The sequence below is a fragment of the Brachybacterium epidermidis genome, from assembly GCF_015209585.1.
GTDB classification, from domain to species: Bacteria; Actinomycetota; Actinomycetes; order Actinomycetales; family Dermabacteraceae; genus Brachybacterium; species Brachybacterium epidermidis.
Map to the genome: position 1 here is coordinate 1 of NZ_JADEYR010000007.1, position 55,812 is coordinate 55,812.

General features: G+C 70.4%; 53 protein-coding genes, 3 tRNA genes, 1 other RNA gene, 1 pseudogene and 1 other annotated feature. Of the genes and pseudogenes, 31 read left to right on the forward strand and 27 right to left on the reverse strand.

Annotated elements, in window-relative coordinates; all coding sequences use genetic code 11:
• Window positions 1–398, reverse strand: a 398-nt coding sequence (locus IOE58_RS07925) for a hypothetical protein (RefSeq protein WP_193865871.1), incomplete at its 3' end; no start/stop codon positions are given.
• Window positions 399–479: 81 nt separating this feature from the next.
• Between IOE58_RS07925 and lipB the strand changes: the two genes are divergently transcribed.
• From lipB to IOE58_RS07940, 3 genes are read left to right on the forward strand one after another with little or no spacing between them, the layout of a single operon-like run.
• The gene (gene lipB / locus IOE58_RS07930) at window positions 480–1,241 is read left to right on the forward strand and encodes a lipoyl(octanoyl) transferase LipB (protein WP_193865872.1); all 762 of its coding nucleotides are present in this window, start codon (window positions 480–482) and stop codon (window positions 1,239–1,241) included.
• Window positions 1,238–2,257, forward strand: coding sequence for a lipoyl synthase (lipA, locus tag IOE58_RS07935; RefSeq protein WP_193865873.1), 1,020 nt, complete (start codon window positions 1,238–1,240; stop codon window positions 2,255–2,257). Before lipB ends, lipA begins: the two co-directional genes overlap by 4 nt.
• Before the next feature lie 32 nt (window positions 2,258–2,289).
• On the forward strand, window positions 2,290–3,051 hold the full coding sequence (locus IOE58_RS07940; RefSeq protein ID WP_193865874.1) for a DUF4191 domain-containing protein: 762 nt from the start codon (window positions 2,290–2,292) through the stop codon (window positions 3,049–3,051).
• Between the two features lie 310 nt (window positions 3,052–3,361).
• Here the strand turns inward: IOE58_RS07940 and IOE58_RS14785 are convergent, their stop codons facing one another.
• Window positions 3,362–3,796 (reverse strand): RDD family protein, encoded by a 435-nt coding sequence (locus IOE58_RS14785; RefSeq protein ID WP_193865875.1) that lies wholly within the window; start codon window positions 3,794–3,796, stop codon window positions 3,362–3,364.
• A 211-nt stretch (window positions 3,797–4,007) separates the two neighbouring features.
• Between IOE58_RS14785 and glnA the strand changes: the two genes are divergently transcribed.
• The 4 genes and pseudogenes from glnA to IOE58_RS07960 all read left to right on the forward strand — a co-directional run bounded on the left by glnA (window position 4,008) and on the right by IOE58_RS07960 (window position 7,404).
• Window positions 4,008–5,438 (forward strand): type I glutamate--ammonia ligase, encoded by a 1,431-nt coding sequence (gene glnA / locus IOE58_RS07950; protein ID WP_193865876.1) that lies wholly within the window; start codon window positions 4,008–4,010, stop codon window positions 5,436–5,438.
• A 243-nt stretch (window positions 5,439–5,681) separates the two neighbouring features.
• Window positions 5,682–5,975, forward strand: a pseudogene (locus tag IOE58_RS14330) (helix-turn-helix transcriptional regulator); the annotation flags it as partial.
• Between the two features lie 316 nt (window positions 5,976–6,291).
• Window positions 6,292–6,450 carry a hypothetical protein gene (locus IOE58_RS14335; RefSeq protein ID WP_228019337.1) on the forward strand — a complete coding sequence of 53 codons (159 nt, stop codon included), beginning with the start codon at window positions 6,292–6,294 and terminating at the stop codon, window positions 6,448–6,450.
• Between the two features lie 153 nt (window positions 6,451–6,603).
• Window positions 6,604–7,404, forward strand: a complete 801-nt coding sequence (locus tag IOE58_RS07960) for a VOC family protein (RefSeq protein ID WP_193865877.1) — start codon at window positions 6,604–6,606, stop codon at window positions 7,402–7,404.
• Between the two features lie 27 nt (window positions 7,405–7,431).
• Here the strand turns inward: IOE58_RS07960 and IOE58_RS07965 are convergent, their stop codons facing one another.
• The 4 genes from IOE58_RS07965 to IOE58_RS07980 form a co-directional block, all read right to left on the reverse strand.
• The gene (locus IOE58_RS07965; RefSeq protein ID WP_193865878.1) at window positions 7,432–8,349 is read right to left on the reverse strand and encodes a PD-(D/E)XK nuclease family protein; all 918 of its coding nucleotides are present in this window, start codon (window positions 8,347–8,349) and stop codon (window positions 7,432–7,434) included.
• Window positions 8,350–8,447: 98 nt separating this feature from the next.
• A complete protein-coding gene (locus tag IOE58_RS07970) occupies window positions 8,448–11,564 on the reverse strand; it encodes a bifunctional [glutamine synthetase] adenylyltransferase/[glutamine synthetase]-adenylyl-L-tyrosine phosphorylase (RefSeq protein WP_193865879.1) in 3,117 nt (1,038 codons plus the stop codon).
• Window positions 11,565–11,576: 12 nt separating this feature from the next.
• Entirely contained in the window at window positions 11,577–12,914 is a 1,338-nt protein-coding gene (locus IOE58_RS07975) for a glutamine synthetase family protein (RefSeq protein WP_193865880.1), read from the reverse strand.
• A 113-nt stretch (window positions 12,915–13,027) separates the two neighbouring features.
• Window positions 13,028–13,609 (reverse strand): hypothetical protein, encoded by a 582-nt coding sequence (locus tag IOE58_RS07980; protein ID WP_193865881.1) that lies wholly within the window; start codon window positions 13,607–13,609, stop codon window positions 13,028–13,030.
• Window positions 13,610–13,834: 225 nt separating this feature from the next.
• On the opposite strand from IOE58_RS07980, the gene panB reads away from it, so the two are divergent.
• Window positions 13,835–14,662 carry a 3-methyl-2-oxobutanoate hydroxymethyltransferase gene (gene panB, locus IOE58_RS07985; protein WP_193865882.1) on the forward strand — a complete coding sequence of 276 codons (828 nt, stop codon included), beginning with the start codon at window positions 13,835–13,837 and terminating at the stop codon, window positions 14,660–14,662.
• 28 nt (window positions 14,663–14,690) lie between these two features.
• Here panB and IOE58_RS07990 read toward each other — a convergent pair whose 3' ends face one another.
• Complete coding sequence (locus IOE58_RS07990; protein WP_193865883.1) at window positions 14,691–14,915, reverse strand: SPOR domain-containing protein; 225 nt, start codon at window positions 14,913–14,915, stop codon at window positions 14,691–14,693.
• A 38-nt stretch (window positions 14,916–14,953) separates the two neighbouring features.
• On the opposite strand from IOE58_RS07990, the gene map reads away from it, so the two are divergent.
• Both map and ppgK read left to right on the forward strand, forming a co-directional pair.
• The gene (gene map / locus IOE58_RS07995) at window positions 14,954–15,841 is read left to right on the forward strand and encodes a type I methionyl aminopeptidase (protein ID WP_193865884.1); all 888 of its coding nucleotides are present in this window, start codon (window positions 14,954–14,956) and stop codon (window positions 15,839–15,841) included.
• Between the two features lie 80 nt (window positions 15,842–15,921).
• Entirely contained in the window at window positions 15,922–16,866 is a 945-nt protein-coding gene (gene ppgK / locus IOE58_RS08000; protein ID WP_193865885.1) for a polyphosphate--glucose phosphotransferase, read from the forward strand.
• 144 nt (window positions 16,867–17,010) lie between these two features.
• Here the strand turns inward: ppgK and rnpB are convergent.
• An RNA gene (gene rnpB, locus IOE58_RS08005) (RNase P RNA component class A) lies at window positions 17,011–17,368 on the reverse strand.
• Between the two features lie 107 nt (window positions 17,369–17,475).
• Here rnpB and IOE58_RS08010 point away from each other — a divergent pair.
• Entirely contained in the window at window positions 17,476–18,258 is a 783-nt protein-coding gene (locus tag IOE58_RS08010) for a YaaA family protein (protein WP_193865886.1), read from the forward strand.
• On the opposite strand, the gene IOE58_RS08015 is transcribed toward IOE58_RS08010, so the two are convergent.
• From IOE58_RS08015 to IOE58_RS08025, 3 genes are read right to left on the reverse strand one after another with little or no spacing between them, the layout of a single operon-like run.
• Complete coding sequence (locus IOE58_RS08015; RefSeq protein WP_259890750.1) at window positions 18,236–19,135, reverse strand: Nif3-like dinuclear metal center hexameric protein; 900 nt, start codon at window positions 19,133–19,135, stop codon at window positions 18,236–18,238. The two genes, IOE58_RS08010 and IOE58_RS08015, sit on opposite strands and share 23 nt — an antisense overlap.
• The gene (gene sufU, locus IOE58_RS08020; protein WP_193865887.1) at window positions 19,132–19,605 is read right to left on the reverse strand and encodes a Fe-S cluster assembly sulfur transfer protein SufU; all 474 of its coding nucleotides are present in this window, start codon (window positions 19,603–19,605) and stop codon (window positions 19,132–19,134) included. Before sufU ends, IOE58_RS08015 begins: the two co-directional genes overlap by 4 nt.
• Complete coding sequence (locus IOE58_RS08025; RefSeq protein ID WP_193865888.1) at window positions 19,602–20,891, reverse strand: aminotransferase class V-fold PLP-dependent enzyme; 1,290 nt, start codon at window positions 20,889–20,891, stop codon at window positions 19,602–19,604. The genes sufU and IOE58_RS08025 overlap by 4 nt, the downstream gene beginning before the upstream one ends.
• A 145-nt stretch (window positions 20,892–21,036) precedes the next feature.
• Between IOE58_RS08025 and IOE58_RS08030 the strand changes: the two genes are divergently transcribed.
• Window positions 21,037–22,188, forward strand: a complete 1,152-nt coding sequence (locus tag IOE58_RS08030; RefSeq protein WP_193865889.1) for an MFS transporter — start codon at window positions 21,037–21,039, stop codon at window positions 22,186–22,188.
• Window positions 22,189–22,240: 52 nt separating this feature from the next.
• The gene (locus IOE58_RS08035) at window positions 22,241–22,468 is read left to right on the forward strand and encodes a hypothetical protein (protein ID WP_193865890.1); all 228 of its coding nucleotides are present in this window, start codon (window positions 22,241–22,243) and stop codon (window positions 22,466–22,468) included.
• Window positions 22,469–22,598: 130 nt separating this feature from the next.
• Here the strand turns inward: IOE58_RS08035 and IOE58_RS08040 are convergent.
• A tRNA-Val gene (locus IOE58_RS08040) sits at window positions 22,599–22,675 on the reverse strand.
• A gap of 76 nt (window positions 22,676–22,751) precedes the next feature.
• Window positions 22,752–23,168, reverse strand: coding sequence for a DUF3052 domain-containing protein (locus tag IOE58_RS08045; RefSeq protein WP_193865891.1), 417 nt, complete (start codon window positions 23,166–23,168; stop codon window positions 22,752–22,754).
• Between the two features lie 247 nt (window positions 23,169–23,415).
• Here IOE58_RS08045 and aceE point away from each other — a divergent pair, with 247 nt between their 5' ends.
• The 5 genes from aceE (at window position 23,416) to IOE58_RS08070 (ending at window position 29,937) form a co-directional block, all read left to right on the forward strand.
• Window positions 23,416–26,160, forward strand: a complete 2,745-nt coding sequence (gene aceE / locus IOE58_RS08050; RefSeq protein ID WP_193865892.1) for a pyruvate dehydrogenase (acetyl-transferring), homodimeric type — start codon at window positions 23,416–23,418, stop codon at window positions 26,158–26,160.
• Between the two features lie 117 nt (window positions 26,161–26,277).
• Window positions 26,278–27,258 carry an acyltransferase domain-containing protein gene (locus IOE58_RS08055; protein ID WP_193865893.1) on the forward strand — a complete coding sequence of 327 codons (981 nt, stop codon included), beginning with the start codon at window positions 26,278–26,280 and terminating at the stop codon, window positions 27,256–27,258.
• Window position 27,259: 1 nt separating this feature from the next.
• On the forward strand, window positions 27,260–28,261 hold the full coding sequence (locus tag IOE58_RS08060) for a beta-ketoacyl-ACP synthase III (protein ID WP_193865894.1): 1,002 nt from the start codon (window positions 27,260–27,262) through the stop codon (window positions 28,259–28,261).
• 91 nt (window positions 28,262–28,352) lie between these two features.
• Complete coding sequence (locus IOE58_RS08065) at window positions 28,353–28,601, forward strand: acyl carrier protein (protein ID WP_017822459.1); 249 nt, start codon at window positions 28,353–28,355, stop codon at window positions 28,599–28,601.
• Window positions 28,602–28,695: 94 nt separating this feature from the next.
• Entirely contained in the window at window positions 28,696–29,937 is a 1,242-nt protein-coding gene (locus IOE58_RS08070) for a beta-ketoacyl-[acyl-carrier-protein] synthase family protein (RefSeq protein WP_193865895.1), read from the forward strand.
• A 9-nt stretch (window positions 29,938–29,946) separates the two neighbouring features.
• Here IOE58_RS08070 and IOE58_RS08075 read toward each other — a convergent pair whose 3' ends face one another.
• The 5 genes from IOE58_RS08075 to IOE58_RS08095 form a co-directional block, all read right to left on the reverse strand.
• Window positions 29,947–30,438 (reverse strand): DUF3145 domain-containing protein, encoded by a 492-nt coding sequence (locus tag IOE58_RS08075; protein WP_193865896.1) that lies wholly within the window; start codon window positions 30,436–30,438, stop codon window positions 29,947–29,949.
• A gap of 83 nt (window positions 30,439–30,521) precedes the next feature.
• A complete protein-coding gene (locus IOE58_RS08080) occupies window positions 30,522–31,010 on the reverse strand; it encodes a peptide deformylase (RefSeq protein ID WP_193865897.1) in 489 nt (162 codons plus the stop codon).
• A complete protein-coding gene (locus IOE58_RS08085) occupies window positions 31,007–31,495 on the reverse strand; it encodes an OsmC family protein (RefSeq protein WP_193865898.1) in 489 nt (162 codons plus the stop codon). Before IOE58_RS08085 ends, IOE58_RS08080 begins: the two co-directional genes overlap by 4 nt.
• A gap of 66 nt (window positions 31,496–31,561) precedes the next feature.
• Window positions 31,562–31,637, reverse strand: a tRNA-Asn gene (locus IOE58_RS08090).
• 66 nt (window positions 31,638–31,703) lie between these two features.
• Entirely contained in the window at window positions 31,704–32,837 is a 1,134-nt protein-coding gene (locus IOE58_RS08095) for a LacI family DNA-binding transcriptional regulator (RefSeq protein ID WP_193865899.1), read from the reverse strand.
• A 207-nt stretch (window positions 32,838–33,044) separates the two neighbouring features.
• Between IOE58_RS08095 and IOE58_RS08100 the strand changes: the two genes are divergently transcribed.
• Complete coding sequence (locus IOE58_RS08100; protein WP_193865900.1) at window positions 33,045–34,307, forward strand: glycoside hydrolase 5 family protein; 1,263 nt, start codon at window positions 33,045–33,047, stop codon at window positions 34,305–34,307.
• Window positions 34,308–34,353: 46 nt separating this feature from the next.
• Window positions 34,354–34,427, forward strand: a tRNA-Ile gene (locus IOE58_RS08105).
• A gap of 79 nt (window positions 34,428–34,506) precedes the next feature.
• Here IOE58_RS08105 and IOE58_RS08110 read toward each other — a convergent pair.
• Entirely contained in the window at window positions 34,507–35,265 is a 759-nt protein-coding gene (locus tag IOE58_RS08110) for a DsbA family protein (RefSeq protein WP_193865901.1), read from the reverse strand.
• 356 nt (window positions 35,266–35,621) lie between these two features.
• On the opposite strand from IOE58_RS08110, the gene IOE58_RS08115 reads away from it, so the two are divergent.
• The 3 genes from IOE58_RS08115 (at window position 35,622) to IOE58_RS08125 (ending at window position 38,075) form a co-directional block, all read left to right on the forward strand.
• Window positions 35,622–35,843, forward strand: a complete 222-nt coding sequence (locus IOE58_RS08115; protein ID WP_193865902.1) for a hypothetical protein — start codon at window positions 35,622–35,624, stop codon at window positions 35,841–35,843.
• A gap of 45 nt (window positions 35,844–35,888) precedes the next feature.
• A protein-coding gene (locus IOE58_RS08120; protein ID WP_193865903.1) for an IS3 family transposase occupies window positions 35,889–37,111 on the forward strand; the annotation gives its coding sequence in 2 pieces (ribosomal slippage) (window positions 35,889–36,168 and window positions 36,168–37,111; 1,224 coding nt in all).
• Window positions 36,158–36,260: a sequence feature (AL1L pseudoknot), on the forward strand. It overlaps the preceding gene by 103 nt.
• 94 nt (window positions 37,112–37,205) lie before the next feature.
• The gene (locus tag IOE58_RS08125; protein WP_228019375.1) at window positions 37,206–38,075 is read left to right on the forward strand and encodes a M48 family metallopeptidase; all 870 of its coding nucleotides are present in this window, start codon (window positions 37,206–37,208) and stop codon (window positions 38,073–38,075) included.
• A 16-nt stretch (window positions 38,076–38,091) separates the two neighbouring features.
• Here the strand turns inward: IOE58_RS08125 and dnaG are convergent, their stop codons facing one another.
• Genes dnaG through dusB form a run of 3 tightly spaced genes read right to left on the reverse strand, consistent with a single transcriptional unit; the run spans window position 38,092 to window position 42,685 of the window.
• Complete coding sequence (gene dnaG, locus IOE58_RS08130; protein ID WP_193865904.1) at window positions 38,092–40,125, reverse strand: DNA primase; 2,034 nt, start codon at window positions 40,123–40,125, stop codon at window positions 38,092–38,094.
• A gap of 4 nt (window positions 40,126–40,129) precedes the next feature.
• Window positions 40,130–41,437, reverse strand: coding sequence for a deoxyguanosinetriphosphate triphosphohydrolase (locus IOE58_RS08135; RefSeq protein WP_193865905.1), 1,308 nt, complete (start codon window positions 41,435–41,437; stop codon window positions 40,130–40,132).
• A gap of 3 nt (window positions 41,438–41,440) precedes the next feature.
• Window positions 41,441–42,685 (reverse strand): tRNA dihydrouridine synthase DusB, encoded by a 1,245-nt coding sequence (gene dusB / locus IOE58_RS08140; protein WP_228019339.1) that lies wholly within the window; start codon window positions 42,683–42,685, stop codon window positions 41,441–41,443.
• Window positions 42,686–42,917: 232 nt separating this feature from the next.
• Between dusB and IOE58_RS08145 the strand changes: the two genes are divergently transcribed.
• Both IOE58_RS08145 and IOE58_RS08150 read left to right on the forward strand, forming a co-directional pair.
• A complete protein-coding gene (locus IOE58_RS08145; RefSeq protein WP_193865906.1) occupies window positions 42,918–43,949 on the forward strand; it encodes an LLM class flavin-dependent oxidoreductase in 1,032 nt (343 codons plus the stop codon).
• Window positions 43,950–43,983: 34 nt separating this feature from the next.
• The gene (locus IOE58_RS08150) at window positions 43,984–44,541 is read left to right on the forward strand and encodes a GNAT family N-acetyltransferase (protein WP_193865907.1); all 558 of its coding nucleotides are present in this window, start codon (window positions 43,984–43,986) and stop codon (window positions 44,539–44,541) included.
• A 108-nt stretch (window positions 44,542–44,649) separates the two neighbouring features.
• On the opposite strand, the gene IOE58_RS08155 is transcribed toward IOE58_RS08150, so the two are convergent.
• A complete protein-coding gene (locus tag IOE58_RS08155; protein ID WP_193865908.1) occupies window positions 44,650–46,041 on the reverse strand; it encodes a glycine--tRNA ligase in 1,392 nt (463 codons plus the stop codon).
• Between the two features lie 137 nt (window positions 46,042–46,178).
• On the opposite strand from IOE58_RS08155, the gene IOE58_RS08160 reads away from it, so the two are divergent.
• Genes IOE58_RS08160 through IOE58_RS08180 form a run of 5 tightly spaced genes read left to right on the forward strand, consistent with a single transcriptional unit; the run spans window position 46,179 to window position 50,027 of the window.
• A complete protein-coding gene (locus IOE58_RS08160; protein WP_193865909.1) occupies window positions 46,179–47,201 on the forward strand; it encodes a metal ABC transporter substrate-binding protein in 1,023 nt (340 codons plus the stop codon).
• Complete coding sequence (locus tag IOE58_RS08165; RefSeq protein ID WP_193865910.1) at window positions 47,198–47,962, forward strand: ATP-binding cassette domain-containing protein; 765 nt, start codon at window positions 47,198–47,200, stop codon at window positions 47,960–47,962. The genes IOE58_RS08160 and IOE58_RS08165 overlap by 4 nt, the downstream gene beginning before the upstream one ends.
• Window positions 47,959–48,945, forward strand: a complete 987-nt coding sequence (locus IOE58_RS08170) for a metal ABC transporter permease (protein WP_228019342.1) — start codon at window positions 47,959–47,961, stop codon at window positions 48,943–48,945. Before IOE58_RS08165 ends, IOE58_RS08170 begins: the two co-directional genes overlap by 4 nt.
• A gap of 33 nt (window positions 48,946–48,978) precedes the next feature.
• Window positions 48,979–49,407, forward strand: coding sequence for a Fur family transcriptional regulator (locus IOE58_RS08175; protein ID WP_193865911.1), 429 nt, complete (start codon window positions 48,979–48,981; stop codon window positions 49,405–49,407).
• Entirely contained in the window at window positions 49,407–50,027 is a 621-nt protein-coding gene (locus tag IOE58_RS08180; protein WP_228019382.1) for a DedA family protein, read from the forward strand. Before IOE58_RS08175 ends, IOE58_RS08180 begins: the two co-directional genes overlap by 1 nt.
• On the opposite strand, the gene IOE58_RS08185 is transcribed toward IOE58_RS08180, so the two are convergent.
• Together IOE58_RS08185 and recO are read right to left on the reverse strand one after the other, a co-directional pair.
• Complete coding sequence (locus tag IOE58_RS08185; protein WP_228019344.1) at window positions 49,958–50,860, reverse strand: isoprenyl transferase; 903 nt, start codon at window positions 50,858–50,860, stop codon at window positions 49,958–49,960. The two genes, IOE58_RS08180 and IOE58_RS08185, sit on opposite strands and share 70 nt — an antisense overlap.
• Window positions 50,861–51,007: 147 nt before the next feature.
• Window positions 51,008–51,739, reverse strand: a complete 732-nt coding sequence (recO, locus tag IOE58_RS08190; protein WP_193865913.1) for a DNA repair protein RecO — start codon at window positions 51,737–51,739, stop codon at window positions 51,008–51,010.
• A 59-nt stretch (window positions 51,740–51,798) separates the two neighbouring features.
• On the opposite strand from recO, the gene IOE58_RS08195 reads away from it, so the two are divergent.
• On the forward strand, window positions 51,799–52,395 hold the full coding sequence (locus IOE58_RS08195) for a 2'-5' RNA ligase family protein (RefSeq protein ID WP_193865914.1): 597 nt from the start codon (window positions 51,799–51,801) through the stop codon (window positions 52,393–52,395).
• Between the two features lie 20 nt (window positions 52,396–52,415).
• On the opposite strand, the gene IOE58_RS08200 is transcribed toward IOE58_RS08195, so the two are convergent.
• Both IOE58_RS08200 and IOE58_RS08205 read right to left on the reverse strand, forming a co-directional pair.
• Window positions 52,416–54,665, reverse strand: a complete 2,250-nt coding sequence (locus IOE58_RS08200; RefSeq protein ID WP_193865915.1) for a M28 family peptidase — start codon at window positions 54,663–54,665, stop codon at window positions 52,416–52,418.
• 71 nt (window positions 54,666–54,736) lie between these two features.
• A complete protein-coding gene (locus IOE58_RS08205; RefSeq protein ID WP_193865916.1) occupies window positions 54,737–55,663 on the reverse strand; it encodes a LysR family transcriptional regulator in 927 nt (308 codons plus the stop codon).
• Between the last annotated feature and the right edge of the window lie 149 nt (window positions 55,664–55,812).

Below are 55,812 nucleotides of genomic sequence, written 5' to 3' on the forward strand. Positions count from 1 at the left end.
GGGCTCGCCCCCAGCACCCACCCCCGATCGTGCAGGGCAGTGACCAGGGCGTCGAGGTCCTCACGGGCCCGGGCCAGGTACTGGCGCTCCTGCGTTCCGGGGGCCGTCTCCAGGGCCCTGCGACGGCCCTGCGCTGCCCGCGGACCATCCGTGCTCCCGGGCCCGACGGGATTCCCGGCTTCGCGCAGATAGCCGTCGTCCTCGATCTCCAGCACCGCCGGCGCCGCGCGCACCCCGGCCACCTCGAGCGAGGCCAGCAGCTGCAGTTCGGCACGCACCAGCTGCTCCCCCAATCCGGTGAGCGCCCGCACCCGCACCACCTCGGCACCCCCCGCTGCGAGGAGCAGGTCCTCACGGTCCGCGGTGGCCACCAGGATGGTTCCCTCCGTCATGTCCATGCCCGCAGTGAAGCGCACAACGGCGGGTCCCGGCCCGGGTCATCCACAACGCGCAGGGAGCACCGGGCGTACCCTTGGCCTGTGCTCGATGTGATCCGTCTCGGCTTCAGCGAACCTCTTCCCGGCGGGGACCGCCACGAGGAGTTCTCCCTTCCTCCGGGCCCCGTGGAGTACATGGCCGCCTGGGACCTCCAGCGGCGCATCCACGCGCAGGTGGTCGCCGGCGATCGTCCGAACACGCTCCTGCTGCTCGAGCACCAGCCGGTGTACACCGCGGGCAAGCTCACCGCCCTGCACGAGCGCCCCAGGGACGGGGCGCCGGTGGTGGACATCGACCGGGGAGGGAAGATCACCTGGCACGGACCCCAGCAGCTCGTCGGGTACCCGATCGTGGCTCTGCCCGCGCCGATCGACGTGGTGGGCTTCGTGCGCGCCCTTGAGCGTTCACTGATCGAGGTGTGCGCGAGCGTCGGCGTCCAGGGCACCACGGTGGACGGGCGCAGCGGTGTCTGGATGCGGGACGGGGCCGGGGAGCGCAAGCTCGCCGCCATCGGCCTGCGCGTCTCGAAACGCGCCACGATGCACGGCTTCGCGCTGAACTGCGACAACGATCTCACCTGGTCGCGCAACGTGATCCCCTGCGGGATCGACGACGCGGGCGTGAGCACGCTCAGCCGGGAGGCGGGGCGGCGAATCCCCGTGGCCGCGGTGATCGACGCCGCCGAGGAGGCCATGCGCGCACTGGTGGCGCACCGCACCCTCGGCACCCCCGTCGCGGCCACTCGGACGCCGCCCCACCTCGATAGACTGCCAGGACTGTCGAGCAAGGAGGCATGCGCGTGACACTCGCTCCCGAAGGCCGTCGTCTTCTCCGTGTCGAAGCCCGCAACGCCGAGGTCCCGATCGAGCGCAAGCCGGGCTGGATCAAGACCCGCGCCGTGATGGGCCCGGAGTACAGCGCGATGAAGAAGCGCGTGCACGGCAAGGGCCTGCACACCGTGTGCGAGGAGGCAGGCTGTCCCAACATCTTCGAGTGCTGGGAGGACAGGGAGGCCACGTTCCTGATCGGCGGGGACACCCGCACGCGCCGCCGCGACTTCTGCGACATCGCCACCGGCAAGCCCAACCCCGTGGACCCGATGGAGCCGATGAAGGTGGCCCAGTCCGTCAAGGAGATGGGCCTGCGCTACTCCACCATCACCGGCGTGGCGCGCGATGACCTGCCCGACGGCGCCGCCGGGCTGTTCGCCGAGACCTGCCGCCAGATCCACGCGGTGAACCCCGGCACCGGGGTGGAGCTGCTGATCGATGACATCAAGGGCGATCCCGGCGCCCTGCAGCAGGTGTTCGACTCCCGGCCGGAGGTGTTCGCCCACAACCTGGAAACCGTGCCGCGGATCTTCAAGCGGATCCGCCCCGCATTCCGCTACGAGCGCTCCCTGGACGTGATCACCCAGGCCAAGGACGCCGGCATGATCACCAAGTCCAACCTGATCCTGGGCATGGGCGAGACCAGTGAGGAGATCCTCGACGCCCTGCACGCCCTGCACGAATCCGGCTGCGACATCATCACCATCACCCAGTACCTGCGGCCCTCCAAGCTTCACCACCCGATCGACCGCTGGGTCAAGCCCGAGGAGTTCCTCGAGCTTTCCGAGGCCGCCTACGAGATGGGCTTCCTGGGCGTGATGGCCGGCCCCATGGTGCGCTCCTCGTACCGCGCTGGCCGGTTGTGGGCCCAGGCCATGAAGAAGCTGGGCCGGCCCATCCCCGAGCAGCTCCAGCACCTCGACCAGCAGACCCCCGCCCATCAGGAGGCCGCGAGCGTCGTGGCCCGCAGCCAGGCAGCCGCGAGCTGACCACACGCACCCGGAAGGACCCCCAGACCCCCATGGCCCGCAAGAGCGAGACCACCTCGACCCGCGCGAAGGACGCCCCCGCGCGCGACAAGCGAAACCCCGACGGCACCAAGAAGCCCGGCCGGATCAAGCAGATGGTCGAGGTGTACAAGTACACCCAGGAGATCGACCGCACCACCGCCCCGCTGATGCTGGGCGCCCTGGCGATCGCGATCCTCCTGGGCGTGCTGATCAGCTGGCTGGTGTTCAACAGCCCGTGGTACGGCATCTTCATCGGCGTCGGCTTCGGTGTGCTGGCCGCGATGCTGATCCTGGCACGCAAGGCGGAGCGCGCCGCCTTCGCCCGCATCAAGGGCCAGCCCGGTGCGGCGCTGGCGGCGATGCAGTCGATCCGACGCGGCTGGAACGTGTCCGAGGAGCCTGTGCAGGTTGATCCGCGCAGCCAGAAGATGGTGTTCCGGGCGGCCGGTCGTGCCGGCATCGCCCTGGTGGCGGAGGACGAGACCGGCCCGTCGATGAAGCTGCTGGAGAAGGAGCGCCGCAGCATCCGCCGGGTGCTTCAGCACGAGGGCGTGCCGATCCACCAGATCATCGTGGGCGACGGCGAGGGCCAGGTGCCGCTGCACAAGCTCCCCACCCATATGACCCGCATGAAGCGCGTGCTCACCAAGGAGGAGTCCTCGCAGGTGAACAAGCGCCTGGCGGCGCTGCACCGCTCCATCCGCCAGTCCGTGCCCAAGGGTGTGGACCCGATGCGGGCCCGCCCCAACCGCAAGGCCATGCGCGGGCGCTGATCCTCTCTGCCACGGCCCCGTCGGCGCGTATCGCACGCGCTCGGCGGGGCCGTCGTCGTACCAGCGGCCGATGGGGGCGTCGTCGTGCCAGCGGTCGATGGGGCCTTGGTCGTGCCAGCGATCGAGGGGACTGTCGTGGTACCAGCAGCCCATGGCGCCCTCGTGCTGTCGGGGACGCCGGCCCACTGGCCCTGATGCCCCTCGACCTGGGCGGCGTTATGCGCTCGTTATCTTCGTGACCCAACCGTTATCGGCGGTCCGAGCGCTCCGGAGACGCCCCGTGGGGGCCGGCCGCTGGAGGCTCGTCGTCTCAGGCGCGCACCACTGCGGTGCCGGCCAGCACGTCGTGGAGCGGCTGCCGGTCGCGGTTCCACACCACCGCGGTGACGACGGTGAGCATCGCCAGGGTGCGGGCCAGCGCCCGCACCACCATCGGCCAGCGACGCGCCACCGGCAGCACCCTCAGTCCCAGCGCGAACTGCGCTGGGGTGGCCCCGAAAACGCTCAGGAACAGCACGTTCATCCCGACGAACAGCAGCAGTGTGGCCAGCGGGTCGTACTGGAAGAAGACCATCGAGGTGACCACGCACAGGCCCCAGTCGATCAGCAGGGAGACGAACCGACGCCCCGTGCCGGCCACCGAGCCAGGGCCGGTCGCAGGCAGCCCGAGGGATGATCCGGGCACATAGTCGGGATCCTGGGGGGTGCCCTCGATCCAGGCGCCGAGGTCGTTGCGGTCGATCACGGGATCACCCTATCGGGGGGCCCTGAACGCGCCCGTCGCGCTGCTGCCGGCCGTCGGGTGTCTGTTCCCGGGGGTTCCGCCGTCACCGCCCCTAGACTTGACGCACCCGGGCGAGGACCCGGGAGCGGCCCGTGCCACAGCGGGGCGCGGCGACCGCCCCACGGGGTTCGAGACACCAGAGGACGCACCGCACGGTGCAGATGGAGGAGATGTGTTCAGCAATCCCAGCGAGGTCGTGAAGTACATCGAGGAGGAGGACGTCGAGTTCCTCGACATCCGCTTCTGCGACCTTCCCGGCGTCATGCAGCACTTCAACATCCCGGCCAGCACCTTCACGGAGGAGGCGATCGCGCAGGGCCAGCTGTTCGACGGCTCCTCGATCCGGGGCTTCCAGGCGATCCACGAGTCCGACATGAAGCTCATCCCGGACCTGGAGACGGCCTACCTGGACCCGTACCGGGAGCGCAAGACGCTCATCATGAACTTCTCGATCGTGGATCCGTTCACGGACGAGCCGTACTCCCGCGACCCCCGCACCGTCGCGGCGAAGGCCGAGGAGTACCTGAAGTCCACCGGCATCGCTGACACCGCCTTCTTCGCCGCCGAGGCCGAGTTCTACATCTTCGACGACGTTCGATTCAAGACCGGTGTTAACTCCGGCTTCTACTCGATCGACTCCGACGAGGCGGTGTGGAACACCGATCGCGACGAGTCCGAGTACGGCGGCAACCAGGGCTACAAGACCCGTCTCAAGGGCGGCTACTTCCCGGTCCCGCCGAACGACCAGATGGCCGATCTGCGCGATGAGATCTGCACCGTGCTCGACGAGGTGGGCCTCTCGGTGGAGCGCGCGCACCACGAGGTGGGCACCGCCGGCCAGCAGGAGATCAACTACCGGTTCAACACGCTCCTGCAGGCCGCCGACGACGTCATGAAGTTCAAGTACATCGTGAAGAACACGGTGTGGGAGGCGGGGAAGACCGCCACCTTCATGCCCAAGCCCCTGTTCGGAGACAACGGTTCGGGCATGCACACCCACCAGTCCCTGTGGAAGGACGGCGAGCCGCTGTTCTACGACGAGCGCGGCTACGGCGGCCTCTCGGACATCGCGCGCTGGTACATCGGCGGCATCATCGAGCACGCGCCCTCGCTGGTGGCGTTCACCAACCCCACCGTGAACTCGTTCAAGCGCCTGGTGCCCGGCTTCGAGGCTCCGGTGAACATGGTGTACTCGGCCCGCAATCGTTCGGCGGCGATCCGGATCCCCGTCACCGGCACCTCCCCCCAGGCCAAGCGCATCGAGTTCCGTGCCCCGGACCCCTCGGCCAACCCGTACCTCTCCTTCGCGGCGCAGCTGATGGCCGGGATCGACGGCATCCGCAACCGCATCGAGCCGCCGGAGCCGATCGACAAGGACCTGTACGAGCTGCCGCCGGAGGAGCACAAGCTCATCAAGCAGCTGCCGGAGTCCCTGGGCGCTGCGCTGGACGCCCTGGAGGCGGATCACGACTACCTCACCGAGGGCGATGTGTTCCCGGAGGACCTGATCGAGACCTGGATCGAGCTCAAGCGCACCACCGAGATCGATCCGTTCCGCTTCCGTCCCCACCCGCACGAGTTCGAGCTCTACTACGACATCTGAGTCGCTCGTACCCGGTGAGCGCCTGACCCGGCCGGTCGCGCGCACTTCACGAGGGCCCGCCCCGCTCGTGACGGCACGTCCGTCCACGAGCGCGGCGGGCCCTCGACGTGCAGCACGGCTGCAGCCATGTACAAGCCGGGCGGTGTACGGCATGCTGTCCAGCGCAGACCGAGGATGGCGAGCAGCACCCCGGAGGCGACGATGACGAGAGACCAGCAGGCTGCCATGGATCGGCCTGCGCCCATGCACCGAGTGGCGGCCGCGCAGCAGCCAGGGGCAACGGGTCCTCTGGATGGCCCGGCCCTGGCCTCCGTCCTCGAGCTCGCGCGGTCCGCGGCCCCCACCCTCACCGCGACGGATCTGGCCGATCAGGCAGGCTACAGCCCCTTCCACTTCTCGCGCCTGTTCACGGCACGGCTGGGGATCGGCCCGGGCCAGTACCTCACGGCGCTGCGGATCGGTGCGGCCAAGCGGTTGCTGCTCGGCGACTCGGATCCCGTCGTGGACGTGGCCACGGCGGTGGGGTTCGACTCCCTGTCCAGTTTCAGCAGGCGCTTCAGGGAGACGGTGGGCGTGCCCCCGGGCCAGCTGCGCCGACTCGCCGATCGGGTGGCCGATCGTGAGCCCGCGCCCTTCGCGTTGCCCGGTGCGGATGCGCGGGCCGTCCGGGTGCACCTGGACCTGCCGGCAGCGGTGGAGGAGCGTGGCGATGCCTTGGTGTGGGTGGGCTGGTACCCGCAGCCTGCTCCCATCGGTCTGCCGGCCGCCGGGATCCTGGTGCGCGGCGAGAGGAGGCTTAGTGTTCCTCTGTGCCCGGCAGCACCGTGGCTGCTCGGCTTCGCGATCCCCTCCCGTGCCGACGTCCTCTATCACCTCGCCCCCGAAGCGTCCCGTCGTCGCCGCGCACCCGCTGCCGCTGCACGCCCCCGGCGACCTCACCCTGCACTTCAGCGACCGGGGTGGCCTCGGGGTGCCGCTGCTCTCGGCCCTGCCGAGCCTGTGCCGCGCATGAGGTCGGGCATGAGGTCGCGACCATGCGATCCGCACCCGGTTCGGTTCCGGTGCAGCGCAGGATCGGACAAACATGCGGGCCGTGCCCCGTCTACGGTCGAGACCGACGGAACCCACGCACCGGGCATCCCGGTCCCGCTCCTCTGGAGGAACCATGTCACGACCCACCGGCACCACCACCTGGCTCGACCTCGGCTCCACCGATCTCAGAGCAGCCCAGGCCTTCTACACCGAGCTGTTCGGCTGGGAGTTCGAGGACGCGGGAGAGGAGTACGGCCATTACCGGATGATCCGCAACGGCGGCGCCCTGGTGGCCGGGGCGATGGACGTCTCCGGCATGACCTGCCCGGACGGCGACCCGTTGCCCAGCGAATGGACCGTGTACCTCGCGGTGGACGACCTCGACGCGCGGGTGGCTAAGGCCCAGGCCGCCGGCGCCCAGATCATCGTCTCGCCCACCGTCGCCGCGGATGCAGGGAGCTTCGCGATCGTGCTGGATCCGGCCGGGTACCCGATCGGGCTGTGGCAGGCCGGGGACATCGAGGGCTACGAGTTCACGGCGGCCACCGGCTCGCCGGTGTGGTTCGAGGTGATGACGCACGACTTCGATGCCGCCGCCCGTTTCTACACCGAGGTGCTGGATGCCGAGCTGGTTCCGATGACCGAGGAGATGGAGGACGACTCCTTCCGCTACGTCACCAACGGTGCCCAGGACACGGCGACCTGGGGCCTGGGCGATGCCACGGGTGTGATGCCCGAGGGCGAGGGCGGCTGGCGGATCTACTTCGCGGTCGAGGCGTGCGATGCCGCTGTCGAGCGCATCCGGGAGCTCGGCGGATCGTTGCTGGACGGCCCGATCGACTCGCCGTTCGGACGGATCGCCACGGTCGCCGATCCCACCGGCGCCTCGTTCCAGATCTGCGCTATGAGCGAGAGCACCCCCGAGGGGAGCTGAGCCGCTGTGCTCAGCTCCCGGCACGTGTCAGACCAGGCCGTCGAGCCCGTCCTTGGTGCGTAGCAGGGACAGCAGCAGTGACTTCGGGTCCTGCGCCTTCTGCAGGGCGCAGTCCTCGGGCTCGAAGGACCACGAGCGCCGCAGGGAGCGGAACACCTCGAACTCTGCGTCCCCGGTGCGCAGCGGCACCGCACTGTAGCCACCGCCCTCGGGCAGGTGCACGATGAACGCGCCGGTCAGCTCGGGCATCTCCCGGGTGGTGCCGTCGTCGTCCAGCAGCTGCTCGGCGCGCACCACGGCGACTCCCTGCAGCGCGTAGTCGCCGCGCACCTTCTTGGAGGTCTTGATGTCAGCGCTCAGCAGCGACCCGCCCACCTTGACGATGGCATCGGTGGTCCCCGCATAGCCGACGGTGTGGTTGACGACCGTCTGCTCGACCTCGATGAACTCCGGCTGGAAGTCCTCCAGGAACGCGCCGTACCCGTCCAGGCGCTGGTCGGCCCGCCCCAGCAGGGAGTCCAGGTCCCGCTCGGCGGCGAAGGCTCCGGAGGCCTCCCGCTGTTGGGCGGCGACCTCCGTCATCGTCGCGCGGGACGGCCGGGAACCGCTGGTGCCCCACAGTTCGCACAGGGAGTGGACGAAGGTGCCGAAGTCGGCTGCGCTGCGGGTGTACTCCTCGGCCGCAGCGGCGATGCGCTTCTGGGTGCCCCACCTGTCGCGGGAGACACGAGCGATCTCGGCCGGGGCGCGATCGGGGTTGCGGTCCAACCAGGCGTACATCTCCAACGCCCGCTTCGAGGCCATGGTGGCGTACCAGCCCTGCAGATGATCCTTGGCCCGCATCCCCGCCACCGTGGTGATCGAGGGGTACATCAGGGGCCCGTCGGGCTCGAGTCGGTACATGCGGCCGCGCGGCGTGTCGGCGCTGAGCTTAGGGCTGGTCATCGCTCCTCGGGCGGACGGATGCATCAAACGGGCGGGCTCTCACCGCGCACAGGCGGCGGGGACGCACCCAGGGTACGCCGTGACCGGGGCGTTCCGGCTCAGATGCCGAACACGACGCGCTCGACGATGTGGCGCGCACGACGGGTCTGACGCAGGTAGCGCTCCTCCAGCTCCGAGGCCGAGCCGGCGTCCCCGTCGATCAGGTGGGCCAGCGCCCGCAGCTCGATGCGGTCCGAGGGCAGCACCGCGCCCTCCCGGCCCTTCCACAGGAACAGTCCCCGGCGCACCTGCCAGGCCAGCATCCACGCGTCAGCGAGCTCGCGCACCTCCCGGTCGGACAGCAGTCCTGTCTCCGAGGCGGCGCGCAGCACCCCCAGGGTGTCGGTGCGGCGCAGCTGCTCGTGCTCACCTGCGTGCTCGAGGGCGAGCACCTGGGCGGTCCACTCCACGTCGGTCATCCCGCCTCGGCCCAGCTTCACGTGGCGGGAGGGATCCGCCCCGCGGGGGAGCCGTTCGGACTCGATCCGCGCCTTCATCCGGGAGATCTCCCGGCGCCGGGCGGGGTCGAGCCCGTCGGTCGGGTAGCGATGGCGATCCAGCTCCTCGGTGAGCTGCGCGGCCAGGGCTTCGGAGGCCACCACCGGGCGGGCACGCAGCAGGGCCTGCTTCTCCCAGGTGAGCGCGTCGCGCCGGTAGTACTCGGTCCAGCCCTCCAGGCTGCGCGCCAGCAGCCCGTTGCGCCCCTCGGGGCGCAGATCGGCGTTGACCTTCATGTCGGCGCCGGCGGCGGGGGCGTTGAGGATGTGCTGGACCTGGCTGGCGATCGCGACCGCGATCTGCCCTGTCTCCTCCCCCGCACCGCGATCCACCGCGATGAACTGCACGTCCGCATCGGAGGAGTAGCCCATCTCGCGGGCCCCGAAGCTGCCCATCGCCAGGATCGCCATCTCCACGCCCAGCGCTCGGGCCGGGTCCGAGCGCCGCTCACGCAGCTCGTGCGCAGTGCTCTCGTCGACCTCACCCTCCCCGCCGGGGTCGCCCTCGACATCGAGCGGATCCGTGCTCTCCCCGATCACCTCGCGCTCCTTGGCCACGGCGTGGTACGCCACCAGCAGGCCTGCCTCGAGCACGGCCTCGGCCAGGTCGGTGAGCGCCCGAGCCACCTCCATCGGCTCGATCAGGCCCACCAGGTGTGCCAGTGCGATCCGCAGCAGCTCCCGCCGGCGCGTGCGGCGCAGCAGGTCCTGCGCCTCCTCCACCGACTGGACCCGGGTGATGACGGCCAGGAACTCCCGCCCCAGCAGGTCCCGGTCCAGGGGCATGAGATCCTCGTCCCTTGCCAGCCAGCGCACGGCCTCGGGGATCTGCTCGAGCTGCTCGCCGACGAAGCGGCTGCCGGCCAGCACGCGCGTCAGTCGCTTGGCGGCCACACCGGAGTCGCGCAGCAGGCCCAGGTACCAGTGCGCCGAACCGATCTCGTCCGAGAGCCGCCGGAAGGCCAGCAGCCCCAGGTCCGGATCGATGCCGCCGGCGAACCACTCGAGCATCGCCGGCAGCAGCTGCCGCTGGATCGAGGCACGGCGCGAGATCCCCTCGGTGAGGGCCTCGATGTGGGCCAGGGCCCGGCCCGGGTCCCGGTAGCCGATGGCCGCCAGTCGGGCCTGCGCCTCCTCCGGGCTGAGCCGGATCTGCCCGTCGCTCAGCTGCGAGGCCGTCACCAGCAGGGGACGGTAGAAGATCTCCTCATGCAGCTGCCGCACCCGGCGCCGGGTGCGGTCGTAGCGCGCCGTGAACTCCTCGGCGCCGAGCCCCATCGTGCGTGCCAGGCGCCTGACATCACCCTCGGAGGTGGGCATCACCTGGGTGCGACGAAGTCGGTGCAGCTGCATGCGGTGCTCGATGCTGCGCAGGAAGCGGTAGGCCTCGTCCAGTTCGGCGACGTGGCCGCGGGAGATGTAGCCTCCCTCGCCGAGACGCGCCAGTGCCTCCAGGGTCGAGCGGGCGTGGATGTCGTCATCCGTGCGGCCGTGCACCATCTGCAGCAGCTGGACCGTGAACTCGACGTCCCGCAGCCCTCCCGGGCCCAGCTTGATGTTCCGCTCGGCCTCGGAGCGGGGGATGTGGGCGACCACGCGGCGGCGCATCGCCCGGGTGTCCTCCACGAAGCCGTCCCGCTGCGAGGCCTTCCACACCCAGGGCGCCACCATGGAGGCGAAGTCCTCCCCCAATGCGCGGTCGCCGGCGGCGGGCCTGGCCTTGAGCAGAGCCTGGAACTCCCAGGACTCCGCCCACTTGTCGTAATAGCGGCGGTAGGAGTCCAGGGTGCGCACCAGGGGGCCGTCCTTGCCCTCGGGCCGCAGGTTGGCGTCCACCTGCCACAGGGTGCCCTCGGCGGTGCGGTCCGAGCACACCCGCGCCAGTTCACGGGCCAGCGCGGAGCCGATGCGCACCAGCTCGTCCTCGTCCACGTCCTGATCGGCATCCGTGGCCGGGGCGATCACGTGCATGACGTCGACGTCCGAGATGTAGTTGAGCTCCCGTGCGCCCGTCTTGCCCATGGCGATCACCGTCCAGCGCACCGCCCGGTGCCCGTCGACGGCGGCCCGTGCCACCGCGACCCCGGCATCGAGCGCGGCATCGGCGAGGTCCGCGAGCGCTCGGGACACGGCAGGCTGCACCTGTGTGGCATCCTCCGCGCTGACATCGGCGGCCGCGATCTGCACCAGTCGCGCGTGGTAGGCGACGCGCAGGGCGTCCCGTGCCTCCCTCCCGGTCGCTCCCGCCACCGGGACGTCATCGCTCGGATCCGCCTGGACAGCGCGCAGCAGGTCCTCCCGCACCGATCCCACCGGGACCGCCAGGGCGTCCTGCCTCTCCTGCAGGAAGGCGAGCTGCTCGGGGTGCCGCGCCAGGAAGTCCCCCAGGGCGATCGAGGTGCCCAGCAGCGCCACCAGGCGCGTTCCGGGACTGCCCGGCTCCCCCACCTGGCCGAGGAACTGCTGCATGAGCTCCTGGTGTCCTGACTTCTGCGCGGCCTCGGCCAACCTGAGAAGTCCCAGTACGGCGTCGTCGCCGTCCGCCGTGGCGCCGATGGTCCCCGCCGCTCCCTCCGCGAGGCCCGCCAGCGCGGGTTCGGACAGGAAGCGCTGCACCCGATCGGTGCGGCTGAATCCCAGTCGCGCCAGGGCGCCGGTGGTGGTGGGCGGCTCACTCATCGCTGCACCCGCTCAGATCCGCCCGAAGGTGGAGGCCAGCTCGTACTCGGTGACCTGCTCCCGGTAGCGGTGCCACTCGTTGCGCTTGTCCCGCAGGAAGAACTCGAAGACCTGTTCACCGAGGGTGCGCGCCATCAGCTCCGAGGACTCGAAGCTCTCCAGCGCCCGGAACAGGTCCGTGGGCAGCGGCTCGATCCCCATGGAGCGGCGCTCGTTCTCCGTCAGCTCCCACACCGCGTCCTCCGCACCCTCGGGCAGCTCGTACTTCCCCTCGATGCCGGCCATCCCCGCGGCCAGCAGCACCGCGAAGGCGAGGTAGGGATTGGTGGCGGAGTCGGTGCCGCGGAACTCCACCCGGGAGCTGGTGCCCTTGGTGGGCTTGTGGAAGGGGACGCGCACCAGGGCGGAGCGGTTGTTGTGCCCCCAGCACACGTAGCTCGGGGCCTCCTGCGCGCCCCACAGCCTCTTGTACGAGTTCACCCACTGGTTGGTGACCGCGCAGTACTCCGGGGCGTGCTTCAGCAGCCCCGCGATGAACTGCCGTCCCATGCGTGAGAGGCCGTACTCGGCCCCGGGCTCGTGGAAGGCGTTCTTGCCGCCCTGGAACAGCGACAGGTGGGTGTGCATCCCCGAGCCGGGCTGGTCGATCATCGGCTTGGGCATGAAGGTGGCCACCTGTCCCATGGACAGGGCCACCTCCTTGACCACGGTGCGCAGGGTGACGATGTTGTCGGCGGTGGTCAGCGCGTCGGCATAGCGCAGGTCGATCTCGTTCTGCCCCGGCCCGTTCTCGTGGTGGGAGAACTCGACCTGGATGTTCATGGCCTCCAGGTTCTGGATCGCCGTGCGGCGGAAGTCCTGGCCCTGACCGCGGTGGACGTGGTCGAAGTAGCCGGCATTGTCGATGGGGCGCAGCTGGCTGCCCGGCTCGTAGGGCTCCTGGAACAGGTAGAACTCGATCTCGGGGTGCGCGTAGAGCTCCAGGCCCTGCTGCTCGGCGGAGCTCAGGGCCTCCTTCAGCACGCGACGCGGGTCCGAGGCGGCCGGCTCGCCGTCGGGAGTGAGCACGTCGCACATCATGCGCGCGGACGCATCGGAGTCACCCCGCCAGGCCAGCACCTCGAAGGTGCCCGGATCCGGGCGCAGGATCATGTCGGACTCGTAGCTGCGGGTGAGGCCCTCGATGGTGGAGCCGTCGATGCCGATGCCCTCGGTGAACGCGGTCTCCAGATCCGCCGGGGAGATCGCGATGGACTTCAGGGTGCCGGCGATGTCGCAGAACCACAGGCGGATGAAGCGCACATCCCGCTCGGCGACCTGGCGGATGACGTCGTCGTGGAAATGTTCCATGTCGCCAGTGTGCCGCACCGGGCCGGGACGCCGCTCGGATCCCGGCCCGGCGCGGACGCGGAGCTGCGGCAGGGCGCGTCAGGTTCGCTGGGGAACACGCTCCCCAGCGAGCCTCACAGCTCGATGTGGAAGTACCACTGCCCGTCGGTGTGCTCGACCATGGGCAGCGGGAAGGGCTCCCCGCCCATGATCACCGTGACGGCGCCGTCAGCGTTCTCCTCGGCCTGCAGCATCGCCGGCTCGACGGCGTCGAAGGTGCCCGGCTGGATCGAGCCGTTCGCACCGATCTCCGCCTCGAGGCTGTCGGCGCACTGCTGGAGTGTCTCACCGGCGGGCGGTTCCCCGGTGGTCGGATCGAGGGTGAAACCGCAGGCAGCCTCGTAGTCGCCGTCGTCGACGACCTGGAGGAACTCGACGAAGCGCTCCTTGGCGCCGTCCAGGTTCGCCTCGCCCGCGGTGTCTCCACCACCGTCGCTGGCAGCCGAGTCCTTGGAGGACTCCTCCGTCGTCTCCTCCCCGGTGGTCTCCACCTCGGCGGGCTGCTCCTGCTGCGCAGGCTGCTCCTCGGTGGTCGGCGCAGCAGGATCCTCATCGCCGCTGCAGGCCACAGCCCCCACGGCAAGGGCCAGGCCGCCCAGCCCGACGGCAGTGCCTCGGATCGCACGCTGTGCGACGCTGCGGATGGTTCCACGCATGGTGCTCGACATCGGTCAGTCCCTCCCTCTGTACCGGGGCTCGCCCTCGCGGCCCCGTCGCCAGACTGCCACAGTCACGGGGTCCCGCATCGTCGCCGCCGCGCATCGGCCCCCGCCGACGGGGCTCGGGCACCGTGCTGGACGTAGGCTGGAGGTCCCCCGGCGCCGCGAACCGGCGACGCGCAGGGCCAGCAGATCAGTCCTCCGATCCCCCAGGAGCTCCCCATGACCACCGCTTCCGGCAGCGGAACCGTCGGCCCCGCGAAAGTGCGCATCCGTCACCTGCAGGACGCCAAGGGGCGCGGCAGGCCCTTCACCATGCTCACCTCGTATGACCAGTTCACGGCGCGGGTGTTCGAAGCGGCAGGGATCGATGTGCTGCTGGTGGGTGACTCCGTGGGCACCACCGTGCTGGGCCACGAGTCCACCACCGCCACCACGCACCAGGACATGGTCACGTTCACCGGCGCCGTGGCGCGCAGCGTGCATCGCCCCCTGATCGTCGCCGACCTCGCCTTCGGCACCTACCAGACGGGACCGGCCGATGCCGTGCGGCACGGCGTGGATCTGGTCCGCGCGGGCGCGGAGATGGTCAAGCTCGAGGGCGGGCAGGCCTTCACCGAGCACGTGCGGGCACTGGTGGACTGCGGGATCCCTGTGATGGGGCACCTCGGCTTCACCCCGCAGTCGGTCAACGCGCTCTCGGGTCACCGGGTTCAGGGGCGCGATCAGGCCGCTGCGGACAGCCTCGCCGAGGACGCCCTGGCCCTGCAGGAGGCGGGCGCTTCGGCGATCGTGCTCGAGCTCGTGCCCGCTGCCGTCTCCGCCCGGATCACCGAGGTGCTCGCCGTGCCCACGATCGGCATCGGTGCCGGGCCGGACTGCGACGGCCAGGTCCTGGTGTGGCAGGACATGGCGGGGCTGTCGGGCTTCGAGGGACGCTTCGTGAAGAGGTTCGCGAACCTGCGGGCGGAGCTGCAGCGTGCAGCGGCGGAGTACCGCGAGGAGGTCACCTCCCGCTCGTACCCCGCCGCGGAGCACTCGTTCGAGTGAGGGGCGCACACCCCGCTGGACAGAGGCGTCAGCGCGCCTCCGGGCTCACGCCCTCGTCAGGGGGCTCGCCCCACTCCTCCCACTTCTCGTCCTCGTCCTCCCACTTCTCGTTGCGCGCGGCGGCGCTGTCGAGAGCGCGCTGCGCCTCCTCACGGGAGGCGTAGGGGCCCATCAGCTCGCTGCCGTGCGACTGCCGCCCCTCCTCCACGGTGCCGTTGGTGAGGTTGTAGTAGTACTCGGCGGATCCGGCCACGGCGGACTCCTCTCCTCGTCGGTGAGAGACTTGCACCCATGACTGTAGAGCAGGGTTGGATCCGTCCCGAAGGCCGCGCCCCACTGATGCCCGGCACCATCGGCCCCCGTCGAGCCGTTCCGGCACACATCGAGAGGCCGGAGTACGTCGACAAGGACGAGGCAGTCTCGGACTCCGGCCCGAAGGTGCAGAGCGCCGATGTGATCGAGCGGATGCGAGAGGCGTCCCGGATCGCCGCCCTCGCGCTGCAGGCCGCCGGCGAAGCCGCCTCCCCCGGGGTCACCACCGACGCGATCGACGCTGTCGTGCACGACGTGCTCGTCACGGAGGGTGCCTACCCCTCGACGCTGGGCTACCTGGGCTTCCAGAAGTCCTGCTGCACCAGTCTCAACGAGGTGATCTGCCACGGCATCCCTGACTCCACCGTGATGCAGGACGGGGACATCCTCAACGTGGACGTCACCGCCTACATCCACGGCGTGCACGGCGACACCAACGCCACCTTCCTGGTGGGAGACGTGGATCCGCGCATCGAGGAGCTCGTCGAGCGCAGCCACGAGGCGATGATGCGCGGCATCCGGGCGGCGAAGATCGGCCGGCAGGTCAACGTGATCGGACGGGTGATCGAGAAGTACGTGGGCCGCTTCGGCTACGAGTCGGTGCGTGACTTCACGGGCCACGGCGTGGCCGAGGGCTTCCACAACGGCCTGGTGATCCCCCACTACGACTCCGCGCCCATGTTCGACGACGAGATCGCCGAGGGCATGACCTTCACGGTGGAGCCCATGGTGACCATCGGTGCGCAGGAGTGGGAGCAGTGGGACGACGGCTGGACCGTGGTGACCAAGGACCGCTCCTTCACCGCCCAGTTCGAGCACACCCTGGTGATGACGGCCGAGGGTCCGGAACTGCTGACCGTGGTGTGAGCTTCTGCCACACTGGGGCGATCGCACGTTCGGCACGGCCGCGCATCTCGCAGGCTCGTGCACCGCATCGAGGAGAGAACATGAGCAGCACGACGGCCTTCGGCATCGATATCGGCGGCAGCGGGATCAAGGGCGCGCCCGTGGACCTGAAGGCTGGTGAGCTGGCCACGGACCGCCTGCGGATCCCCACCCCGCAGCCGTCCACACCGGATGCCGTAGCCGAGACGGTGCGCGAGCTGATCGAGTCCTTCGACATCGCCGCGGGGGTGCCGGTGGGCGTGCCCTTCCCCGCCGTGATCCAGCACGGTGTGGCCAAGACGGCCGCCAACGTGGACCACTCCTGGATCGGCACGGACGTGGACGCCCTGTTCACGGAGCGAACCGGCCATGACGTGTTCGTGGTCAACGATGCCGACGCGGCGGGCATCGCCGAGATGGAGTTCGGTGCCGGCAGGGATGCCAAGGGTGTGGTGCTGATGACCACGCTGGGCACCGGGGTGGGCACGGCGCTGTTCGTGGACGGTCATCTGGTGCCCAACACCGAGCTGGGCCACATCCCCCTCCACGGTGATTCCGCGGAGAAGTACATGGCCGAGTCGGTGCGGGAGCGCGAGGAGCTGGACTGGTCGCAGTGGGCTGAGCGCCTTCAGGAGTACTACTCGCTGATCGAGTTCCTGTTCAACCCCGACCTGATCATCGTCGGCGGCGGGGTCTCCAAGCATCACAAGAAGTACCTGCCCGAGCTCGACCTGCGGGCCCCTATCGTGCCGGCCGAGCTGCGCAACGAGGCCGGCATCATCGGTGCCGCCGTCCTGGCGCGCCACGCGGAGGACGAGACCCGTGCTGCCGCCGGCGGGAACGGCCGGAAGAAGTCCGGTCTCGCTGCTGACAAGGCCCAGGCGAAGCTCGAGAAGTCCGCGAAGAAGGGCGACAAGAAGGCCGACAAGAAGGCCAGGAAGAACGACAAGAAGGCGGAGAAGAAAACGGAGAAGAACTCCGCCAAGAAATCCACCTCGAAGGACTGACACCGCACGCCCGTCATCCACGACGGACCTCGGCCCAGCCGCGCTCCTTCGACGTGCGTCCAAAAGCCGCGGTGTGGACGAGCAGCGATGGCGGGAGAACCGCAGCCGGACTGCGCCCGCATCGAACGCACGGGATACCGGGAGCGGACCAGTCGGCCTGTAAGCCGGGTTCTGTGATCGGCAGTCATCCATCTCGGATCGCCGTTGCCGACGACCTCCAGCGGTCTACCCGGGAACTCGGGCCGGCGCCCTCAGCGTTCCCTGTCTGACCTTGCTCCCGGTGGGGTTTGCCGTGCCGTCCTCGTCACCGAGGCCGCGGTGGTCTCTTACACCACCCTTTCACCCTTACCGCAACCGCCGAGGCGGCTGCGGCGGTCTGCTCTCTGTGGCACTGTCCCGCGGATCGCTCCGGGTGGGCGTTACCCACCACCGTGCCGGTTGGAGCCCGGACTTTCCTCGGCCCCGGTGCGTGCACCGGGGACGCGACTGCCCGGCCGACTGGTCCGCGCACGATTCTACGCGGGTCCTGCTCCTGCGCCCTCCTGGACGTGCGGCAGCTCTCCACCGCCGGTCCCTCCATGGCCGTGCGTTGCCATCCACAATGGTGGGGTGCTGATCCTGCTGCCTCCCTCGGAGACCAAGACCCGGCCCGACCCCGGCGTCGCCGCCGGCGCGCTCGATCTGGGGGCACTCGCCTTCCCGGAGCTCACCGAGCAGCGCGCGACCATGCTTCGCGCGGTCCAGCGCACCGCCGCCAGCAGGGACGCGGCGACCAAGCTGGGCGTCCCGGCCTCCGCCCCAGAGCTGGTGGAGCGGATGGTCGCTCTCGAGGACGAGCCGGTGGGCCCGCCGTTGACCGTCTACTCCGGCGTGCTGTTCGACCAGCTGGACCCCTCCATCGAGATCCCGGCTGATAGGCGGGTCCTGGTGCAGAGCTCCCTGCTGGGGGTGGTCGATGCCGCCACGGACCGGATCCCGGCCTATCGGCTCTCCGCTGGCTCCACCGTGGCGCGGCTGGGGAAGGCCGCCACATGGTGGGCCCGCCACCTGCGCCCCCTCGGTTCCGGGCTGCTCGGCGAGGAGGCCGAGGGCCCCTCCCCCGTGGTGATCGACTCCCGCTCCGGTGCATACCGCACGATGATGCCGATGCGCTCCACCCCCAAGGTGACGGTGCTGGAGGTGTCCCCGGTGCAGGAGCGCAGCGGCACCCGCAAGGTGGTCTCGCACGACGCGAAGCGCTATCGAGGCTGGGTGACCCGTGTGCTGCTCGACGCCGCCGCGCCGGCCTCGACGCCCGACGAGGTGGTCGATCAGCTCCGGGCGGGCTTCGGCGGCACGCTGGGGGTCGAACTGGAAGGGGACCGTCTGGCTATCGTGGACAGGGTGAGCTGACCTGCCCGCTCCAGGGGTCCGTGCTCTGCTCGCTGATCAGCACCTCGATGCCGGGCAGGGTCTCGTTCAGCAGCTCGCGGGCCAGCGGCAGCCACAGGGCCTCACTCGCGGCGTGGGCCACGTCGATCAGCGCCGGCACGGCCGACGGGTCTGCGGCGTCCTCGATGTGCTCGAGCGCCGGGTGATGGCGCAGGTCCGAGGTGATGTACACGTCGGCCCCCGAACCGGTGGCGGCCTCCAGGAACGAGTCCCCCGCCCCGGGGCACACAGCGATCGTGCGCACCTCCCGATCGGCAGGGCCGGTGTGCGCGATGCCGCGCGCGGTGGCAGGCACGATCCCGGCGAGGCGTGCAGCGAGCTCTCCTACCGTGATCGGGGAGGGCACCTGGCCGACGGCTCCGAGCCCGAACAGCTCCGATCCGTGGTCGGCAGCGGCCGCCTCGCCGCTCTCCTTCCCGGGGACCAGGGGGCGGGCATCCTGCAGGTCGAGTGCACGGACCCAGGCGCCGACGGTGCCGAGCGTGGACCGGTCCACGTTGGTGTGCCCGCACCACAGTCCGATGCCGGCACGGATCAGGGATGTCACCACCTGCCCCTTGCCGTCGTCGGCCGGCAGGAAGCTAGCGCCCCGAAGCAGCAGGGGATGGTGGGTGACCAGTAGCTGTGCCTCGCGGTCGATGGCTTCGCGGGCCACCGCGACGGTGGGATCGACGGCCAGCAGCACCCTGCTCACCTCGGCATCGCGCTCTCCCAGCACCAGGCCCACGCGGTCCCAGGCCTCCGCCCACCGCAGCGGGTAGGCGGCCTCGAGCACCCCGATCACGTCAGCCAGCACGGACGGCCGGTGAGCGCTCGGATCGTGCACGGGCAGGTTCACCGCTCCCCCATCGCCTGCGTCTCGACCAGGGCCGCCTGGTACGCCTTCCAGGCCATCAGCACGCACTTGATGCGGGCCGGGAACTTCGCGGCCCCCATCAGGGCGACGGCATCTCCGATCAGCTCCTCGTCGGCCTCCACGGTGCCGCGCGAGCTCATAACTGTCTCCAGGTGCTCGATCACCGGGAGCGCCTCCTCGGTGGTGCGGCCGATCAGCAGGTCGCTCATGATCGAGGCGGAGGCCCGGCTCATGGCGCAGCCGATCGCCTCGTAGGAGATGTCGCGGATCCGCAGGCTGCCCCCCGCGCGGTCATCGCGATCCAGGTGCAGCCGCAGGGTGATCTCGTCACCGCAGGTGGGGTTCACGTGGTGCACCTCGGCGTCGAACGGCTCGCGCAGGCCCGCGTTCTGGGGCCGCTTGTCGTGCTCGATCACGAGCTCGGTGTAGAGGGAATCGAGAGGGTTGGTCACCGGGATGCCGCCTGGAAGTAGTCGATGGCACGGGCCACGCCGTCGACGAACGCGTCGACCTCGGCCTCGGTGGTGTGGACGGAGAAGCTGGCGCGGGTGGAGCCGGTGACGCCGTAGCGGCGGTGCAGCGGCCAGGCGCAGTGGTGGCCCACGCGCACCTGGATTCCCAAGGAGTCCAGCACCTGGCCCACGTCGTGGGGGTGCACGCCGTCGATCACGAAGGCGACCGCGCCGCTGCGCTGCGGGGACGCTCCGGGTCCCAGCACCCGCACGGCGTCGATCCCCGACAGGCCCTCGAGGGCCCGGGTGGTCAGCGCCTGTTCGTGGGCGGCGATCTGCTCCATCCCCAGCGCGCTGAGGTAGTCGCAGGCGGCGCCCAGGCCCACGGTCTGGGAGACCGGCGGGGTGCCGGCCTCGAAGCGTGCCGGGGGCGCGGCGTACGTGGAGCGGTCCATGGTGACCGTCTCGATCATGGAGCCGCCGGTGAGGTACGGCGGCATCGCCGCGAGGTGCTCGTAGCGGCCCCACAGCACGCCCACCCCCGTGGGACCGAGCATCTTGTGACCGGACAGAGCTGCGAAGTCCACCCCGAGCTCGGACACGTCGAAGGGCATGTGCGGCGCTGACTGCGCGGCATCCAGCACCGTCAGGGCGCCGACGGCACGGGCCGCCTCGGCGAGCTCCCGGACGGGGTTCACCGTGCCCAGCACGTTGGACTGGTGGGTCAGCGCCAGCACCTTCGTGCGCTCGGTGAGCAGGGAGGGCAGACCGGTGAGGTCCAGCGTGAACTCGTCGGTCAGGGGGATCCAGCGCAGGGTGGCGCCGGTGCGGCGGGCGAGCTCCTGCCAGGGCACCAGGTTGGCGTGGTGCTCCATCTCCGTCACCAGGATCTCGTCACCGGGGCTCACGCGCAGCTGCGCAGGGGTGGTGTCGTCGCCGTCGCCGAGGGAGCGGGCCACCAGGTTCAGCGCCTCGGTGGCGCCGCGGGTGATCACCACCTCCTCGCTGCGGGGCGCGCCGATGAAGCGGCCGATCGTGGTGCGGGCATGCTCGAAGGCGTCGGTGGCGGCCTCGGCCATCCGGTGGGCGCCGCGCTTGACGGCGGCGTTGTCGTGGGTGAGGAAGTCGACCTCGGCGTCGATCACGGGGCGGGGTCGCTGCGAGGTGGCGCCGGAGTCGAGGTACACCATGGCGGTGTCCGCATCGAGGCGGCGGTCCAGGATCGGGAAGTCCCTCCGGATGGACTCGAGATCGAACGGCCGGGTCGGATGGAACGGTGCCGTCATACCGGGCTGGCCTCCACGGGTGGTCGGTGTGCCGCCGCCCCTCGCTCCGGCCCAGGGGCAGGAATGTCACACCCCCGCCGGGCGCGCCGATGCGGCGTGTCCCTCCAGTATAGGAAGGTCCTTCCCTACGACCTCGGGAGCCGCCGTGCGCACCTGGATGCGCGTGCAGTTCTTCCTCTTCTTCTTCAGCTGGGTCACCTTCCTGTCCTACTGGGGTGTCATCTTCGATGCCCGCGGTTTCGACGGCGCAGAGATCGGGCTGTCGATCACCATCTCGCTGGTCACCCGCGCGATCGCGGTGGTCACCCTGTTCCCGCTGGCGAACCGGCTGTGGCCCATCGGCACCATCACGCGATGGCTGCCTTGGCTGTGCTTCGCGCTGGGCCTGGGTTTCCTTCCGCACCCCGGCCTGACCGGTCTGTTGGTGCTCTCGGCCGCCTTCGGCGTGCTGTACCCCACGCTGATGCCGCTGCTGGAGACCACCGCGGCCCTGGGGGCGCAGCGGGGAGCACTGGTGTACGGGCCGGTGCGGCTGTGGGGATCGTTCGGGTTCGTCGCCGGCGCCGGTGTGAACGGGCTGGTGGCCCGACAGCTGGGCAACGGGGCGCTGCTGCCGGTGTTCCTGCTCGCGCTGCTGGCTCTAGCGCTGACCGCGCTGTCCCGGATCGGGGACGAGGTGGTGGCGGCGCAGAGGTCCGGTTCGATCGGGGCGTGGGGCCCGCTGTTCGGGCACCGGGTGTTCATGCTGGCCCTGGGGATCTGCGTGCTGGTGCAGAGCTCTCACGCGGCGTACTACGCCTTCGGAGCGCTGCATCTGGAGAGGCTGCAGGTGGATCCGCTGGTGATCGCCCTGTTCCTGATGCTGGCGCCGCTGTCGGAGATGCTGGTGTTCCGTCTCACCGCCGGGGTGGCCGACAGGTGGCCCCTGGCTGTGCTGATGCTGATCGCGACCGTCGGTGCACTGGTGCGGTGGGGCGTGTGGGTGCTGGATCCAACAGTGCCGATGCTGCTGGCCTCGCAGCTGCTGCACGGTCTCACCTTCGGCATGATGCAGGTGGGCTTCATCCAGACGATGCGTCGACACGTCGCCCCTGACCTGATGGTCCCCGCGCAAGGGCTGTACTCCGCGCTGGGCACCGGGGCGGGCACGGCGGTGATGACGGCGATCGCCGGGCACTTCTTCGACATCTCCCCGGTGCTGACCTTCACCGCGATGGTGCTGTGCGTGGTGCCCGCCCTGCCCGCTGCGATCCTGCTGGCACGGGCCGAACAGCGCCTCCCCGCGACCCCGGCATGAGAGCCTGGGGCACGCGCCCTGCCCCGTCGACGCCCCACCCAGGAGTGACCCCATGGACACGATCATCCTCATCCTGTTCGGCCTCACCATCGCTGCGGCACTGGTGGTCACCCTGGTGACCGTGCTGCGGAGCAGGCGCAGCGGCGGGTGGGGCGGTTCGGATCAGGCCGAGCGCACCCCGCAGCAGAAGGAGCGCGACAGCCGCACGATGATGATCTGGGGCTGCCTGGCGCTCGCGGTGCCCGCTGTCCTGGTCCTCGCCTACACCCTCACCCGGTGATCCGGCCGCCTCTGATCCCGTCTTCGCGAGCGTCGTGCCCCTCCGGCGACTGGAGTGAGAGGTCAAGTGCACAACAACCGCATTCGGCCCCCGCCACGAACGGGGCGAGGGCCGACATACGTTTCATACCTGGTGGGTCGTGAGGGGCTCGAACCCCCGACCTTCTGGGTGTAAACCAGACGCTCTGACCAGCTGAGCTAACGACCCCGGGCGGGCACCCTCCTGGGGCGCCCTCGGATCCTACCGGTGTGAGACGGCGGGTCGGTGTGCGAGGCAGGGCCTCTCAGTTGCGCGATGCCAGGCGCGTCCCGGTCCAGTCCTTGGCCAGGCTCATCGAGCTCATCACGCGAAGTCCCGCGGTCTCCGCGGCCTCCTGCACCTCTGCGGGGCTCACGTGGCCGTCACGCCCGGCCTTGGGGCTCAGCAGCCAGATCGGCGCGCCCGCGTCGAGAGTGGTGAGGGAGTCCACGAGGGCGTCGGTGAGGTCGCCGTCCTCCTCGCGCCACCACAGCACCACGGCGTCGACGATCTCCTGGCAGTCCTCGTCCTCCAGCTCGGCACCGATGAGGTCCTCCATCGCATCGCGCAGCTCGAGGTCGACGTCGTCGTCGTACCCGATCTCCTGCACGAGCTGACCGGTCGTGAATCCCAGCACTTCCGCAGGGGTGCGCTGCTGGCGGGGGTCGGCCGACGATGACAAGAACGGGCTCCTTCGAGGTGACGGTGCAGTAACACGACTGGTCACACCGCAGTGCTCCCATCGCGCGGCCAATCCTATGACAGTTGCACCGGGGGTGTTGCGGGTGTCACCACATCGGAGCGAACCCCCACCCCTCAGGCCTCGGTTCTCGGTTGTAGTCTTGACGGAACCGAGGCCGACGGCGCGGGGCTCAGCGGTGTTCGCCCGCCCCGTGACCTGATCCGCACTTCTGAGAGAGAAGGACAGTGTGAGCTCGCACATCACGCCCCGCCCGATCGGAATCAACCTGCCCAGCCACGCGCAGGACCCTGACCCCGAGGAGACGCGGGAGTGGCTCGACTCTTTCGACGGACTGGTGGAGGCCCGCGGCGAGGACCGCGCCTCCGAGGTGATTCAGAACGTCATCCAGCACGCCCGTCGCTCGGACCTGCACCTGCCGGACTCCCTCACCACCGACTACATCAACACGATCCCTGCCGATGAGCAGCCGGAGTACCCCGGCGACCCTGAGCTCGAGAAGGAGATCCGCAACGCTATCCGCTGGAACGCCGCGATGCTGGTGCACCGCGCACAGCGCCCGGGCGTCTCGGTCGGCGGTCACCTCTCCAGCTATGCCTCGATCGCGAACATGTACGAGGTCGGCTTCAACCACTTCTTCCGCGGTCGCGACCACGAGGGCGGCGGAGACCACGTCTTCTTCCAGGGCCACGCCTCCCCCGGCATCTACGCCCGCGCCTACATGCTGGGTCGGCTCTCCCAGGAGCAGCTGGACGGCTTCCGCCAGGAGGTCTCCAGCGAGCACGGCATGCCCTCCTACCCGCACCCCCGGGCGATGCAGGACTTCTGGGAGTTCCCCACTGTATCCATGGGCATCGGCCCCGTGGCCGCGATCGAGCAGGCCTCCTTCGACCGCTACCTGCACAACCGCGGCCTGAAGGACACCAGCCAGCAGCACACCTGGGCGTTCCTGGGCGACGGCGAGATGGACGAGGTGGAGTCCCGCGGCGCCCTGCACATCGCGGCCAAGGAGCACCTGGACAACCTCACCTTCGTGGTCAACTGCAACCTGCAGCGCCTGGACGGCCCGGTGCGCGGCAACGGCAAGATCATCCAGGAGCTGGAGAGCCAGTTCCGCGGTGCGGGCTGGAACGTCATCAAGGTGATCTGGGGCACTGGCTGGGACCCGCTGCTGGCCGCCTCCGAGGACGGCGCCCTCATCGACCTGATGAACGCCACCCCGGACGGCGACTTCCAGACCTACCGCGCGGAGTCCGGCGGGTTCATCCGCGACAACTTCTTCGGTCGCGATCCGCGCACCAAGGCGCTGGTCGAGGACATGTCCGACGAGGACATCTGGTGGAAGCTGAACCGCGGCGGCCACGACACCAAGAAGATCTACGCCGCCTTCAAGGCCGCCACGGAGCACAAGGGCCAGCCCACCGTGATCCTGGTGCACACCATCAAGGGCTACCGCCTGGGCAAGAACTTCGCGGGCCGCAACGCGACCCACCAGATGAAGAAGTTCACGCTGGATGACCTCAAGGCCCTGCGCGACACCCTGCACATCCCGGTCAGCGACGAGCAGCTCGAGTCGGGCAGCGTGTACGACGCACCGCTGTACATGCCGGACGAGGACTCGCCGGCGATGAAGTACTTCAAGAGCCACCGTGCCCAGCTGGGCGGCCCCGTTCCCACCCGGAGGACGGAGCACAAGGCCATCGAGCTTCCCGGCGACAAGGCCTACGAGGTCGTCAAGCGCGGTTCGGGCAAGCAGGAGATCGCCACCACGATGGCGCTGGTGCGGCTGCTGAAGGACCTGATGCGCGACAAGGAGAGCGGCAAGCGCTGGGTGCCGATCATCCCCGACGAGGCCCGCACCTTCGGGATGGACTCGCTGTTCCCGACCGCGAAGATCTACAACCCGGATGGTCAGAACTACCTCTCGGTGGATCGCGACCTGCTGCTGGCCTACAAGGAGGCCACCTCCGGCCAGATCAAGCACATGGGCATCAACGAGATCAGCTCCACCGCCGCGTTCACCGCGGCCGGGACCTCGTACGCCACCCATGGCCTGCCGATGATCCCGTTCTACATCTTCTACTCGATGTTCGGGTTCCAGCGCACCGGTGACTTCTTCTGGGCCGCCGGTGACCAGATGGCCAAGGGCTTCGTGATCGGCGCGACCGCCGGCAAGACCACCCTGGCCGGTGAGGGCCTGCAGCACATGGACGGCCATTCGCCGATCCTGGCCTACACCAACCCCGGCACCGTGATCTACGACCCGGCCTACGGCTACGAGATCGGGCACATCATTCGCGACGGCCTGCAGCGCATGTACGGCGAGGACGATCGCCTGCAGGAGGTCTTCTACTACCTCACCGTCTACAACGAGCCCATCGTGCAGCCCAAGGAGCCGGAGGGCCTGGACGTCGAGGGCCTGCTGAAGGGCATGTACGTACTGGAGGCCGCCGAGCAGGGCGACGGCCCCGAGGTGCAGCTGATGGCCTCGGGCGTGGGCGTGCCGTGGGCGCGCCACGCACGTGAGCTACTGGCCGAGGACTGGGGCGTGCGCGCCAGCGTGTGGTCGGTGACCTCCTGGACCGAGATGCGCAAGGAGGCCCTGGAGGCCGAGAAGCACAACCTCCTCAACCCCGAGGATGAGCGCACCCCGTGGATCACTAAGCGCCTGGAGGGTGTCGAGGGGCCGTTCGTCGCCTCCAGCGACTTCGACTTCCTGGTGCCCGACATGATCCGCGAGTGGATCCCCGGCCAGTACGGCGTGCTCGGTGCCGACGGCTGGGGCTTCTCCGACACCCGTCCGGCTGCCCGCCGCTACCTGAAGATCGACGCCCATTCCATGGTGGTCAAGGCCCTGCAGCTGCTGGCTCGCGAGGGCAAGGTCGATGCCTCCACCGTGCGCAAGGCGATCGACAAGTACGACCTGGGCAACGTCAACGCCGGCGAGTCCGGCTCCTTCGGCGGCGAGTCCTGACAGGAACCGGGCCGTCCCCTGCACGCACGGGGCGGCCCGGTACTGTTCTCGCCCACCCGCAGATACTGCCCGCCGACTTCTCCCCACCACATCACGTCACCACCACGGAGGTCCCCCGTGCTCGCGATCGTCTGCCCCGGCCAGGGCGCCCAGAAGCCCGGCTTCCTCGCCCCCTGGCTGGAGGTCGCCGGTGTCCGTGACAGCCTGGTCGCCATGTCCGAGGCCTCCGGTGTGGATCTGATCCACCACGGCACCGAGTCCGATGCGGAGACCATCCGCGACACCGCCGTGGCCCAGCCGTTGCTGGTGGCCGCCGGCATCATCGCGCTCGACCCCCTGGTGGGCGCAGCCGGATCCGGCGCCGGCCCGCAGGCCGACCTTCTCGCCGGACACAGCGTCGGCGAGATCACTGCTGCGGCGCTGTCCGGCGTGCTCCGCCGCGAGGATGCGATGCGCCTGGTCGCTGTCCGCTCACGCGCGATGGCTGCGGCGGCGGCGGCCGAGCCCACCTCCATGGCGGCCGTCGTCGGCGGCACCCGCGAGGAGGTGCTGACCGCGATCCAGGAGCACGGGCTGACCCCGGCGAACATCAATTCCGCCGCTCAGGTGGTCGCCGCCGGCGCCAAGGAGCGCATCGACGCACTATCAGCGGCGCCTCCCGCGAAGGCCCGGGTCATCCCGCTGCAGGTCGCCGGGGCCTTCCACACCTCGTACATGGCTCCTGCGCGTCAGGAGCTCGAGGCCCTGGTCGCCCAGCTCACCGCGTCCGACCCGCACCCGCAGTGCCCGCTGGTCTCCAACGCTGCCGGGGAGGTCGTCACCGAGGGCGGCCGGTACCTGGAGCTGATCGTGAACCAGGTGGCCGCCCCGGTGGACTGGGAGGCCTGCATGCGCGTGTTCGCCGACCGCGGCGTGACCGGCATCCTCGAGGTCGCTCCGGCCGGTACCCTCACTGGACTGGCCAAGCGCGAGCTGAAGGGCGTGGCCCTGATGAACCTCAACACCCCGGAGGACCTCGATGCGGCCGGGGGCTTCATCCGCGAGCACGGGTCGGCCGTCGACCGCGTCGACGCCGTCGACCACGACGAGGAGAACTGACATGGCCGTCACCCTTCGCCCCCACCCCACCGTCCCCGGCTCCCGGGTGCTCGCCTACGGCGCGGCCCGCGGCGACGTGAGCGTCCCCAACGACGACCTCGTGGGCCCCATCGACTCCTCCGACGAGTGGATCCGCCAGCGCACCGGCATCATCACCCGCACCCGGGCCAGCGAGGGGGTCGGGGTCAAGGACCTCTCGCTGGCCGCCGCCCGTGAGGCGATCGAGACCTCCGGCATCGAGCTGGACACGCTGGATGCCATCATCGTCTCCACCATCTCGTTCCCCTACCCCACCCCGTCGCTGGCCACCCTGCTGGCCGGCGAGCTGGGACGGCCCGACGTGATCGCCTACGACATCTCCGCCGCCTGCGCCGGGTTCTGCTACGGCATCGGGCAGGCCGATGCACTGATCCGCTCCGGCGGCGCCCGCAACGTGCTGGTGATCGGGGCGGAGAAGCTCTCCGACTTCGTCTCCCCCACCGACCGCTCCATCTCGTTCCTGCTGGGCGACGGGGCCGGTGCGGCCGTCGTCGGCCCGAGTGACGAGCCGCTGATCGGTCCCACTGTGTGGGGCAGCGACGGCGACAACTGGAACACCATCCGCATGACCGGTTCGCTGGTGGACTTCCGCGACGGGAAGGTGGAGTGGCCCACCCTCGAGCAGGACGGCCGCACCGTGTTCCGCTGGGCCGTGTGGCACACCGCGAAGAAGATCCGCGAGATGCTCGAGGCCTCCGGCCTGCGCATCGAGGACGTCGACGCGTTCGTCCCCCACCAGGCCAACATGCGCATCATCGACGAGCTGGCCAAGCAGCTCGGCCTGCCCGAGGACGTCGTCATCGGGCGGGACATCGCCGAGACGGGCAACACCTCGGCCGCATCCATCCCGCTGGCCACCCACCGCCTCATCCAGGAGGGTGCGGTCTCCAGCGGGGACGTACTGGTGCAGTTCGGCTTCGGAGCCGGGCTCGCCTATGCGGGGCAGGTCCTGATCCTGCCCTGAGACACGACATGCGCCTGCACGAGCACGTCACAGGGCCCGGTCGCAGGTAGTCTGTCCCCGCCACACAATCCACGAATCCAAGGAGAACCCCATGGCACACACCGAGAACGAGATCCTCGAGGGCCTCGCCGAGATCGTCAACGAGGAGACGGGTGTCGCCACGGAGGACGTCAAGCTCGACAAGTCCTTCACCGACGACCTGGACATCGACTCCATCTCCATGATGACCATCGTGGTCAACGCCGAGGAGAAGTTCGACGTCCGCATCCCCGACGAAGAGGTCAAGAACCTCGTGACCGTCGGCGATGCCGTGAAGTACATCGCGGGCGCACAGGCCTGACACCGCACGACGCCCGGGACCGCTCGCGTCCCGGGCGTCGTCATTCCCTTCGTTCCCTGCCCGGCCGTTCCCGACCGTTCCCCCGGAGGTCCCCATGTCTGCTCCCCGCACCCGTGTCGCCGTGACCGGCCTGGGCACCGTCAACCCGCTCGGCGGTGACACCGCCTCGACCTGGGAGGCCGCCCTCGCCGGCACCTCCACCGCCCGTACGCTCGAGAACGACTGGACCGAGCGGTACGGACTGAGCGTCGACTTCGCCTGCCGAGTCCCGATCGACCCCCTCGACCACCTGGCGCGCCCCGAGGCGAAGAAGCTGGACCCCTCCGGGCAGTTCTCGATGATCGCTGCTCGTGAGGCATGGGCCGACGCCGGCTCCCCCGAGGTAGACCCGGCCCGCCTGGGCGTGGTGGTCGGCACCGGCATCGGCGGGGTGTGGACGATCCTCGACCAGTGGGACCTGGTGCAGGAGAAGGGCGCCCGCCGCGTGAACCCGTTCACCATCCCGATGCTGATGGCGAACTCCTCTGCCGCCCACATCGAACTCGAGCTGGGCGCCCAGGCCGGTGCCCACACCCCCGTCTCCGCCTGCGCCTCGGGTGCCGAGGCCGTGGCGGTGGGCCTGGACATGATCCGCGCTGGCAGGGCCGACGTGGTCGTGGTGGGCGGCACCGAGGCATGCGTCCACCCGCTGCCCCTGGCCGCCTTCGCCAACCTCCGCGCGCTGTCCACTCGCACCGATGACCCGCAGAGCGCCTCCCGGCCCTACGATCGCGACCGCGATGGGTTCGTGCTGGGCGAGGGTGCCGCCATCATGGTGCTGGAGACGGAGGAGCACGCCCGCGCCCGCGGTGCCCGCGTGTACGCGTACGTCTCCGGCCGCGGCATGGCCTCGGACGCCCACCACATCTCGGCCCCCTCGCAGGAGGGCCAGGCCCGCGCGATCCGCGAGGCCGTGACGGACGCCGGTGTCACCGCGCAGGACGTGGTGCACGTCAACGCGCACGGCACCTCCACGCCCCTGGGAGACATCGGCGAGCTGCACGCCGTCGCCGCAGCGCTGGACGGCGTGACCGACCAGCTGGTGGTGACCTCGACCAAGTCCATGACCGGGCATCTGCTGGGAGGCGCCGGCGCGCTGGAGTCGCTGTTCTCAGTGCTCTCGGTGCACCACCGCACCTCCCCGCCCACCATCAACATCGAGAACCTCGACCCCGAGGTGCCGCTGCGCATCGCGCAGAACGAAGCGGTGGGCCTTCCCGAGGGCGACATCGCGGTGCTGAACAACGCCTTCGGCTTCGGCGGCCACGACGTGGCCGTGGTGGTCACCAGCGCCTGATCTCGCTGCTCAGCTCACCCGGTGCAGCCAGCGCATCGGAACGCCCTCGCCGGCGTGCCGGTAGATCTCCAGGTCCTCGTCCCACGGCTCGCCGAGAGCCACGCCCAGCTCCCGCTGCAGGGCAGGGGCGTCGCCGCCGGCGCGCTCGATGCATCCGCGCACATGATCCTCCGTCAGCACCAGGTTTCCGGCGCGGTCGGTGACACCGTGGTGGATGCCGAGCTCGGGGGTGTGGCTCCAGCGGGAGCCATCGGTGACGGTGGTGGGGTCCTGGGTGACCTCGAAGCGCAGTTCGTGCAGCCCCCGCAGGGCGCTCACGAGGGAGGCTCCGGTATCGACGTGACCGCGCCAGGTGAACTCAGCGCGCAGCTGGCCGCGCCGTGCGGGCTGGTCCTCCCAGCGAATGCGCACGGGCATGCCGAGCACTCCGCCCGCGGCCCATTCGATGTGCGGTGCGAGGGCGCGCGGAGCGGAGTGGATGTATACGACACCCTGGGTCATCTCGTTCCTTCCGGTCTCCGATGCGTCTTCCCCAACGAATCGGTGCCGCCGTGGACGAGATGTCCTGCAGGTGTGGGCCGAGCTTAGAGCCTTTCCCTGATCTGGCGCAACGCCTGCTTCTTCACGGAGCGCTCCAGGCCGTCGATGTAGAGGGCGCCGTCGAGGTGACCCACCTCGTGCTGGATCAGCCGGGCGGTGATCCCATCGCCCGCCAGTTCGATCTCATTGCCGTCCACGTCCTTGCCCACGCAGCGGGCGTAGGCGGCTCGGGTGCGCGGGAACCACAGCTCGGGCACCGAGAGGCAGCCCTCGTCGCCGTCCTGGGTCTCATCCGAGAGCTCCACGATGACGGGGTTCAGGATGCAGCCGATCCCATGGTCCTCGAGGTTCCAGGAGAATGCGCGCAGGCTCACGCCGATCTGGTTGGCGGCGACGCCGGCTCGGCCCTCGTCGTCCACAGTGTCGATGAGGTCCGTGACCAGTCCGCGCACACCGTCGGTGATCTCGCCGATCGGGTCGCAGGGGGTGCGCAGCACGGGGTCGCCGACGATGCGGATGGGACGGATGCTCATCGCTGCTCCTGCCCGGCCGCATTCCCCTCGACCTGCGGGTTGCCGGAGATCTTGTGGGTCACCTCGACACCGGGGACGATGGTGCGCTCCACGGTGCAGGCAGCGGCCACGGCGCGCTCGAACACGGTGACCACCCGGGTGATCTCCTCGGCGCTGAGCCCGGAGAGGTCCAGCTGGACCTCCTCGTCGATCCGAAGATAGCGGTCCTGCTCCTCGTCGGCGGTGCCGTGGGCCCACAGACGCATGGCGAAGTCCTCGCCGAGGCGGCGCCCCAGGGGGATGTCGGCGCTCATGCCGGCACAGCCGATGAGGGCGATCTTCAGCAGCTCTCCGGGCGAGATCTCACCCTCCCCCATGCCGATCGGGATCTCCACACCCCGCTGATTGCACCCCACCAGGGAGCGCTCGCTCACGCGATCGGCCCAGACGCTGCCGGGGCCGTAGGCGTCGGGGCACTCGAAGCTGTCGTCCGGGACGGTGGGCATGGGGTCTCCTCGAGGGGCAGTGGATACGACTCAGCCCCGACCGAGGCCGGGGCTGAGAGGTGATGCTGGCTCCCGCGACTGGACTTGAACCAGTAACCGTTCGATTAACAGTCGAATGCTCTGCCGATTGAGCTACGCGGGATCGACCTGGACGACTCTAGCAAAACTCCGGAGCCCGGCGCACGTCTAAACGGCGGGGAGGGGCCGTCTATGACGCATCTAACCCTGCGGCCAGATCGGCTCCCGTGGTGCCACCCAGGGACGGGTCCGTGGAGGCCCGAACGGCGAGCTGCGGCTCGATCACGCGGGCTTCCGCGGAGGTGCCGGGATCCCCGGTGGCGGCGGTCCGTCGCCCTGCGGCGGCGTCGATCACCTCGAGCATGCGCGTGGCCGCAGCCCGCCCGTACTCGACTGCGGAGCGACGGATGGCGGTGATGGGCGGGGTGTGCCCGCGCGTGAGCGGGGAGTCCTCGTAGCTGACCACCGCGACCCCCTCGGGGATGGGGACCTCACAGCTGCGCAGCACCGCAGCGCCGGCCAGCGCCATCTCGTCGCTGTCGAAGACGATCGCGGTGGGAGGTGCGGGAAGGCGCAGCACCTCGGCCGTGGCGCGGGCGGCGCCGGCCGCGCCGAAGCCGGCGTCCTGCTGCACACACTCCAGTCCGAGCTCCTCTCCCAGGCGACGGAAGGTGGTGTTGCGCTGCATCGTGTGCAGGAACTCCGCTGTGCCGGCGACGCGCGCGATGCGCGTGTGGCCCAGCTCGGCCAGGTGCTCCACGATCAGCCGTGTGGCCTCGGCGTCATCGACATAGACCGAGGGCAGGGATCCGTGGTGCCCGGGGCCTCCCACCACCAGGGCCGGCTGGCCCAGCTCCTCCAGAGCGCCGATGCGCGGGTCCTGAAGGCGCAGGTCCACCAGCACCACGCCGTCCACCCGGCGCTGTCCGAACCAGCGGCGGTAGGTGTCGATCTCCGCCTCGGTGGATTCCACGATCTTCATCTGCAGGGAGTAGTCCGCGGCGCTGAGCACCTCCTGCAGCCCTGCCACGAACGCCCCGAAGAAGGCCTCGGCGCCCAGCACCTCGGCGGGGCGCGCCAGCACCATCCCGACCGTCTTGACCGGGGCACCGGCAAGGGCCCGGGCGGCGTGGGACGGCTCCCACCGCAGCTCGCGGGCGATCTCGAGGATCCGCTCACGGGTAGCATCGGAGACGCCGGGACGGCCGTTGACGGCCAGGGAGACGGCAGCGGAGGTCACCCCGGCGCGGCGGGCGATGTCTGCGATGGTGACGCGCTTGCCGCGACCTGTCCCGCGGGGCTGCTCGGGCCTGGAGCTGGTCATCACGGGGCCTTCCCCATAGAAGCACGTGGTCGCGGAGCCCCCAGAGGCACAGGCCCGCGCACCACTCCTACTAAAGCGCTATAGTACCAGGCGGGGATGGACGGGAGGTGCATTCCCGGGCGTCGGTGGCCGGCTCGTCGATCATCGGTGGTTCCGGCGCCGCACCGATCTTCCCCGATGTGACCGAGCTACCCGAGAAGGACAACGATGTCTTCCGATCCCTCCGCCGCCTCCGTGGCCCCGGCACGCCCCCGCTTCGGGGTCAACTACACGCCGCGCATCGGCTGGTTCCACGCCTGGCACGATCTGGACCTGGACGCCGTGGGCGAGGATCTGCGGGCGATCTCGGAGCTGGGCCTGGACCATGTGCGGATCTTCCCGCTGTGGCCGCTGCTGCAGCCCAACCGCACCCTGATCCGCCCCCGCGCCCTGGACGACGTGCGGGCCGTGGTGGACGTGGCGGCCTCCGTGGACCTGGACGTGGTGGTGGACGTCGTGCAGGGGCACCTCTCGAGCTTCGACTTCGTGCCCAGCTGGCTGCTGACCTGGCACCGCCGCAACATGTTCACCGACCCCGAGGTGGTGGGGTCCATCGCAGCACTGGTGCGAGAGCTGGGTGCACGACTGGACGGGGCGCCCAACCTGCTGGGACTCAGCCTGGGCAACGAGATCAACCAGTTCTCCGCCTCCAACCACCCGGACCCCAATCACCTTGAGGTGGCGCAGGCCGAGGCCTGGACCCGCACCATGCTCGATGCCGCGCGCACCGCTGTTCCCGGTGGCCTGCACACCGTCTCCAACTACGACGCGGCCTGGTTCATGGACGACCACGCCTTCACTCCCGACCAGTCCGCCTCACTGGGCGACGCCACCGTGGTGCACAGCTGGATCTTCGACGGCACCGGGCAGCGCTACGGCGCCCGGTCCTACGAGGTCGAGCACCGCGCGGAGTACTACCTGGAGCTGGCTCGCGGCTTCTCCCCCGCGCCGGATCGGCCGCTGTGGTTGCAGGAGGTGGGCGCTCCGCGGAGCATCCTGGGCGAGCAGGACGTGGCCTGGTTCGTCCAGCGCACCGTGGAGACGGCGATGGACTGCCCGGATCTGTACGGCATCACGTGGTGGTGCTCCCACGACGTCTCCACCGAGCTGGCCGATTTCCCGCCGCTGGAGCACACCCTGGGCCTGATCGACAGCCACGGACGCATCAAGGAGTCCGGGGCCGCGCTGAGCGAGGCGGTCGCGGCTGCGCGACACGCACCGCTGCCTGACCCGCGCGGCAGGGCGATCGAGCTGCACGTGGGGCCCGACCCCCTGCTGCAGCGCAGCGCCGCAGCCCCCGGCGGCTCGGTGTTCGAGGAGTGGATGGAGGCTTCCCGGGCCGGGGAACGGCCGACGATCACAGTGGTGCGCGACCACGCCCCGGCGCGTGCGGGCGACACCCGCACCGGCGGGGCGGCCGCGACGCGCTGATAGCGGCTGCGGCCTGATAGATTCATGCGCGCCCTGGACAGGGCACGGCCCAGGAGCTCAGCCGGTCAGAGCAGCGGACTCATAATCCGTCGGTCGCGGGTTCAAGCCCCGCCTGGGCTACTTGACATTGCCGCTGGCCTGCACCGTCATTCCAGCCCCTGGAGATCGGGTGCAGGCCACGTCGTGTTCATCCGGCTGCTCAGGACCGGAGCACGTTCTCCACGGCGCCGGGCTGGGTCCAGTCGCCCTCCCAGATCTCGCCGTCGATGATCAGTGTGGGGGTGCCCACTTCGAGCTCCTGGGCGGCGGGCTCCACCACCTCGAGCGTCCACGGCACGTAGACGCGGTCGCGGATCTGCTGCAGGCAGGTCTCGTCGCCGCCCACGCCCTGGGCGATCCGCGCGATCTCCTCGATGTCGGCCTCGGGCTCGTCCGGGGACTCCGGCTGGGCCGCGTACATGGCCTCCTCGAAGTCCAGCAGCAGCGCCGGGTCCTGGGCGTACACGGCGGCAGCGGCACCGGCGGTGTCCTGGGAGTAGGTCGAGTCGCGGCCCAGATCGAGCATGGGGCGCGGATGGATGCGCAGCACCAGCTCCTCCGACTCCACCAGGTCGCGCAGCAGGGTCCCGAAGGTCTCCATGAAGCCGCGGCACGGCGGGCACCGGAAGTCCAGCAGCAGGTCCACCATCTTCCCGCTGCTGGCCCCGGCCAGTTCCAGGTAGGGCACGGAGCGGTCGATGTCGCGACCCGCCGCAGCGCCCCCGCCGTCGGAGGCGCCCCCTCCGTCGGACGCGGATCCGCCGTCGCCCGTGGACGCTCCGTCTTCGCCGGTGGCGGTCCCGCCGTCGTTCTCCCCGGGCTCATCGGCGCTGCCGCCGCAGGCGGCCAGGGTGAAGGTGAGGACGGCGCCGCCGCCCAGCAGAAGGGAACGACGTGATGGGGTGGGGAGAGCACTCATGGGCACGATGATGCACCCCCTAAGCGGCCCGCAGCGGGCCGAAGTGCCCGCCTACCCACGCCGGCATCCTGTACCCCGGGGAGGTCTCGATGCGGGCCTGGTCTCACGCGCTGCTCGCACCCGGGGGCCGCGCCTGATACGTCTGTGAGACCCCCGACTCATCCGAACTGTCGATGCGCGAGCAGGCGATGCTTCGACCATCGACACCGGATCATCGACCATGGCACCGGTGCGGAGCTGCCCGGTGCTCGTAGCGTGGGGCATGGCGGCGACGGGCCGCCCACGCACGATCAGGAGCAGCCATGTCGCAGTCGTACTCTCCCCCTCCTTCGGGACCGAATGGCCCCGGGGCGGCCGTGCCTCAGCCCACGGGGGCATCGCGAGCCGGTCGCACCCCGGCACCGACACTCATCAACGGTGCCACCACCCACGGACTGCTGGGCGAGCAGCGCATGAGGCACCCGTGGGAGATCCCCCTGCTCGTGGTGGGAAGCCTGATCACCACAGGTGCCTATCTGCTGTGGCTGGCCCTGGTCATCATGAGCGTGGTCAACGCCATCCGCGGGAACGGCCCCTGAAGCGCCCTGGGTTTCGTTCCGAGTCTCAGCAAGGAGAATCGGAGGATGCCCAAGAAGTTCAGTCCAGAGCTGCGTGACCGTGCCGTGCGTATGGTCTACGACCGTCAGGTACGCGAGGGTGGTCCCCGTGCAGCATCGATCCGTGCGGTCGCCCCGCAGCTCGGTGTCGGTACGGAGACGCTGCGGATCTGGTGCAACCGCTACGGCCCCACCGAACCAGCCGGCCCGGGAGAGCCGCTCGAGGAGGAGAACCGCCGGCTCCGGCGAGAACTCGCCGAGGCACGGCGCGCGAATGAGATCCTGAAGGCCGCCTCAGCGTTTTTCGCAGCGGAACTCGACCGCCCCACGACGAAATGATCGCGTTCATCGACATGCATCGCGATCAGTTCGGGGTCGAGGCCATCTGCCGCATCCTCGGTGCGACAGAATGTGGGTTCATCACCTCCCGCGGATACCGTGCCGCAAAGAGCAGGCCAGCCTGCGCTCGTAGCATTCGGGACGAGATGCTCGTGGAGGAGGTGAAACGAATTCACAAGGAGAACTACAGCGTCTACGGGGTCCGAAAGATGTGGCACGCGATGCGGCATGCGGGATGGGACGTCGGTCGCGACCAGGTGGCACGACTGATGAGGATCGCGGGACTCCAAGGCGTCCGGCGAGGCCGTAAGCCCGTCACCACCTGCCCTGGAGCCGGACCGGATGAGCGCCCCGACCTTGTGGAGCGGAAGTTTGCTGCGGACCGTCCGCGGCAGCTCTGGGTCGCTGACATCACCTACGTCCGGATCCTCGCCGGATTCTGCTACGTCGCATTCATCACCGATGTCTTCAGTCGGAGAATTGTCGGCTGGGCGGTCGCACCCACACTCCACACACAGTCTCTACCTTTGCTCGCACTGGAGCACGCACTTCTTTCCACTGGTGCAAGCAGGAATGATAGCGGATTGGTTCACCACTCCGACAGGGGCAGTCAGTATGTCTCACTGGCCTATTCGGACGCTCTCATCGCAGCGGGGGTGAAAGCATCAGTCGGCACCGTTGGCGATAGCTACGATAACGCCCTGGCCGAGACCGTGAACGGTCTCTACAAGACGGAACTGATCTACTCGAAGCGGATCTGGGATTCGGTCAGCGAAGTCGAGTTGGCGACGATGGGCTGGGTCCACTGGTGGAACACGACCCGGCTCCACGAGGCGCTCGACTACCGCACTCCAGCGGCAGTCGAAGCGGCCTACACTCACACCACGACGACCGCGCCCGCGACCGTCTAACCACGGAACGAAACCCAGGGCGCTTCACCCCACCCTGCTGGACCTGGGCGAGGGCCCGCTGGCCACGTTCCTGTACCAGCTGTTCGCCGTGATCATGCTGCTGCCGCTGATCCTGTGGATCGCTCGCGCGATGATGTACGCGGATCTGCGCGCCCAGTCCGTCCGCATGAGCCCCACGCAGTTCCCGGAGGGGTACCGGATGGTGGCCGAGGCCGCCGCTCGTCAGGGCCTGCGCCGCGTGCCCGACGCCTACGTCGTCTCCGGTGGAGGCACGATCAATGCCTTCGCCTCCGGGCACGGCTTCCGACGCTTCGTCACCGTGTACTCGGACCTGTTCGAGGTGGGCGGCGCGGTGCGCGACCCGGAGGCGCTGCGCTTCGTGATCGGCCACGAGGTGGGTCACATCGCTGCCGGTCACACCTCCTACTTCCGGCTGCTGTTCACGAACCTGATGATGCAGGTGCCGGTGCTGGGACCGGCGTACTCCCGCGCCCAGGAGTACACCGCCGACAACTTCGGCTACGCCCTCACGCCCGACGGGGCCGCCGGCGCGATGGCCGTGCTGGGGGCTGGCAAGTACCTCAATGCCCACGTCAACGTGCACGAGTTCGCGGATCGGGCCGCCACCGAGAAGGGCCTGTGGCTGCACATCGTCAACTGGCGGGCCAGCCATCCGGTGCTGACCTGGCGCACCCATGCGCTGCGCGACCGCAACCGCCCCGGCCACCTGTGGCTGCGGCCCGGCCTGCTGGGCTCCCCCGGTGCCACCTACTCGTCCGCCCTGCCCGCGGGCAGCTCCTTCTCCGGCCCGTACCCCACGCCCGTGGAGGCCCTGGACCTGCTCGCTCGGGCCGATGCCAGCCGGCCCGCGGGGGCCACGAACCAGTTCGGTCGCTTCCCGGGCGTGGACTACAGCGGACAGCCCAGCACGCGGCAGCTGCAGACGGCGCCGCCGGTGCTGTAGTGGCGGGGGCGGAAGGTCAGCTGTCGCGGGCGTGCAGGGCGCGCCGCTTCTCCTGCACCTCGCTGAGCCGCCGCAGGATCTCCTGGTAGCGCTCGGCATCGGAAGGATCGGTGCGCTGCAGGCGTTGCTTGAGCACCGAGTACTCCCGGGTGATGGACAGTTCGCTGAGCCGGTCCAGCAGGGAACGGGCCAGGCGCCCCAGGGACTCCTCGTCCCGGGCGGGCAGCTGCAGGTTGGCGATCTCGACGATGAGGGGTCGCACCGTCTCCCCGGCGATCTCCAGCACCTGATCGAGGTAGCGAGCTGGGGTCAGGGTGCCGTCCACCGCCTCCAGCAGGGTGCCGGCCGCGAGCATCACGTCCCACACGCCCTGCAGAGCCGGGACGTGGAAGGCGTCATCGGGCAGCGCGCCGACCTGCTCCACCGAGAGCAGGCGCGGGGCCTGCAGCATGACAGCGAGGGACTGCACCTCGACCTGCCCCACGGGATCGCGGCGGCTGACCACGTCGGCCAGGCGCGCCACCGGCATCATCGGCTCGTCGGCATCGTGACCCTCGCCCGCAGCGGGCCGATCGCCCGGACGGGGGTCTCCATGGCCGTCGAGCCGGTGATCCGGGACGCTGCGGGGCTGGTACGGATCGTCGCCGCGTTGGGGGCCGCGATCGGCGTGCCCCTGGCTGCGAGCCGCGTCGTGCACGGCGCGCAGCACGGTGCGCTCGTCCATCCCCAGCCAGCCGGAGAGCCTGCGCGCGTACTCCGGGCGCATGGCCCGGTCGCGGATCTGGGCCACGACGGGAGCGGCCATGCGCAGCCCGCTGACCTGGCCCTCGACGGTGTCCAGGTCCACCTGGGCCAGCACCGAGCGGATGGCGAACTCGAACAGCGGGGTGCGGGACTCCACCAGGTCCACCCCCGCGGCATCCCCCTGCGCCAGGCGCAGATCGCACGGATCCATGCCGGATCCCTCCACCGCCACGAAGGTCTGGGCGACGAAGCGCTGGTCCTCCTCGAAGGCGCGCAGGGCGGCCTTCTGCCCGGCCGCGTCGCCGTCGAAGGTGAAGATGACCTCCCCGCCCAGTCCCCGGCCCTCGGTGTTCAACCGCAGGCCGGCCGACGGGTTCGAGTCGCCCATCACACGGCGCACGATCTTCACATGCTCGGCACCGAAGGCGGTGCCGCAGGTGGCCACCGCGGTGCGCACCCCGGCCAGGTGGGCGGCCATCACGTCGGTGTAGCCCTCGACCACCACCACGCGGCGCTGGGAGGAGATCTCCTTGCGGGCCAGGTCCAGCCCGTACAGCACGTGGGACTTGCGGTAGATGGCGGTCTCGGGGGTGTTGAGGTACTTGGGGCCCTTGTCGGTCTCCAGCAGGCGCCGGGCACCGAAGCCGATAGTGCTGCCGGTGATGTCGCGGATGGGCCACATGAGCCGGCCCCGGAACCGGTCGTACACCCCGCGCTGGCCCTCGGAGACCAGACCGCTGGCCTTCAGCTCCGCCTCGGTGAAGCCGCGCCGGCGCAGCTCGGAGCTGATCGCGTCCCAGCCCTCCGGGGCGAAGCCCACCCCGAACTGCTCGGCGGCGGCGCGGTCGAATCCGCGCTCGGCAAGGAAGCGGCGCCCCACCTCGGAGGCGGGAGCGGAGAGCTGCTCGCGGTAGAACTCCTCGGCGATCGCGTGGGCGTCCAGAAGGCGGCGCCGGGTGCCGAAGTCGGGCCGGTCCCCGTCCCCGCCGCGGCCGGACTCCTCGTAGTGCAGCTGGACGCCGTAGCGCCCGGCGAGCATCTCGACGGCCTCGACGAAGCTGAGGTGGTTGATCTTCTGCACGAAGGAGATGACGTCGCCCCCCTCGCCGCAGCCGAAGCAGTGCCAGTGGCCCAGTTGGGGCCGGATGTGGAAGGAGGGGGTCTTCTCGTCGTGGAAGGGGCACAGGCCCTTCATCGATCCCACGCCCGCGGTGCGCAGCATGACGTGCTCGCCGACCACTTCGTCCAACCGTGCGCGCTCGCGCACCAGGTCCACGTCGGCGCGACGGATCAGTCCCTGGGCCATGCGCTCACAGCTCCGATCCGAGCCCGGGCAGCGGGGTGTCCGCGGCGGTGAGATGGGGGGCGGGGCGCTCGAACAGGCTGGCGTGCAGGTGGCGGGCTGCCACATCGGTGAAGGAGGCGATCTGGTCTACCACCACGCGGCGCCGGGCATCGTCGTCGCTCGCCTGCTCCCACAGCTCGGTGAACAGGGGTGAGAGGTGCGCGGTGCCGGTGTGCCACAGCTGGGAGTACAGGTCGCGGATGATCTGCTCCTGCTCCTCGTAGACGGGCTGCTGGCTGGCCGAGCTCATCACGTAGGCGGCGGCCAGGCCCTTGAGCACCGCGATCTCCAGCAGGGTGGTCTCCGGCACGATCGCGTCCCCGTCGAACCGGGAGATGGGGCCGGGCCCGTGGGCCTCCCGGGTGGCCGACACCACCGAGCGGGTGAAGCGACCGATCAGCTGGCTGGTGAGATCCTTCAGGGCGGCGGCGGAGCGCATGTCACCGCTGAAGTCCCGCACCCAGTACGGCTCGCCCTCCAGACGGGCCAGGGCCTCGTCGAGCGCGTCCACGGGCACATCGGGGGTGTACCAGTCCTGGACCACGAACAGGGCCGCGGCCCGCTCCATCGGATCGCTGAGCCGTCCCAGGTCCAGGGTGCCACCGGTGACGGCGTCCTCGACGTCGTGGACGGAGTAGGCGATGTCGTCGGCCAGGTCCATCACCTGGGCCTCGAAGCACTTGCGGCGCTCGGGGGCACCCTGCCGGGCCCAGGCGAACACGTCGAGGTCATCGGCGTAGGCCCCGAACTTGGAGGAGGACGGGTCCGGCCCCTGGCCCCGGGCCCACGGATACTTGATGGCGGCATCCACGCAGGCCCGCGTGAGGTTGAGCCCGTAGGGGCGATCGGGGCCGACGAGCTTGGGCTCCAAGCGCGTCAGCAGGCGCAGGGTCTGGGCGTTGCCCTCGAAGCCGCCGAAGTCCGCAGCGATGTCGTCCAGGACCTTCTCCCCGTTGTGGCCGAAGGGCGGGTGACCGAGGTCGTGGGAGAGGCAGGCGGCGTCCACCACGTCCGGATCGCAGCCCAGTTCCGCACCGATGTCGCGCCCCACCTGTGCGACTTCCAGGGAGTGGGTCAGGCGCGTGCGCACGAAGTCGTCGGAACCGGCGCCGAGGACCTGGGTCTTGGCACCCAGGCGGCGCAGGGCCGAGGAGTGCAGGACCCGGGCGCGATCGCGCTGGAAGGGGGTGCGGGACTGGGACTTGGGCGCTTCGGGGGCCCAGCGCTCGAGATCGGCGGGCTCGTAGCCGGCGGGCACGACGGGACGGTTCACCAGTCAGCCCCCTGAGGTGTCCAGCTCGGCCTCGTGGAGGCGGCCGGCGTGATCGGCGGTGAGGTCACGGGAGTCCATCCAGCCCTCCGGGACCACGGCTCGCTTGGGCGACCCGGCCCGGCCGCGGGGGCCCTCCACCGCCGCGCCAGGGTAGGGGGAGTCCAGGTCCAGCTCACCCAGCTTGCGGTCCAGATCCTCCAGGGACTCCATGGTGGCCAGGCGGTGGCGCATCTCCCCGCCCACCGGGTAGCCCTTGAAGTACCAGGCCACGTGCTTGCGCAGGTCCCGGATGCCGCGCCCCTCGTCGCCGTAGAACTCCACCAGCAGCTCGGCGTGCCGGCGCAGGGTCGCCGCGACCTCGCCCAAGGTGGGGCGGATCCGGTCGGGGCGGCCCGCGAAGGCGGCCGCGAGGTCGGCGAACAGCCACGGCCGTCCCTGGCAGCCGCGGCCCACCACGACGCCGTCGCACCCCGTCTCGTCCATCATCCGCACGGCGTCCTCGGCGGACCAGATGTCCCCGTTGCCCAGCACGGGGATCTCGGTGACCAGTTCCTTGAGGTCGCTGATCGCCTCCCAGCGGGCATCGCCGGAGTAGTGCTGGACCACGGTGCGGCCGTGCAGCGCGATCGCGGCGGCCCCGACCTCCTGGGCGATCAGGCCGGCGTCGCGGTAGGTGACATGGTCGTCGTCGATCCCGATGCGGGTCTTCACCGTGACCGGGACGCCCTGGGCGGCCTCGACGGCGCCGCGAACGATTCGGGTGAACAGCTCCGTCTTCCATGGCAGCCCTCCCCCGCCGCCACGGCGGGTGACCTTGGGGACAGGGCAACCGAAGTTCAGGTCGATGTGGTCGGCCTTGTCGCGCTCCAGCAGCATCTCCACGCTGCGACGCACGGTGACCGGGTCCACCCCGTACAGCTGCACGGAGCGCGGCTTCTCCCTCTCCCCCATGGTGACCAGCCGCCAGGACTCGCGGTGGTCCTCCACCAGGGCGCGCGTGGTGACCATCTCGGAGACGTACAGGCCGCCGTCGTCCTGGCTGTGGAGCGCACCGAACTCACGGCACAGCAGGCGGAAGGCCATGTTGGTGATGCCCGCCATCGGTGCCAGCACCACGGGGGTGTCCACCGTGTGTGGACCGATGGTCAGGGTGCGGCGCGGGGCCCGGTCAGCTGCGCGCCCGGGAACGCCACGACGCCCCGGGGCGGTGGCGTCCGGGGGCGTCGTGGGGTCCTCGAGCATCGTCATGATGCTCCGATTGTCCCACCGATGCGGGCGGCCCGGGCTCCTTGGCACGGTGATGTGCACCGTGGTCCCTCCCCAGCGTGATCCCGGCGACATGCTCACCTCGTTCGGGCCGGTCATCCCGGGCGTTCGCATCGCGTCCGGACGACCGGCCCGCAAGGAGCGGGGCCACGCCTGGCACACTGGTGGGAGCAGTCAGAGCGTCCCGACGCCCAGGAGCATCCAGGAGGAGACCATGTCCGCGACCCGCAGAGCAGCACCGCGCATCGGCTTCCTCGCCCAGGTGGATCATTCCGCGCTCACGGAGGGCATCCAGCTGTTCGTCACCGCCGACGAGCTCGGGTACGACGTGGGCTACGTCCGCACCCGCCACCTGCAGGACGCCCTGTCCTCGCCGCTGCAGTTCCTGGCCGTCGCCGGGCAGTACGCCCGACGGATACAGCTGGGCACCGCCGTGATCCCGCTGCGGTTCGAGAACGCGGGACGACTGGCCGAGGACCTCGCCACGGCCGACCTGCTGCTGGGCGGGCGGCTGCGGCCGGGGCTCGGCTCCGGCTACTCCGCCCACGATGCGATGTACATGCGTGCCTTCGGGGCCCTGGCCGACGACCGCGCCGATCACGTGGACCGGGTCCTGGCCGACATGCTGTCCTTCCTCGAGGGCGAGATCGTCTCCAGTGCCGACGCGCACATCGAGGGCGTGGAGCAGGGCACCTCCCTGCAGGTGCAGCCGCAGTCCGAGGGGCTGCGCTCACGGATCGCCTACGGCGCGGCGGGTCCAGAGCGTGCCGCCAAGGCCGGCCGGGACGGCCTGGGTCTGCAACTGGCCACCATGGTCCCCGACGACGGCTCGGGACGCTCCTTCGAGACCCTGCAGCTGGAGGTGCTCGAGGCCTACCGCGAGGCGAGCCGGGAGGAGGGTCACGGGGAGGGACACGTGATGGTCTCCCGCCAGATGATCCCGGTGGCGCAGGAGTCGGATCTGGAGCGCTACGTCTCGCTGATCCCCCGTGAGCGGGCGGCGGCACCCGCGGTCTTGGCCGAGCACAAGGGCGAGGAGATCGGCGGGCACCGGGCGGTGTTCAGCGAGGTCGTGATCGACACCCCGGGTGTGGTGGCGCAGGCGCTGGTGGCCGATGCCGTCGTGCAGCAGGCCGATGAGATCTGCCTGACCTTGCCCTTCGGTGCCTCCCCGGCCGAGCAGCGCACCGTGCTGGAGACCTTCGGTCAGCAGGTCCTGCCGCACCTGGTCACCGCGATCATCTGACGCACGAGGACCGTGCACCGGGCACAATCGACAGGTGACCAATCTCGTCAGCCACGCCGTCGACGACGACCTGCCGGCGCTCGCACCGATCGAGGACGCCGAGGATCGCCTGTTCGTGGACGCATACGTCCCTGAGGCCGAGAGGCCCGACTGGTACGGAGCACCCAGCGGCCACCAGCGGGCCTCCGCCCCCGGGTTCATGCTGGTGGCCCGTGAATCGGCCGACGGCCCCGTGGTGGGCTTCGTGCATGTGCTGGAGCCCGCCGGGCGCGCGCACCTCGAGCAGCTGTCGGTGCTGCCGGAGCATGGACGGCGCGGCCACGGACGAGCGCTGGTCGAGGCTGCCCTGTCCGAGGCAGCGGCGCGCGGTCACCGGGCGATCACCCTGCGCACCTACGCCGAGATCCCCTTCAACGCCCCCTTCTACCGGTCCTGCGGCTTCGAGGTGTCCCAGCCGGGATCGCCGTTCCTGCGGCGTCTGGTGGAGGCGGAGCGGGAGCAGGGGCTCATGCGGTACGGAACCAGGGTGCAGATGACCGCGCACCTCCCCTCTCCTGACGCAGGCTCACCTGCCGACCAGTGGGTGGCGTGAGGGCTGATCCACCAGCTCCGCCACGTGTGGCTGATCTGCTCTGCGGTGCCGGTTCGGTCATCGTGGGCCCGGCTCCGGCAGGTCCGCGAGGGCGGGCCTGCGGGCCGATCAGGCGCCGCGAAGGCGCTCGGCCAGGTAGCCCTCGACCTGGTCCAGGGCCACGCGCTCCTGGGCCATGGTGTCGCGCTCGCGCACGGTGACGGCCTGGTCCTCGGCGGTCTCGAAGTCCACGGTGATGCAGAACGGGGTGCCGATCTCGTCCTGGCGGCGGTAGCGACGACCGATCGCCTGGGACACGTCCATGTCCACGTTCCAGCGGCCGCGCAGCTGCGCCGCGAGCTGCTCGGCGCGAGGCACCAGGTCCTCGCTCTTGGACAGGGGCAGCACCGCGGCCTTGACCGGGGCCAGGCGCGGATCGAGCTTCAGCACGGTGCGCTTGTCCACCCCGCCCTTGGCGTTGGGGGCCTCGTCCTCTGCGTAGGCGTCCACCAGGAACGCCATCATGGAACGGGTCAGGCCGAACGACGGCTCGATCACGTAGGGGGTGTAGCGCTCGTTGCTGGCCTGGTCGAAGTACTGCATCTTGGTGCCGGAGGCCTCGGTGTGGCTGCCCAGGTCGAAGTCGGTGCGGTTGGCGATGCCCATCAGCTCGCCCCACTCGCTGCCCTGGAAGCCGAAGCGGTACTCGATGTCGATGGTGGCGTCGGAGTAATGGGCACGCTCGCCGTCGGGCACGTCGAAGCGGCGCATGTTGTCCGGGTCCACCCCGAGGTCCACGAACCAGTTCCAGCATGCCTCCACCCATTCGTCGAAGTGGGCGCCCGCCTCGGAGGGGTGGGTGAAGTACTCGATCTCCATCTGCTCGAACTCGCGGGTGCGGAAGATGAAGTTGCCGGGGGTGATCTCGTTGCGGAAGGCCTTGCCGATCTGGCCGATGCCGAACGGGGGCTTCATGCGGGAGGCCGTGACCACGTTGAGGAAGTTCACGAAGATGCCCTGGGCGGTCTCCGGGCGCAGGAAGTGCAGACCGGCCTCGCTGTCCACCGGGCCCAGGAAGGTCTTGACCAGGCCGGAGAACTGCTGGGGGTCGGTGTACTCGCCGCGGGTGCCGCAGTTGGGGCAGGGGACCTCGGCCAGCCCGCCCTCGGGGGCGCGGCCCTTCTTCTCCTCGAAAGCCTCGATCAGGTGGTCCTCGCGGAAGCGGTTGTGGCACTGCTTGCATTCCACCAGCGGGTCGGTGAAGGTCGCGACGTGCCCGGACGCCTCCCACACGCGCTTGGGGAGGATGATCGAGGAGTCCAGGCCCACCATGTCCGCGCGGGAGCGCACGAAGGTGCGCCACCACTGCTGCTTGATGTTCTCCTTCAGCTCCACGCCCAGGGGCCCGTAGTCCCAGGCCGAGCGCGTACCGCCGTAGATCTCACCCGCCGGGAACACGAAGCCGCGCTTCTTCGCGAGAGCGATGACGTTGTCCAGCGTGCTGGCAGGGGCCTTGGCCACGGGGGATCTCCTGGTGGGCGGGGGATGACGGACCTGACCAGCATAGCCACGCCCGCCCTGTGATCGTGCGCACGAAGAGCGTGATCAGGGCGGCATCGGCTTGCGAACCACGACCACCCGCGGTGAGAATGATTTTCATGTCTACCCCTCGTGCGTCCCTCCCTCTCCGTCCCAGCCGTCGTGGTGTGCTGTCCCTGCTCGGGCTGGGGGCGGGCGCCGCGACCCTCGCCGCGTGCGGGGCGGGCGACGGGGAGGGCGGCTCCGGGGCACCGACCGTGATCGCCTCCTGCTACCCCACCGCCTTCCTGGCAGAGCGCGTGGGGGGCGAGCACCTGAGCGTGGTCAACCTGGCCACCCCCGGGGCAGACGCCCACGGGCTGGAGCTGTCCGTGCGACAGGTCGCGCAGCTGCGGAAAGCGGCCCTGGTGGTGCAGATCCCCGGTTACCAAGCCGCGATCGACGACGCCATCGCCTCGCACGGCGACGAGAACGTGCTCGATGTCTCCCAGGCGATCGAGCTGCTCTCCAGAAGCCAGGAGCAGGAGGAGCACGATCACGGCGAGCAGGAGCCCGAGGTGTCCGACGCCGGCGGAGACCACGAGGGCCACGACCTCGACCAGGACGATCACGACGGGCACGATCACGGCCCCACCGACCCCCACTTCTGGCACGACCCGGTGCGGATGGCGGATCTGGGCGATGCGCTCGCCGAGCGCCTGGGCGAGCTGATCCCCGAGCAGGCTGAGGCCTTCACTGCCAATGCCGCGACCCTGCGCGGTGAGCTCGAGGAGCTCGACCAGGAGCTCACGGATGCCTACGGGGCCGTGGGGGGCGAGCGGCCGTTCGTGACCAGCCACGCCGCCTACGCGTACCTGGCCGATCGCTACGACCTGCACCAGATCGGCATCTCGGGAGTGGATCCTGAGGTCGAGCCCTCCCCGCAGCGGCTGCTCGAGCTCGAGCGCGTGATCCAGGACGAGGGCGTGACCACCATCTTCTTCGAGACCACCGCCTCGCCCAAGGTCGCTCAGACCCTCGCCGACAACGTCGGAGTGGACAGTGAGGAGCTGGACAACCTGGAGACACAGCTCTCCGAGGATGCCCACTATCCTCGCGTCATGCGAGAGAACGCCGACAAGCTCATCGCGAGCTGGACGTGACCGGGGCCGGCGCACCCGTCGTCGAGGTCGCGCAGGCCCGTGTCTCCCTGGGCGGCACCGAGGTGCTGCACGGCATCGATCTGCGCATCGACCCCGGGGAGATGGTGGCCCTGCTGGGCGCCAACGGCTCCGGCAAGTCCACGCTGCTGCGCACCATCGTCGGCGTGTTCCCCCTCGACAGCGGCCATGCACGACTGTTCGGCAGCCCCGTGGCGCGCTCGCGCTCCCACGACCGGCTGGGCTACGTCCCGCAGGATGCCACCGACGGCGGCTCCATCCCGGCCACCGCACGGGAGACCGTCGCCACCGGTCTGCTCGGCGCCCGCACGTGGCGCCCCCGCCTGCGGGACCCGCGCGTGATGCGGGCGCTGGAGTCGGTGGGCATGGCAGCGCTGGCCGATCGCCCGATCACCCGGATGTCCGGAGGGCGGCGACGGCGCGTGATGATCGCGCGCGCCCTGGTCCGCGAACCCCGCTTCCTGGTGCTGGACGAGCCGTTCTCCGGGGTGGACCTGCCCACCCAGGAGATGATCGCCCGACTGTTCCGGGAGCTCTCCACCCAGGGCACCACCATCCTCGTGGTGCTACACGAGATCGGCCCGTTGAGCGAGGACATCGACCGCGCCGTGGTGCTGGACCACGGCGAGGTCGTGCACGACGGCGCGGTCGAGGATCGGCCCCTGCTGGATCCGGGCCACGACCACACCCACCACGCCACCCCGATCGACGAATGCCTCGGACAGGAACTCGACCACGCATGATCTCAGCCTTCGACCTGCTCACCTCCGACGTGATCCGGTACCCCCTGATCATCGCGGTGCTGATCGGCCTGACCGCGCCCGTCGTGGGAACCTTCCTGGTGCAGAAGCGCCTGTCGCTGCTGGGCGACGGCCTGGGGCACGTGGCGCTCACCGGTGTGGCCGCGGGGTGGCTGGTGGGTGCCTGGATCTCCGTGAGCCCGCACGACCTGCTGGCGATCCCCGGGGCGCTGATCGCCTCCGTGCTCGGGGCGCTGGCCATCGAGTACGTGCGCGAGATCGGCCACACCAGCCGTGACGTGGCCCTGGCGATCCTGTTCTACGGCGGCATCGCCGGTGGCGTGGTGATCATCCAGCTGGCCGGCGGCACCTCCCAGAACCTGATGGGCTACCTGTTCGGCTCGCTGTCCACCGTGACCGCCACGGACCTCACGATCGCCCTGGTGCTCGCCGTGGTGGTGCTGGCGGTGGGCCTGGGGCTCAGCGGACTGCTGGCCGCGGTCACCACCGACGAGGAGTTCGCCCGTGCCTCCGGGCTGCCGGTGCGCCTGGTCAACGTGCTGATCGCGGTGATGGCCGCCCTCACCGTCACCCTCTCGATGCGGATCGTGGGGGCCCTGATGGTCTCGGCGCTCATGATCGTCCCCGTGGCAGCGGCGCAGACGATGGTGGTGGGCTTCGGGCGCACCATGCGCACCGCCATGGCGATCGCCGTGCTCGCCGCACTGGGCGGCCTGCTCATCACCGTGTACGTCGACCTGCCCCCGGGCGGCGTGATCGTGCTGCTGAGCATCGGCGTGTACGCGCTGGGCCTGATCTCCCGCGCCGTGCTGGGCTCCCCGCGCAGGCGGGAACGCCCTGCGAGCGGTCACAGCGGGGAGCCCGCTGCGGAGCAGCCCGGCCCGTCGACCCCGGGGCAGCGCGAGACGCAGGCAGCGCAGCGAGGGGTGAGCAGCACCGCGCGTACCCCACATCACCCCGCCTAGAGTTTTTCAGCCACGATGGGCGACAATCGTCAGATGCAACGCAATACACGGCAGCGCGCCGCCATCCTCGAGGCGCTCGGGCGGCAGGACGAGTTCCGCAGCGCCCAGCAGATCCACGAGCAGATGCGCAGCGACGGCGAGACCGTGGGCCTGGCGACCGTGTACCGGAACCTGCAGGCGCTCTCCGCCGCAGGTCGGCTCGACGTGCTGGTCAGCGCCGAAGGTGAGTCGCTGTACCGCCAGTGCGAGGCCGAGGGCCACCACCATCACCTGGTGTGCCGCACCTGCGGCCGCACGGTCGAGTTCCTGGCGCCCAAGCTGGAGAGCGCGATGACCGCGATCGCCGAGGAGCACGGCTTCACCGACCTTGACCACACCCTCGAGGTGTTCGGCCTGTGCGATGAGCACGGCCGGACGAGCGGTGCGGACCTCGACGATCCGAACGGGTCCGACGCACGATGATGGACTGGGTGCAGTCGCTCCCGATCGTCCCGGCGGTGGCGTTCCTGTACGTCGTGGTGCTGTGCCGGGCGGGGGCCACGTACGCCCTGGGCCGCGGTGCCCGCAAGGCCGCCAATCGCGGCAAGGTGGCCGGCGGGCTGGGCTCCCCCCGTGTGGAGCGCGCCACCCGGATCGTCAACAAGTGGGGGGCGCCCGTGGTCGCCTTCAGCTTCCTCACCATCGGCTTCCAGACCGCCTGCAACGCTGCGGCCGGCCTCACCGGGATGCCGCTGAAGCGGTACCTGCCGGCGCTCGCCGCGGGCGGATTCGCCTGGGCGATCATCTACGCCACGGTGGGCCTGGCTGCGATCGGGCTGTGGCTGCAGCTGTTCTTCCGCTCCCCGTGGGCGGCGGTGGTGGCCCTGGCCCTGGTGGTCGCGCTGGTGATCCAGCTGGTGCGGCACAAGCGCCGCAGCGGTGGCCTGGCGCCCACCGGCACCGGGGACGAGGTCGATGCCCCGGTCCGGGCCGAGGCCGACGGGCCGGTCCAGGCCGAGGCCGACGGGCCGGCTCAGCCGCGGGCCGAGTCGGCGGTGGAATCCACCCCGGCGTCGGCGCCGACTGCCTCCAGCGGCTCCTGATCCGCAGCTCCCCCACGGCCCGCTGCGGCGGCGCCGTGCGGTGCCGTCACGGGCGCATCCACTGCGCCGCCGTACCGTCGGTCCCGTCGGGCGTACTCGGTGATGGCCCGCCACAGCACCACGCGGTCCACATCGGGCCACAACTCCGGGACGAACACCAGCTCCGCGTAGGCGGACTGCCACAGCAGGAAGTTCGAGGTGCGCTGCTCGCCGCTGGTGCGGATGAACAGGTCCACCTCAGGCATGTCGGGGTCGATCAGGTGCCGCGCGAAGCTCGCCTCGGTGATGCCGCGCCCGCTGATCCTGCCGGCGCGGGCCTGTTCCGCGATGTCGCGGACCGCATCGATGATCTCGGCTCGGCCGCCGTAGTTCACGCACATGTACAGGGTCATCCGGGTGTTCCCGGCGGTCAGCTGCTCCGCCTCCTGCAGCTCCTTGATGACGCTCCCCCACAGTCGCTGAGGCCTGCCGATCCACACGATGCGCACCCCCCAGGAGTGGAGGGTGTCCCGCTGTCGACGCAGCACGGTGCGGGAGAATCCCATCAGGAATCGCACCTCCTCCGGGGAGCGCTTCCAGTTCTCCGTGGAGAACGCGTAGGCGGAGAGGTGGGTGACGCCTATCTGGAGGGCACCCGCGACCACGTCCAGCAGGGCGGCCTCCCCGGCCTCGTGCCCGGCGGTGCGCGGCAGCCCGCGCTGGTTCGCCCAACGGCCGTTGCCGTCCATCACCACGGCCACGTGCGCGGGGACCACCTGGCGCGGGAGCCTCGGGGGCTGTGCGCCGCTGGGGTGCTCGAACGGCTCCTCGTGGGGGCGGGGGTCACGGGCCATCAGCGGGATCTCCTGTCGGGGCGGGGTGTCGCAATGGGACGCCGGGTGTCGGAGCGGGTGAGCACGGGTACGGGGCCGGGGCGGGGCGAGATGGGGCGGGGTGGGCATGGTGCTCGGCGGCTCGGAATCATGCCGGACCGGTCGGTCTCAGCGCTCGACGTAGCTCAAGGAGCGCACGGAGCGCTCCAGGTGCCACGTCACGGTATCGGCGATCAGGCGCCCCGCCTCCTGGACCACGGTGTCCTCTGCCGTCACCACGTTCTCCCAGTCCCCCGCGAGCAGGAAGATCATGTGCTCGACGGCGCTCTGCCTGACCGCTGCGGCGCCGGGCCGTCGGCAGGAGGTGCACACGAGGCCCCCGGCGCGCACGTCAAGCGCGTGGTGGGGGCCAGGGGCACCGCAGGTGGCGCACACCTGCAGTTCCGGCGCCCAGCCGGACAGCGCCAGGGTGCGCAGCAGGAAGGAGTCAAGCACCAGCGGCGCAGGGATGCGTCCGCCTGCCATGGTGCGCATCGCCCCGACCAGCAGCAGGAAGCCTCGCTGGGAGGGATCGACCACCTCGTCGGTGAGGCGGTCGGTGGTCTCCAGCATGGCGCTGGCAGCGGTGAAGCGCCCGTACTCCGCGGTGATCTGCTGAGCGAAGGTGTCGATCGTGACCACCTGCGTGACGGTGTGCAGGTTCCGCCCCGTGTGCAGCTGCACGTCGATCAGGCCGAAGGGCTCCAGGCGCGCTCCGAAGCGGCTGCCGGTGCGCCGCACGCCCTTGGCCACGGCCCGCACCTTTCCGTGGCGGCGGGTGAGCAGCGTGATGATGCGATCGGCCTCGCCCAGGGGGTGGGTGCGCAGCACGATCGCATGGTCGCGGTAGAGCTTCTGCATGGTGGATCGAGCCTACGCCGCGATGCCCGGTGGACGGTGCAGGGTGGGAGGATGGGGCGATGCGCGTGTTCTGCTCGATCCGTCCCTCCGCCGATGCGGCCGAGCACCTCGAGTCCGCTCTGGAGTCCGTGCGCGCCCGCACGGGTCGGTCCCTGCGGTGGGGCGATCCCGACCAGTGGCACCTGACGCTCGCCTTCACCCCGCAGCTGCCCGACGGCGCAGTGGAGGACACCATCGAGCAGGTGGCACGGGTGGCTGCCTCGCATCGGCCGATGCGGCTGAGCCTGGCTGGGGCCGGGCTCTTCTCGGGCCGCGCCCTGTGGGTCGGCGTGGGCGGTGAGGTGGAGCCGCTGGCGGCACTGATGCAGGAGGACCTGCTGGGCGAGCAGGACAGGGAGCGCAGGCGGGCGCATCTGACGGTGGCCCGGGTCTCGGCGCGGGCTCCCCGCCCGCGGCGCCACCGCTACCGCGGGATTCCCGCGGAACCGGACCCGACGGAGCTGATGCTGGCGGAAGTGGTGCGGGCACTGTCCGTCTACCGCGGCCCGGAATGGCTCGCCGAGGAGCTGGAGGTGGTCTCCTCCCGCCTCGGGGCGGGCCGCTCGGGTGGGCCGCTACACGAGGTGCTGGCGACGGTGCCGCTCGGCAATTCGTGAGGCGGAGGCGCGGTTCTCACTCAGCGCTCGACGGGGCTGCTGACCCGCACGAACGGGTGGACCAGGGCGACGCCCTCGGGTGGGGCGGTCCAACCGCCCGCCTCGGCGGGATCGAAGGTGACGTCGGTGAGGACGATCTGCGGGTCCCCCTCGATCCTGGCCTCGAGCACGACGTGCTGTCCGGGACGCACCCCGACGATCCGCAGCTGGGTGAGCGCCTGCCCCTCGCCCCACGGGGTGCCGTCGATGGTGACGTCCTGCAGTCCGCCCCCGGTCAGATCGAGATCCAACCGGGTGGCCTGCCGCGGTGAGTGCACCGCGATGCGCACCCGCCCGCCCTCCAGGGCTGTGACCTCGCCGCGCGGGGCGGGCAGGTTCGAAGTCGCGTCGGCGTCGGTCAGGCCCGCGCTCCACTCGGTGACGCCGGAGACCTCCCAGGTGGTGGTGCCGTCGGCGCCGTCCACATGGGCGGTGACACGCTCCTGGACCGGCTCCGGGGAGGCCTGCGAATGGAGCGAGCCGCCGACTGTCAGGCCCACGGCCAGCACGCCGACCAGCACCGCCGGCAGCAGGCGGCGGGGACGGCGCCGGGGCTGCAGCTGCGCGGCCCCACGGCCGACGAACAGAGGCGCTGCCGCGGCCAGGGCCAGCAGGGCGGTTCCCGCGATGCCGCCCGCGGCGGATGCGATGCCGAACTCCGCCAGCGACGAGATCTGCGTGCCCAGCAGCCAGCCGGTCGGCAGCAGCGCCACGATCCGCGTGGCCAGGGTGAGGGGCGAGGGCAGCAGGGCCGCCAACAGGGCCCCGATCGCAGCGATCGCGGCCGGCAGCACCATGGACCCGCCGAGGGCGGGCGACCACACCGCGAGGGCGGCGAACAGTACTGATGCCAGCAGCGCAGCTCCGATCGCGATCGCGGCCCGGCCGATGATCATGCGCAGCAGCACCCACACCAGCAGGGCCACGGCTCCGGCCGCCGCCAGCTCCGCAGCGATGAACAGCTCCGAGCGGAACGGCTCCCCCACCACACGTGACACCATCGCGGGCTCCGCCTTCACGGCCGTGCCCCACAGCAGCACCGCCGCAGCGATCCCGCCGGCGATGCCCACTGCTGCACCCGCAGAACCGAGCATCGTGCCGAGAACGTTGACCTCGCGGTGTGCACGCCTGGTCACCAGCAGGGTCAGCAGCGCCAGGGGCGCGGCCACCCCGAGCACGGTGACCAGCAGCGGGGGGACGCCCACGATGCCCCAGGGCACGGTGGTCTGGACGGGATGCTCATCGGCGTGCCCGGACAGCTCCGTGAGGTCGCGGTCCCCCAGGTCACGAGTGAGGGCAAGGGTGAGATCTCCGTAGTGCTGCAGTGTCCCGGGATCGAGGTGATCGGCGTCGTCCTGCGGGGTGTGATAGGCCCACGAACCGTCGATGATCGCCATGTCCATCCCCCACCAGCCGGCATCCCGGTACACCGTGAAATCGGTGTCGTTGGGGATCACGGCGAACAGCGCGTCGCTGAAGGACTCGAACTCGGGTCTCGGCATCGAGGGGAGCACCTCGTGCATGGGTCCGGCGGCCCGGGTGACCGTGGGGCGGCCGGAGATGCCGCGGGCCTCATGGTTGAGCACCACCACGGGCTCGGTGAGTGCTGCGGATTCCTCCCTGACGTAGGCATCCGCCCCCAGCAGCCCGTTCTCCTCGCCGTCCACCAGCAGCACCACCAGGTCGTTGCGCAGGGCGTCGGGGCCCAGGGCACGCACGGTCTCCAGGATCACCGCGAGGCCGATGCCGGCGTCGGCCGCTCCCGGCGCGGCGGGCACGGAGTCGATGTGGGTGGCCAGCAACACGGTTCCTGTGGGGTCCCTGCCCGGACGGGTGGCCACGAGGTTGCGGTTGTACCCGGCGGCGGCGTAGCGGGCAGCGGCGCGCGCGCCGATCGCCTCGTGCGTGCGCACCTCGAAGCCGAGCTCGGTGAGCTGGCCGGTGAGGTCCTCGTGCGCGCGATCGTTGGAGGGGGTGCCGATGGGGGGGCTCTGCGACCAGCGGGCGGCGGCCGCGGTGGCGCGAGCGGCGCTGAACACCTCGGCGGGGGCGTCGGCACCCGCGGGCTCGGTCACTCCGCGGGAGAGGGCACCCCACACCATGGTGATCACCAGCACCAGGAGTAGCAGCGCCGAGCTCACAGCCGTCCTCGAACGGGAGCCGTCAGGGGCGTACTGTGCCGGGCCTGGGCGGGGCCTGTGGGAGGCGTCGGTGCCGTGTGCGCTGGTCATGGCTCAGTTCTATCCCCCATCAGGGGCCGCCGCCTCCTCCTTCCAGAGGAGATCGCCCCCTCCCGCCTCGCTCAGTCGCGCAGCCGGTCCAGGCCTTGCAGATCGGTGAGGGACCCTGCCGCCTCCAGCAGCGCCTCGCGGAAGGCGAGCAGGGCGGGATGCTCGCGGGAGCCCGCCCGGGCTGCGGTGTACAGGGATCGGTGCGGATTCCCCGGCAGGCGCAGCGGCCTGGTGCCGCCCAGGTGCTCGGCGGCGATCAGACCGGGGACGAAGGCGGCGGCGTGGCCGGAGCGCACCAGGTGCACCTGCAGCAGCGGATCGGGGGTCTCGAAGCGGATCCACGGCTCGATGCCGGCCGCACGCAGGAAGGTGCGCTCCCAGATGCCGGTGCGCATGCCGTCGGGGTCCAGGGCCCAGGGGACCTCCGCGAGGTCGGCCAGGGAGCCCACCTGCGACCAGGGACCGGTGGCGGGCAGCACCACCAGCAGCGGGTCACGCAGCAGGTCCTCTCGATCGGTGCCGCGTCGCACCACCAGCTCACCGCCGGGGTAGGTCTCGCCCAGGATCACCTCGAAGTGGTGGGCCAGCAGGCCCTCGTACGCCTCCTCGACCTCCCGCTGAGCGATCTCGATGCGCACCGGCGGGTGGCGCTCCTCCAGGATGCTCACCGCAAGCGGGGCCAGCGCAATCATCGGCGTCTGGAACGACGCCACCCGCAGCACCCCGCCCTGGACGCTGCCGGCCGCGACGAGCTCGGCCTGGGCCGTCTCCATCAGGGCCATCATCTCCTGGGCACGACGGGCGAGTCGCTCCCCCGCGTCCGTGAGCACGACGCCCCTGCCGGCCTGCTCCAGCAGTGAGACCTTGGTCTCCCGCTCGAGCTGAGCGAGCTGCTGCGACACCGCGGATGGCGACATGGATCGGGCCCGCGCCACGGCGGACATCGTCCCCAGCCTGTGCAGTTCGTGCAGCAGGAACAGGCGGTGCAGGTTGAGCATGGGCCCCTCCGTCCATCGTCCAGTTCTGCTTCACGGTACAGGTCGGAAACATTCGCTGGACCGGCCGGTGCGCGGGGTGCACAGTGGGAGCGTGACTTCCTCGCTCTCCACCTCCCCCAGCGCACCGCAGACCGGCACCGGACCCACCG

Coding starts and splice junctions, on each gene's coding strand:
- IOE58_RS07940 (WP_193865874.1), top strand. CDS start 2,290: ATGGCCCGCAAGAGCGAGACCACCTCGACCCGCGCGAAGGACGCCCCC.
- IOE58_RS07960 (WP_193865877.1), top strand. CDS start 6,604: ATGTCACGACCCACCGGCACCACCACCTGGCTCGACCTCGGCTCCACC.
- IOE58_RS07965 (WP_193865878.1), bottom strand. CDS start 8,349: ATGACCAGCCCTAAGCTCAGCGCCGACACGCCGCGCGGCCGCATGTAC.
- IOE58_RS07970 (WP_193865879.1), bottom strand. CDS start 11,564: ATGAGTGAGCCGCCCACCACCACCGGCGCCCTGGCGCGACTGGGATTC.
- IOE58_RS07975 (WP_193865880.1), bottom strand. CDS start 12,914: ATGGAACATTTCCACGACGACGTCATCCGCCAGGTCGCCGAGCGGGAT.
- IOE58_RS07980 (WP_193865881.1), bottom strand. CDS start 13,609: ATGCGTGGAACCATCCGCAGCGTCGCACAGCGTGCGATCCGAGGCACT.
- panB (WP_193865882.1), top strand. CDS start 13,835: ATGACCACCGCTTCCGGCAGCGGAACCGTCGGCCCCGCGAAAGTGCGC.
- map (WP_193865884.1), top strand. CDS start 14,954: ATGACTGTAGAGCAGGGTTGGATCCGTCCCGAAGGCCGCGCCCCACTG.
- ppgK (WP_193865885.1), top strand. CDS start 15,922: ATGAGCAGCACGACGGCCTTCGGCATCGATATCGGCGGCAGCGGGATC.
- IOE58_RS08025 (WP_193865888.1), bottom strand. CDS start 20,891: ATGACGGCACCGTTCCATCCGACCCGGCCGTTCGATCTCGAGTCCATC.
- IOE58_RS08035 (WP_193865890.1), top strand. CDS start 22,241: ATGGACACGATCATCCTCATCCTGTTCGGCCTCACCATCGCTGCGGCA.
- IOE58_RS08060 (WP_193865894.1), top strand. CDS start 27,260: ATGGCCGTCACCCTTCGCCCCCACCCCACCGTCCCCGGCTCCCGGGTG.
- IOE58_RS08065 (WP_017822459.1), top strand. CDS start 28,353: ATGGCACACACCGAGAACGAGATCCTCGAGGGCCTCGCCGAGATCGTC.
- IOE58_RS08070 (WP_193865895.1), top strand. CDS start 28,696: ATGTCTGCTCCCCGCACCCGTGTCGCCGTGACCGGCCTGGGCACCGTC.
- IOE58_RS08075 (WP_193865896.1), bottom strand. CDS start 30,438: ATGACCCAGGGTGTCGTATACATCCACTCCGCTCCGCGCGCCCTCGCA.
- IOE58_RS08080 (WP_193865897.1), bottom strand. CDS start 31,010: ATGAGCATCCGTCCCATCCGCATCGTCGGCGACCCCGTGCTGCGCACC.
- IOE58_RS08085 (WP_193865898.1), bottom strand. CDS start 31,495: ATGCCCACCGTCCCGGACGACAGCTTCGAGTGCCCCGACGCCTACGGC.
- IOE58_RS08095 (WP_193865899.1), bottom strand. CDS start 32,837: ATGACCAGCTCCAGGCCCGAGCAGCCCCGCGGGACAGGTCGCGGCAAG.
- IOE58_RS08100 (WP_193865900.1), top strand. CDS start 33,045: ATGTCTTCCGATCCCTCCGCCGCCTCCGTGGCCCCGGCACGCCCCCGC.
- IOE58_RS08110 (WP_193865901.1), bottom strand. CDS start 35,265: ATGAGTGCTCTCCCCACCCCATCACGTCGTTCCCTTCTGCTGGGCGGC.
- IOE58_RS08125 (WP_228019375.1), top strand. CDS start 37,206: ATGCTGCTGCCGCTGATCCTGTGGATCGCTCGCGCGATGATGTACGCG.
- dnaG (WP_193865904.1), bottom strand. CDS start 40,125: ATGGCCCAGGGACTGATCCGTCGCGCCGACGTGGACCTGGTGCGCGAG.
- dusB (WP_228019339.1), bottom strand. CDS start 42,685: ATGACGATGCTCGAGGACCCCACGACGCCCCCGGACGCCACCGCCCCG.
- IOE58_RS08145 (WP_193865906.1), top strand. CDS start 42,918: ATGTCCGCGACCCGCAGAGCAGCACCGCGCATCGGCTTCCTCGCCCAG.
- IOE58_RS08160 (WP_193865909.1), top strand. CDS start 46,179: ATGTCTACCCCTCGTGCGTCCCTCCCTCTCCGTCCCAGCCGTCGTGGT.
- IOE58_RS08170 (WP_228019342.1), top strand. CDS start 47,959: ATGATCTCAGCCTTCGACCTGCTCACCTCCGACGTGATCCGGTACCCC.
- IOE58_RS08175 (WP_193865911.1), top strand. CDS start 48,979: ATGCAACGCAATACACGGCAGCGCGCCGCCATCCTCGAGGCGCTCGGG.
- IOE58_RS08180 (WP_228019382.1), top strand. CDS start 49,407: ATGGACTGGGTGCAGTCGCTCCCGATCGTCCCGGCGGTGGCGTTCCTG.
- IOE58_RS08185 (WP_228019344.1), bottom strand. CDS start 50,860: ATGGCCCGTGACCCCCGCCCCCACGAGGAGCCGTTCGAGCACCCCAGC.
- recO (WP_193865913.1), bottom strand. CDS start 51,739: ATGCAGAAGCTCTACCGCGACCATGCGATCGTGCTGCGCACCCACCCC.
- IOE58_RS08195 (WP_193865914.1), top strand. CDS start 51,799: ATGCGCGTGTTCTGCTCGATCCGTCCCTCCGCCGATGCGGCCGAGCAC.
- IOE58_RS08200 (WP_193865915.1), bottom strand. CDS start 54,665: ATGACCAGCGCACACGGCACCGACGCCTCCCACAGGCCCCGCCCAGGC.
- IOE58_RS08205 (WP_193865916.1), bottom strand. CDS start 55,663: ATGCTCAACCTGCACCGCCTGTTCCTGCTGCACGAACTGCACAGGCTG.